Source organism: Arthrobacter sp. 210 2 (genome assembly GCF_059093025.1).
Genome location: NZ_JBNHIE010000014.1, coordinates 57,672 through 111,393 on the forward strand (window position 1 = coordinate 57,672; position 53,722 = coordinate 111,393).

Consider the following 53,722-nt stretch of genomic DNA (forward strand, 5'->3'; position numbering starts at 1 on the left):
CGACTATCAAATCACCATCGACATAACCAATTCCGTCCCATTTGTCCGAGGACTGCCCGACGGGATTGTGTTCCACCGGGGGCACCGGCCATGGATGACAGAACTTGTAGACCAGGCAAACCTACGCCGGAACGCCTAGACGGACAGCCGAACTGCCAGTTCATCTCGGCAATACCCGCAGCCGGCGTTCAGGTTACCAGTGGACGGTTGCCCCAGGAATTACGGGATCAAGCTCGCGGTTCCAGCGAACCTCCCTCAGGTCCATTTCAGGTTCAGTTTCCGTGAGGAGCTGGCTGATAAGTTTTCCGGTCATCGGCCCTGACGAATTGCCGAACACATGCCCGGCAGCCATGACGAGGCCTGGCGTGATTTCATCAATGACGGGGACGAGGTCTGATGTAAACGGCAGGACGCCCGCCCATACTCGATCTATGCCCACCTTCCTCAAACCTGGGAAATCCCCAATAATGTCATCGGCTATTGCTTTCAGCCCGTCAAGTGTGGGGAATAGATCTACTTCCGAAGGGTAGTCCATGGGGCAACCAATCAGGATTTCCCCATTCGCCCGTTGTGCGGCGAGGGTGAGCATTTCATAGCCAGACTCTTCTTCGATCCTGCTGCGGAAAAGCTCATCGTCCCAGCTGGGTAGATTGCGGAAGAGCCCGTATGCTTTTGCTGCAGTGGGACCGTAGACGACCGGCTTGATCTGCATGGGCAGGGGCTTGGTAGCCATGACCTGGAGGCGTTCGCGCCCGATCGGGACTTCCAGGTTGCTCGCCCGCATCAGCTTTTCGGTCCATGCTCCGGATGCAACAACTACCTTGTCTGCGAAGAAGTTTCCTTCATTCGTTTCCACGCCGATGACACGTCCTCCGGAGAAGATGAGTTTGGAAACGGTTACGCCTTCGCGGAGGTCTGCCCCTTCGGCCCGTGCTCCCGCGGCCAGGGCCGCCACCACTGTGGCTGTATTGATCTGGGCGTCCTCGGCGCAATAGCTGGCACCGACAACGTCTTCACGAATCGGCCCGACCAGGTCCCGCACTTCTTTGTTCCCAAGCAGCGACATATCCAGGCCGTCAGCCTGTCGTGCAGCAACGAACTCCTTGAAAATGGGCGCTTGGCGTTCGTCGTGGAAATAAATGAGCCCGCCTTCAGCCCGGAATTCGAAGGGGATGGGCAGGTCGTTGCGGAGTTCATCGAAGAGGGCACGGCCCTTCTTCGAGATGTCGAGGGCCCAACCGGGGTTGCGGCAATGGAGCCAAACGAATCCTGCGTTGCGGCTCGAGGCGCCAAAACCGATTGTTTTCTGTTCGAGCAAGGTGACGTTCAAGCCTAGACGCGCGGAAAAGTATGCGCTGGATGTGCCGACGAGGCCACCGCCGATGATAAGAACTGAACTGGTCAAGACTAAATCCTTTCAGAGCAAGGGGTGGGAAGTATGCGGCGAATGTCAGGCTCATTATGCCCAAGGCTGTGGCTATTTAGCCGAGGGCAACTTCAGGACCTGCAGCGGCCCGCTTCTTCAGCGCCAGACACAACTAAGTTGGCCTGAAGATCGGGAGCCTGGCTTAAGAACATGGAAGCCAGCTACCAGGCAGGCTCACTCAGTGGCGTCACTCCCTCGTCCATCCAGCTTGACTCCAATCGCTATCGAAGTCCTTCACGGACGGGTCGTATTCTGCCGTACCTTCAGGGACGGTGCGGATGGGCCGCGCTTGGCCCAATTCCTCCGAGACATGGGCTATAACGCCGGGAAGTGTTGACAGGATTGCGAGACCAGTAGTTTCTTCCGGCGAAAACCCCATCTCGACCAACACCAGCGCCATCATTCCAATGTCATTCAGTACAATCGACTGCTTGCCGGGAAGGCTGGTGAATGCGCGGAAAATCTCCTCGTAGAACTCCGCCTTGGGCCCCCAAACGCCTGCGTCAACGGCGCGCTGACGCAGCTTCTGTGCCCGCGGATCAATGTAACGGAAAACGGGATGGCCCAAACCTGGGATGCGCTGCTTCTTTTCGCGTAGTTCTTCAACAATCTCGACGGCCAGAACATCGGGGGCCTTGTTGCTGGCCTGCAGGCGCGAGTACATATCGATGCAGAACCGCGCCGTGTCTGCTGGGTCCATGGTGTTCTTCCCGACACCAAGGATTCCCGTGGCCAAGGCAGCTGCCATGTTGGGATTTGCGGAAGCAACGTAGCGGGCTGCAACAGTTCCGGACTTTTGAAGGGAGTAGTCAAGGATGGCTGATAAAACGGCGTCAAGTAGATCCGCTTCAGCCGGTGTGGGAAGTCGGCCCTGCAGCAACAAGAACGTCGAGGCCGCGAACGGGACCTTACCGATCAGCTGTTCAAGATCATACCCACGGATGTATACCTTTGTGTCCGTTACCCGGCTCACCGACGTAGACCAATATTTCGGCAAATCCGAACCCTCGGGTGATCTGCCGGCGGAAGGAGAGTGGGGTGCAGTGCCGTCTGTGACAGCCGCTGAGTTCAACTGGTGCATATCGGAACACTAGAACGCTGCAATCACCGATGAAACTGGGGAAAATACACTTTGAACTGAGCTTTTCGTATTACGCACAAAGCCAGCACTCTATTCGTCCCACTAGCCCTTCGGATCGGAGGTTGCCCGCCGTGCCCTTCGCCGGCGGTAAAACTCGTCAATACTGCTAGGTCGGAGCTGCACAGGTTCGATGTCTCGTCGCCCTCTATGCACGTTCTCCACAGCACCGGCCTCGTCGAGCTCATCCAGGATTGTCAGCGTTGGTGGCAGCAGCCTACACATCCCGACGGCTTCTTCTTCGAGGAGTCGACGGACAGGCATCCAGTGTGAATGCGACGCCTCGGTGGTGATATGCCGGGGTTCAATGCCAGATTCCAGTGCGCAGACGAAGAAGTATGTGTCAAAACGTTTCTCGAAACCCTCTGGTGTTATCCAGTTTGCCCAAGGCGTCAGTGCAGTAGGTTCCAAGGAGATGCCGCATTCTTCTGCCACCTCACGCATCGCTGCAGCTATGAGGCGGCCGACGTTATAGCGGGTCTCGGCTGCTGCACCGGACACGCCGGTGCGTTCCCAGGCTGCAGCATGTGCGTTCAAGAGGCCGTCGCTAAATTGCCGATATATGGAGTCGACGTCGTCGACGCGCCCTCCGGGAAAGGCGACCACACCAGCGGCAAAATCCATTGACGAAGCCCGATGCTGAACAAACACCTCAAGCCCGTTGAGCGAGTCCCGAAGCAGAACGGCGCTCACTGCCAGCCGCGGCGCGGGATTTTTGATCGGGTCCTCTTTTGGCAGGCTTACATCCGCCATCGGTGTCTCCCTTGATAAAAATGGTGGCGCTGGTTGCTTCGGTCCATTCCGCTCCGGTAATGCTGACATCCTGCCCTAAGCCGCGCGTTGGCCGCTTCTTCAGGGAGTATGGATCGCGGAACGGTACAACAGAACCACCCAGTATCCTGCCTGGCAGACTTCGCCATGCTGGTTGAGTATCTCAACTCGGGTTTTTACGATTCCACGGTCGGCCTTGGTTGCTGACGGCCTCAGCTCCGTCACCTCTTCCCGTACCGAAATCGTGTCCCCTATCCTAACTGGAGCCATAAGTTTCCAGTCCTGAATGCCAAGGAATGCTATGGCGGACTGTTCTTTCCAGCCGATTCCCATTTCCAGCCCGAATGCGATCGCCAATGCGCCCGGGCCATGGAAGATTCGTCCGCCGAATTGGGTATGCCGTGCATATTCCTCGTTGGAATGCAGTGGGTGCATGTCACCCGACCAGGTGCCGAACGTCACTACATCGGATTCGGTAATAGTGCGGCCCCGCGATAGCCACGAAACGCCGACATCGAGGTCCTCAAGGAATCGGTTTGCCGACGTCAGGCGACTGTCAGTTGGTGGGGTCATCATTTGCTCCTTTTTCCATGACAGACCTGTCCGGTGGGACCTGCCAGTCGGCTTTGACTCGAGCAGCACCGAAGTGGGGACAACCCGTGCCGGGCTGCAGCTCTTGTCAACTCGTACGTCATGACATGGAACTGTAGGAGCAATGTCGGCTTGCCGACATTGGAGAATTACCGAAACTTCAGCCCCGACAGGGATAGATTCCAAGTGGCGCCCAAGCCGCCCGTACAACCGAAGATTCGCCAATTGGAGCCGGGTCCTCCCACGCAGGGAGCAGCTGGAGGACCCGGAGTCTTGGAAGAACAGCATGTCAGCGCTGCCCGGCGTCAGTGGGTAGTTTCGGTGCCCGTCAGGCGTATCTGGCCCTTCGCGGAAGCGCTGCCAGGATCGATTATTTCCGCGAGGTGCCTCGACGCCTTGTCAGAATGACTATCCAGAATCTGTCGAACCTGCATATGGCAACTGAATCCATCAGTGAGGACCGGCGCCCCTTCTGGCGCTTCACGAAGTGCAGGGGCTAGTGACTGCTCCGCCACGGCCATACTGACGTCAAAATGTTGATGCTCAAATCCGAAATTTCCGGCAACGCCGCAGCAGCCATTGGCCTGCACAATGTTGGTTACTCCCAATGCGGTCAGTGCTGACGTCTGCGACGCCGATCCGAAGGTAGCGTATTCGTGGCAGTGAGTTTGGACTGTCACCGCATCGGGGACAGACTGTGGACGCCATCCGGCAGCCGTCTGTTCCAGGACGGCTCCGGCGAAATTTTGGATCCGTTTCGACACCCGGCGGGCAGCTTCTGTTGGCACGAGTTCGGGGAGGTCTTTGCGCAGGGCCGCGGCGCAGCTGGGTTCAATGACTACGATGGGCCGGTCAGTGCCGTCATCCAGCGCTGTGGCAGCTTTCGTGAGAAGTTTGCGCGCGGTGTCCAGTTGGCCTGTTGAGATCCACGTCAAACCGCAGCACTGGTCTGTGCTGCACTCTACGGTTTTTCGGGCGTCCTCGAGTACACGCTTTGCGGCCCCCGCGACGGCCGGCCGGAACCCGCGCGTGAAACTGTCAACGAACAGCACTGTGTCCGCATTGGAGGGCCTGCTAACCCCGATTTCCTTCTCGAGCTCCCGGCGGGAGGCAAAGGCCGGCATTTTACGTTTTGTGGTGATCCCTGCAGTGCGGGCGATGGCGCCAGCAAGAGGACTGCGAAGGGCCAGGTTGACCAAAGGCGCAATCCTGCTGGTGATCTTGAGCCAGGTCGGCAGCCAGCCAAGGCTGTAGTGGGACAAGGGACGCAAACGTCCTTGGTAAAAGTGATGAAAGAATTCAGACTTATAGGACGCCATGTCGACACCTGCTGGACAATCAGTGGAACATGCTTTGCACGATAAGCACAGGTCCAAAGAATCACGAACGTCATGCGACTTCCAACCCTCCTCCGCGTTTCTGGACCCCATGACCATTTCTTGCAGAACACGTGCACGGGCACGAGTTGAGTCCTTTTCGTCCCGCGTGGCGCGGTAGCTGGGACACATAACCCCGGCTCCTGCCGTAGTGCGGCAGCGTCCTACACCGATACAAGACTGGACGGCTGCCGGAAAGCGTTCCTCACCTCTGGTCGTTGGCTCCAAGGCAAAGGACGTCCTGAATCCGCGCGCCGGGACCCCGGCCATGGCGAGATCTGCCATCAGCGGGGCTGGTTTCGTAATGATGCCAGGGTTGAGGATTTCCTGAGGGTCCCAAATGGCCTTGTAATGCGCGAAGGCTTCAAGAGCAGCGGTGCTATACATCACGGATAGGAGCTCTGAGCGTGCCCGGCCATCCCCATGTTCGCCCGACAGGGAGCCACCATGCCGGCTGACCAAAGCGGCAGCCTCTCGGAGGAAACGTTCCATGACCCCTCGTCCCGACTCGCTTCGGGGATCGAAAGTTACGCGAACGTGAGTGCAGCCGGCGCCGAAATGGCCGTACATGACGCCATGCAGCTGATGTTTCTTCAACAGGGCCGTGAAATCGGAAAGATAGGATGCGAGATTCTCCGGAGCAACTGCTGCGTCCTCCCATCCCGCCCAGGACTGCTCTCCATTAGCCAGCCGAGAGGACAACCCTGCCCCGTCTTCCCTGACGCGCCAGAGATTTGCCCGTTCTGTTGGATCCGGGACAGCGAACCCGTCCAAAAGATTTCCACTCTTGCCAAGACTCTGCAGGAGGTTTTCGGCCTGCTGACGAACATCTGCTGGGTTTTCACCGTCTAGATCGACATAAAGGAACGCTTTGCCTTGAGGCAATGCACCAACCGCTGCGTCTCCACGGCGATGGCGGACAGTCTGGACAATGGCCTCATCGATACCTTCGACCGCAGCTGGATTAAAGTTGAGGATTTCGGGAACGTCTGATGCCGCCGCAACGACGTCAGGATAACCAAGACATACCAGCAGCGCCGCAGGGGCTACCTTAGCCAACTTCACGGTGGCAGACACAATGATGGCACACGTACCCTCGCTGCCGGCCAGAGCCTTTGCCGTATCGAAGCCGTTTTCAGGCAGGAGGTTCCCCAACTGGTATCCAGAAACTTGTCGTGCCAGTCGGCCAAACTCAGTTCGAAAAAGCGCCAGGTTGTCCTCGGCGAGTCGCTTTAGTCCCTCCTGAATGCGTGCGGCCTCCACCGCAGCTTCAACATCGGATGGGTCCGATGGCCTGACACCGCCCGCCTCAGCGGTCACGATATGGCCCGATGCGGTTACCAATTCAAGCGAAACAATATGATCCGCGGTTCTGCCGTCCCTGACCGAATGGTTGCCGCAAGCATCATTTCCTATTGCGCCCGCCACTGTGACTCTTCCCATGGAGGAGGGGTCGGGAGCGAAGGTATACGTACCAAGGCTGGCTGTTTGGATTTCTCTTTGCAGGGTCGTCAGGATGACGCCGGGCTCTACGGTGACAGTCTCAGAACCCAGATCAAGATCCACCACACGGTTCATGAAACGGGAAAAGTCTAAGATGAGCCCACTGCCCACTGCGTTGCCGGCCATGCTTGTTCCGCCGCCCCGACTTGTTACGGGACATCCATGGCGCTGGCAAATCCGGATAATTGATCTGACCTCGTGCCTGTCGCGTGGGAAGGCGACAGCCATCGGGCGGACCCGATAGTTGGACGCATCGTATGAGTACTCGGTGAGCCGCCGGCTAGTGCTGTCTACCTCTACACCAGCACCCTCAAGTTCACGAACGATTGCTTCGGTGCTGGGTGAGCTCATGGTGCTAATACTTTCCGTAGGTGTCTGCCGGGCCTGTCCTTAGGACTTGTTGAGACTCGCGCTTGTCCGGCGAGATTTAACTGCGTTCGCCACGGATCGGCTGTATTCAGATCTTAAGGTGGTGTCGCCTGAACCATGCACCATAATTTGTCCAAATCGTCGTGGGGGCTTCTGGTTATTTCCCTAGAAGGTTCCAAGCTCGCAGGTCCCTCATTCCTTGCTCAACTTAAGCCGGAATGGCTGGGGTCCGCAGCGCAGATGGCCCTTCTGGGCGTCCCCTTACGGCCACATGCGAGATCCTGTATCTTCCACGAGACAAAAGGCGAATCGCCGTGAAGTTGCCAGTTTCGCAGCCACAAAGGCCCCCGTAAGTTGTAAGGCATGGGAAGCAAAAGCGTAATTATCACAGGATCCGGTTCCGGCATCGGCCGAAGCATCGCTAAGGCATTTGTCGAAGCAGGTTATGACGTATATGCCAGCGATGTGTCAGAGGAACGGCTCGCCGAAACCCGGAGCGAACTCGGCTCGCCCGAGCGACTAAACACGCGTGTCGTGGACGTCAGCGACTATCACTCCGTGTCCGCGCTTGTGGATGAGGTAGTAGACAAGACGGGCAAACTTGACGTATTCGTCAACAGCGCCGGGGTCTTCGACGGATATGCCGACGTACTTGAGACGACTCCTGAGCTGTGGGCCAAGATCATCGGAGTGAATTTGACTGGCGCTTTCTACGGCTGCCGCGCGGCAGCTCAAGTGATGACCAAGCAAAATTCCGGCCGTATTATCACCATCGGATCTGTTGCCGGGCAAAGGGGTGCGGCAGATGGAATTTCCTATGTCACTTCTAAAGCGGGCATCGAGGGCATGACCCGACGCCTCGCTATCGACGTTGCCCCTCATGGTGTCACGGCCAATGTCGTCGCCCCCGGTGTGATCAAGACAAATCTCCGTGCCACTTCGGAGGAAATCCTGGGCGATCTCGTTTCGACTCAACAGCGAGGTATTGGCGTGTCGCCCGAGATTATGGACTTCCTCATTCCTGCAAAAAGGTCTGGAGAGCCCTCGGAAGTGGCGAGTGTGGTTCTGTTCCTCGCTTCCGATGCTGCGAGTTATGTAAATGGACAGACTATTCAGGTCGACGGCGGCTGGAACGCCACGTAGTCTGCTACGCCTCATCCCCGAGTAGTTCGATCTACTGCAACGCCCAATCCTGGGCCAACATAAACTGGAGCTAGGCCCTCGCTAGGCTCCGAGAAGTGAAAGGTGTCTTAGTGATCAGGACAGCATTGACCGACGCTCTCGGTCTTCAATATCCCATTTGTTCTGCAGGCATGGCCCGTGTTGCACAAGCTGAGCTCGTCACGGCAGTCAGCAATGCCGGCGGCTTGGGTTGCCTTGGCGGAGTGAGCTTCATGCCGGACAATCTGCGCGCCGAGATCAAGAAGATTGAAGCGGGCACGGACAAACCCTACGCAGTTAACCTCCTGCTGCCCGACTCACTGACAACTGAGGATGAAGCACAGTGGGCCCCTGTACGCGAACTGTGGCAGTCCCTTTCGGGTGCTGACCAGGAAAAACTGGCGGGTGTAGAAGCCCTCCTGACACCTGGTGCTGTAGCTGACCAGGTCCAGATTGTCCTGGATGCAGCGCCCTCAGCCGTCGTGTTGACCTTCGCCACTCCGGATTGGTTCATCAAGGAGTGCAAGGACCGAGGAATTACTGTCTTCTCGCTTGTCGGTTCCGTCGGCAAAGCCAAAGAGGCCAGCGCAGCAGGCGTTGACTTCATTGTCGCCCAGGGAACTGAAGCCGGAGGTCACACGGGATACGCGTCAACCATGACTCTCGTGCCTGCTGTCATTGATGTTGTTGACCAGCCAGTTCTGGCTGCTGGAGGTATCGCTGACGGTCGCGGGCTGGCAGCCTCCCTCGCGTTGGGGGCTGCGGGTGTGTGGGTTGGAACGCGATTCATTGCGAGCCCCGAAGCGTACGGTCACAACAATTTCAAGAACCGTGTAGTCGAAGGGTCCTTCAAAGACAGCACCATCACTTACTCGTACAGTGGCAAGCGCATGCGTGCATTCCAGAACAAATGGACCTCGGAATGGGAATCTGCTGAAAAGAAGCCCGCCGGCTTCCCCGGCCAGTACGCTGTTGCGGGCACACGTGTCGAGACAGGCTATCAGGACGGCGACATGGAATTTGGGATGATGCCCGTCGGCCAGACGATGCAGCTGGTTCATGAGATTCTTCCGGCCGGCCAAATCGTCGAGAACATGGCCTCGGAAGCCGAGAAGATCCTGAAAGGGCTCGGAGCAGGAAAATAGCCGGCGGGCGCCGGAAGGATCACAGGCGCCCGCTGAGTGTGATGTGGCCGACTCAGCGGGCCCAGCGTGTTCCAACTCTCAATTCACAGTGGAGCGTATATGAAAAACTCGTCAACCGGGCAGAAAAGTTGTTTCTCGGCACTCGAAGAGGTCGCCGCCCGTTTCCCCACGCACGCGGCCATCATCGATGGCGACACAACCATCAGCTATCTAGACCTCCAGGCGTCAATCGAACGCCGCGCGGAAATTTTAACCAAAGCCGGCCTTAAGCCTGGTCATCGCGTGGCCCTCATTGCAGAAAGCTCCGCTGCCTATCTTGCAACCGCCTTGGCTGTATGGCGCAGCGGTGGCGTCCTAGTGACTATCTACCCTTCATCTGGGCCGGGGGATCTGGAATACGCCATTGACACCAGCGACCCTGCCCTCATCATTGCCTCCACAAGTGTTGATCGTGCGCTGATCACTCCTGCATCAAAGAACACGCCCATTGTCGACATAACAGAATTCCACGTCACTAACGTGCGGAACGACGCCGCGCCCAACCCGGAGGGGCTTCGCGAACCCCTCTCCATGATCTGTTTCTCATCGGGCACTACGAGCCGACCGAAGGCCATCATGCTCTCGGCTGCCGCCATCTACAACTGTGCTGACACATACGGAGAAGTCTGGCATCTCTCCCCTGAAGATACAGCAATCATTTGTCTGCCCATGGCCTGGCTCTACGGCCTAGCCAGCACGTCCTTGGCCGTTTTGCTACGCGGCGGGACAGTGGTGATTGTCCGCAGGGCTCGTCCGGAAATGATAGCTCCTGCTATCGAGAAGCACTCCGCCACTTTTTTGGCTGGAGTCACCGCGACCTTCGGAAAGCTGGCCCAGTACGCTGAACAGCACGCCAACGGACATCCGGCATTTCCGTCGCTTCGACTTTGCATCTCAGGGGGAGAACCAAGAAATGAAGCCGCCTTCAGCCGCTGGCAGGAGCAAACCGGCCTTCCTGTCCTTGATGCCTATTGTGCTTCCGAATGCCTGCCCCTGGTGACTTATGACCCTGTCGCGAATCCGACACCAAAGCCAGGGTCCGCTGGCAAACTGGTGCCTCGGTCGAAACTGAAGGTTCTTGACGAAAACGGAAACGAAGTGCCGACGGGACAAATTGGCGAAGCGTACTCTAGTGGACCTGGGCTAATGCTTGGCTACTGGCGGGACGAAGAACAGACGCGAAGCGTGATCACCGACGACGGCTGGTACCGGACAAAGGACCTGGTACGAGTGGATGAGGATGGCTTCGTCTATGTAGTGGGCCGACTGTCCGACGTCATCATCCGCGGCGGGACGAACATATCACCGGCGGAAGTTGAGCGGGTGCTGCAGCAACACCACTCCATCAATGATGTTGCAGTCGTGGGCATCCCGGACGATGTCTACGGTCAGCGTGTTGTGGCGGCTATCGTTCCAAAACCCGGCGCTTCTGTAGACACCGACGAACTGAAGGCTTTCACTGCCGCTCGACTCTCGTCCTACAAGGTACCTAGTGAGTTCATCCCGGTCGAAGCGCTCCCGGTGAATCTGACAACCGGAAAAGTCAGCAGGCGTGACGTGGTGTCGCTGCTAACTACAGAAGTGAAGCAAACCAGTTAGAAATGGCGAACTTTGATCCGCCAATCAATGCACCCCGCAGTACTCGCATAAAACTGCCCGAAAAGACGAGTTAGGACAGACGAAAATGAACCTCGACAAAGCCGGAGTGGTAGTCGTAGGCGGCGGAATCGTAGGTGTGACCACCGCCTATTTCCTGGCGACAAAGGGGCACGATGTCGTGCTCCTCGAACAGCGTGAACTTGGGCACGGGGCCTCCGGACGGAACTTGGGATTCCTCCACATGCAGAATCGCCACGGAGATTACGCCGTGAAACTGACCCGTGCCGGCAGAGCCCTCTACGACGACTTCGCTGAGATCCTCGGGCCATCCTTTGAGTACAGAAGCAATGGCGCCATGACGTTTTTCTACACGGACGACCAGCGCCGTGTCTACAAGGAATTTGTCGAAGCCCGCATTGCCGACGGATTCAAAGCAGAACTCCTGGATGACCAAGCAGCTCACGAAGCCGCCCCCATCTTGCCTCCCGATGTCATCGGCGCCACCTTCAGCCCGGAGGACGGCCAAATCCGCACGCCGAAGTTTGTCAGCGCCTTGGCCCAGGAGTGCAGGCGGCTGGGTGTTCGGATCCATGAACACACACCGGTTTCGGGCCTGTTGCGCTACGGGTCAAGGGTGGTAGGGGTAAAGACGATCAAGGGCGACGTCTCCGCAGACAAAGTTGTTTGGGCAGGAGGCGTCTGGTCAACAATGCTGGAAGCCGAAGGTGTCACCGTACCCGTTAAGCCGCACAGGCTGGGGGCTGTGTTACTCGCTCCTGTGGAGGAAAAACTCGACAAAATCCTGAATGGACCGTTGGCGGCAAAACAATACGCGCACATTCGTAATCTCCCCAGTTACAAGGATGAGTACTTCACTTCACCCTCCGAGGATCAGTCGTACGGGCTCGAACATATGGAATGTGTAGCCAAGACTGAGAGCGGAAATCTGTTCATCGGCTGCCCAATGGACTATCCCGACCAGCTCGATGACAGGTTGCCTGCCGCAGGCCTGAAGCTGGCTATTGATTCATTACTCAGAACCTTCCCCAACTACAGGACGTTGGGCGTTGAAGGCGCCTGGGCAGGCCTGGTTCCCGCAACAGCAGATTCCCTACCCATCGTTGATGAGGTGGAAGAGCTTCCTGGACTAATTCTGGCCACCGGCCACGTCTACGGCAACTTGGCCGGGCCCATCACAGGACGTTTGGTGGCCGAGCTGATCTCAGGTGAGCAGCTCAGCATCTCCCTTGACGAAATGTCCCTGTACCGGCCGACCCTCGCGACACAAGTTGATGGAGTCATCAGGTATTGACGCTGCCAGGCGTTTCGGACACTCAGAGCATCTAAAAAGACTACGAAGAAGCGGAGCAAATTTTGAATACAAATCTCCTCGGCACGACCAATGCGTCGGCCGTACACTACCTTGACGACCTGGAGCTTGGACAGGGCTGGACTTCGGCCGGGCGCACCGTAACGGAATTCGACGTCGTGACCTTTGCCACCTGGTCCGGCGACATGCATCCGTTGCATACAAACGAGGAATACGCCAAGACAACCGAGTTCGGAACCAGGCTCTTCCACGGACCCGGTGCACTTTCCCTCGCCTTCGGGCTCGAAATGGCGCTGGGATGGAAGAACGGCTCCGCCATCGCATTCCTGGGCATCGACAACTGGAACCTGCGCGCTCCGATTCGAATCGGCGACACCATCACCGTACGTGAAGAGGTGATTGGCATCAGGCCGTCCACCAGCAAACCGGATCGCGGTGTTGTAACCACCCGCGTCCAGATTCTGAACCAGAACGGGACTGTTTGCCAGGAAGGCGACTGGGTGGTCCTCCTGTCCAGGAGGCCTGTCTAGGCCACCGGGTTCCTCCAGAGCGGTTCGACCTATCCGTTATCGCGCTAAAGAAAGTAGGCTGCAGTGCCACTACATCTGCCCGAGGGCAAACGCTTGGCCGTCTCCCTTAGCCCTGACTTTGACGCCCAAAGCGTCTGGCTGGGGACGTTCCGCTCCACTTCACAGTCTTTGATGTCACGGGGTGAATTTGGTGCTTTAGTCGGCGCCCCCCGGCTCCTCGAAGTGTTTCGGCGCTACGGAATTACGACTACTTGGTGCGTCCCGACACACACGATTCAAACCTTCCGAGGCAGCGTGGACGCGATTATGGAGGCCGGCCACGAGATTGGTGCTCACGGTGTGTATCACGAGTATGTTCCTGCCCTTGAGCCGGACGAAGAGCGACGGCTACTGGAACTGCAGGTAAAGCAGCACCAAGACCTCCTTGGTCTACGTCCTCGGGGTTACCGCTCCCCCGCGTTGGACATCACGGACAACACCCTGGAACTGTTGGATGAGTTCGGGTTCGACTGGGATTCATCGCTGATGGGCAGGGACTTCGAACCTTACCGGCCTCGCATGGTCGTGCAAGTAAGCCAGGAAGAAGGAAACACGTTCGGCCCTGAGAGCAAGGTCCTGGAGTTTCCGGTGTCTTGGTTCTTGGATGACTTCCCGGAACTCGAATCCTTCAAGGGCAGCCCTCTTATGCAAAGCAACGAGACGGTGCTCGCCCGCTGGATTGACAGCTTCAACTTCGCGTATGAAAGATGCCCAGGCGGCGCGATGACCTGGACCCTGCACCCCCAGACCATCGGACGGGCGCATAACCTGCTCATGCTCGAAAAGTTCCTCGAGCACATCACCAGCTTCGAAGGTGTATGGTTTCCGACTCTCTCCGAGCTATTCGACAGCTGGCAGAATGAAGGAGCCCCCACACCTAACGGACTCAGCCCGCTGGCCAAGCCCGCCGGTTTTATGCCCGCCAAGCTTGAAAGGACGGCACCATGACACGGCTTCTTCTCATAGGACCTCCGGGAGCAGGCAAAGGTACGCAGGCCAGCCGGATTGCAGAAAGACTGGACGTTGCAGCAATCTCGACCGGCGACATCTTCCGGCAGAATGTTCAGGGCCAGACTCCGCTGGGTCTGACCGCAGCTTCCTACATGGACGCCGGTGAATTTGTACCGGATGCCGTAACCAATGCAATGGTTCGCGACCGGTTGGCCCAGCCGGATGTACGCAATGGATTCCTTCTGGACGGATACCCTCGCACTCCCAGCCAGGTCAATTTTCTCGACGAGACTCTTGCGGAGAGAGGGCTGGAACTGGATGTAGTACTGCAACTCACAGCTGATACCGAAGAACTGGTTGAACGCCTGCTGAAGCGGGCCAACCGTGAAAATCGCAGCGATGATACAGCAGAAGTCATCCGCCATAGGATGGCGCTCTACTTCGAGCAGACGACCGCCGTAACCACTATCTATATGAAACGCGGCATCCTCACCAAGGTCGAGGGGGCTGGGGCTATATCCGACGTATCAGACAGGATCTCGGCAGCGCTGGACGTGGCGCTGGGACTACTGGCCGAGACGCCCTGCTAGTTGGCCGAAAAAACCAGGGTTGGTCTTTCAGTAGACCAACCCTGGTTTTTCCAGTCACAGCCCCAGCAGCAGGCCTCTAGCGTCCAGGGGCCCGGACCACGCCTGCTCTTTCGACGATGGGCCTGGCGTAGGGCAGTACCTCCGTTGCCTCAACGTCGGCCGGCTTTCGGCCACGGACGACCTGCGCCGAAGATTTAGGCCGCGGTTGTTGGATTCGTCCGAGTTCAAGGGCTGTCAACGCCAGAAACACTGACGAGACGGCCCCAGGTTCCCTCAGGTTGATAGCCAGAATTTCCTCAGCCTTGGCTAGCCGATAACGGAGCGAATTGTGGTGAATCTCAAGGTAATCCGCGGCGGCATTGATGTTCTGGGCATGCTCGAAGTATGTTTGCAGGCCCTCAACGAGTAACTCCCGCCCTTCCAACGGCTTGAGGAACTCCTGGGCCCACATGATCATCTTGTCAAAGCCCACATCCGCGAAAAGCCTCGTCGCGTAGTCAAAGTCTTCGTAGGCCATCGTCTTAGGACCGCGGGAGTTCCGGTGAAGCGTCCGTACTGCGAGCTGGGCGTCTTGGTAAGAGTCCAAGATGTCCCCCAACCCGTGGACAGTACGTCCGATGCCAATATGGGCAGCGGGAAGTTTTGAGCCTTCGGCAATGACAATTCGTCGGAAGGCCTGGACGCTGCATTGGGCGGTTATGGTTACGGACCTATCCTTAGCCGTCATGAGGTACGCGATGGACTGTGACTCCAGTGCCTTGCCGAGCAATTCCGAAAGATCGTCGGCACCCGGCAGTGACCTCGAGGCCACTGATGAACGAATCGGACGGAAAACGATGGTTCGCAGCTCTTCGGTGAAGGACAGTCCGAAGGCTAGAATCCGACCGGCCAGTTCTGGGTTGTGCGGCTCCCGGCGCAAGGCCAGCGCTTCCTCGAGCACTGCCGTACGTATCGCCCGCTCTTGCTGTCGGGCAACCACCGCCATACGCTGACTTGCTTCAACCAGAGTGGCTGCGACATGGGCCGCAGACGTTGCATAGGCGTCAGGGAAGTTCGGGCGCCGCGCAGTAACGATCAGCCAACCGAAGTGTGATTCGGCTTCAACAGGAGCCGAAATCCTGGCCGCAACTCCCCGCCATCCGTCGGCGTCCACTTTCTGGGAATCAGCTTCGGTTCGGGCAATCTCGTTGAACAGAATTGACATAGGTATTGGACCCGTTGCATAGACCGAATGACCTGACTTATCGATCAGAACAGCGGTGGCGTTACATATAGTGGCCAGCCGGGTCAGCAGTGCAGGTATGGGATCTGCTTCCGTCATGGCCTGACTGAGCGACCGCTGCAACGAAGCCAGTTTCCTGGAAACAGCCTCTTCAGGAACCTGCATTGACCGGTAGATGGACATGACGACATCGGCGACATTAAGGTTCGCATCAACCGCGACGACGATGTCACTTCGGCCCCGGGCTTGAATGTCATCTTTCGGCCTAGACGCTGTTGAGGCTATAAAGATGACGCGCTCCGGGCCGCTAAGGAGCCCCAATAGTTCCTTGACTTCGTCAAAGCTTTCCGCGCGTGGGCAGACAATCACAATGTCGGGGTCCTGGGGCAGGTCCTCAGGTTTCAACAGGACAACTGCACCCGTGACCTGTCTGGACAAGTGGGACTCATCCCCTGCAACGAGTCTCGCTGCGGGGCCCAAGTCCGCCAGCACCGTTCCCAGCGGCACGGAGGTCGAATCAAAAATCATAAGGGAACTCTTTCGGAAAGAGACCGGGACGTACGGATGCACTCCGTCTGTCGGTTTCGCCCAGATTAGTCCACGATCGCCTCCGCTCTACTGTGGCAATTCTAACTCGCTGGATGATTTATTGGACGGATAACAATTACGGAGGCCATTCCAGCCTCTTAACGTCAGTCGTAGGAGCCTCCAAACTTCGGCACCAGTTTGAGAACCTAATAAGACGGCTCAACTGACTGGCACAGTCGACGTACACGCAGCAAAAAGCTTGCGTTGTGCAGTTCGAATCCGTGCTTTGGGACCCTGCGATCTGAAAGACTAACGAGAGAGGCCTAGGGCAGGCCCCTCGCAGCAGGAAGGAAACATGCTATGGGCGCTGACACCCTTGCGACCGGCGACATTGTGGTCGTAGGAGCAGGAATAGTAGGCCTCTGCACAGCTTGGGAACTGCGCAAGAGGGGTTTCGACGTCGTCGTTGTTGAACAGCGGTTCCCTGCCTACGGCGCATCCGGTCGCAACCCTGGTTCTATCTGGCTGCAGACCCGGCGTGCCGGGACTGAGCTGGCACTGGCAAAGGCCGGCCGGGACAAGTACCAGGAGTTCCTGCTGGAGTTTGGCGATGTCTTTGACTTCCGTAAACAGGGCGGACTTTTCTTTTTTGAGAATGACGAACAGGGCCGGGTACTAGAGGATTACGTTTCCAACCGAAGGACGGCCGGTTTGGACATCACCCTGGTCACCCGGGAGGAGGCGTTAAAGCACTCCTCTATCCTTCCCGACAGTGCTATCGGGGCTGTCTTCTGCGCGGACGACGCCCAAATCGACGGCGTGCAGTTCGTCAACGCTTTGGCCGCGGCATGTGTCCGGTCGGGCATTCGCACTTTTGAGAATACGTCCGTACTTTCTACTTTGCGGCAAGGAGAAACTGTCATTGGGGTACGAACTGTTCGAGGCGAAGTACATGCGTCGGGTGTCGTTTGGGCAACAGGGGCCTGGTCCACAAACCTCCAGGCTGAGGGCATTGAGGTGCCAATCAACACCGCACGGGTAGGTCAGATGTTGACTCAGCCTGTTGATACCCGCGTCAATGCCATAATGCATGGTCCACGCGGCGTTTACGGTTGTGGCGCACTCACAGATCTTCCGACGTATAACCCAACAATTTTCGCTGCACCAAACTCGCATCTCGGGGATCCGCTCGCTGGAACAGGTTCTCTATCAGTTGGCTATGACGACTCAATTGCACAAAACCGCGGCGGCTCCATATTCATTGGTAACAGCCACGATGGCCGTGGCTCGCTCAACCCTCACATCAGCATCAACGCTACCAATGCGATGGTTTCGACGACTCTGGACCGGTACAACGGCCTTGCCGATTACGGCGTCACCGGTCTCTGGGCCGGCCTGGGAAGTGAAACGTCGGACCACTTGCCGATAGTAGACCGGGTTGACGGCGCCTACATCAACGTGGGTCACGCATGGGGCGTTGCGAGTGGCCCTGCCTGTGGCCAAATAATGGCTGAAATCATCGCCGGCGAAGCGAGTAGCTTGGCCGCCGCCCTGCGAATGAGCAGACCCACGCTTACAACTGTCGACGGGCAGCCCTCCTAGCCTTCAATGGAGGAGATGCTTCAGCTGCCGGCATTGGAAAAACCTGTACAAAAGGTTCGCAGCACCCATAACTGCGGCCATTGAACTGCACCCTTTCCAACTCGCCTGCGGGATCCCTTTCCTCTCGCGGGCATCATGAATCAGCCAGCAGTGCCCGCGCCTTGGCATTCGAACCAAGTCCTGCAGCTCCTTTGAGAATCCTCCTAATGTTCCGCCGTCGGCCTTTCCATTAGCGTCAAAGGCATGACTTAGCCCGGGCAGCATCGCAACGGGTCTGAACCATGTCAGGTCAACCTCGGGCGCTTTTCTACGATCGAACCGCCGCTCCAGCGGCCTCGATCAGCGGGACGTAAGAGGAATCGCCTTTCAGAGGCGGCCGACTTCTCAGACAGGAGAATCCTATGACCAAGGCGTCACTAAAGGTAGCCACTACCCAGTTCGAGCTTCGACCCGAGAGGTCCCTCCAGGAGTATCTAGGCCATATGGAGGGCCTCGTTAAACGCGCGGTCGAGCAGGGGGCGGAGCTTGTGCTTTTCCCGGAACTAGCTAGCACAGGACTCCTCGGCGCAGTCGACGACCACGAAGTCACAACCACCACAATCACATCCGACTACTGGAAGTTTCTGCCGAAGTTCACCGACGACATCGTTGAGGGCCTTCGCAGGATTGCAAGGGACAACAACGTTGTCGTCGTGGGAGGGAGCCACAACCGCGTTGCGGATGATGGATCTCTAAGAAATACGGCCTTCATTGCCCACCCGGATGGACGGCTCGAATCACAGGACAAGATTCACCTCACACCCCAGGAGCACGCGCTGGGCGCCAAGGGAGGCGACGAACTACTCGTCACGAAGATCGGCCCGTTCACGGCGGGACTCCTGATCTGCGCCGATATCCAGTTTCCGGAACTGTCACGCTACCTTGTACATAAGGGCGTAGACCTGATACTTTGCCCTTCGCTGACCTGGAATCGCCGCGGGGTACACCGGGTACGAACAGGATGCCAGGCTCGAGCCATCGAGAACCAGCTCTATGTCGTCATGTCGCCGCTGATCGGCAGCAACGGCCTGCCGATAGATTCGCCGATGTATGCAGTTGGCAAAGCGCTCGTGTCCGGGCCAGTGGATAAGACCGTGGGAGTCAACGATGGGATTTTGGCGACAACGGAATCAAGCGAAGAACAGCTGCTCATAGCAGACCTGGACCACGACTTGCTGATGGCCTCCCGGGCGACACCGGAAGCCCCCGGTTTGGCCCTTCGAAGGTTGGATCTTTATGCCAAGCTTCAGGCAGAAATGGGAGCCTGATGCCTGCCTACCAGCATCGTGTCAGGAACCACGAGGTTGACTCGCAGGGGTTCCTTTTCAACAGCCGGTACCTTGAAATCGCGGACGTAGCGATGACAGAATTCCTCCGCAGTATTGGCTGGCCCTACCCGAAATTGGTGGCAGAGGGAACTGATCCATCAGTAATCAGCGCCGTATTGTCTTTCAAGGCGCCCGCCTACTTCGACGACGATCTGGACGTCGACGTGAAGTGCCGCAAAGTTGGAAACTCCAGCTTCTGTTTGGAAGTTGAAATCAGTCGTGACGAGACCGAGCTGGCAAACGTTGAGCTCGTCTACGTGAACGTCGATCCGGCTAAAGCCCGTGCACGTCCACTTCCAGAGGCCGTTGCGACAGCACTGCGTGCAGTTTTGCAGCAGCGATCCCCTTCGGACCCTAACTGACCCCAAGTGCTCTCCATCCGCAGGAGAGACTTTGCCCTTTAGACGACTAGCACAGAGACATCTCAGGAGAACCCCGTGGCAGTAACTCTAAATCTGAAACCATCCTATGATTCCAGAAACGTCAATGACTTTGGTCCGGCCAAAATCGAACATCGAACCGCCGCTTCTGGTCTTGTGCAGCTCGGTACTTACTTTATGACCTTCCACGAGGCGGGCTTTAGCGATCCTTGGACCGTGCAGTACGAGGAGACGATATACGTCGTTGAAGGCCAGGCCCGTCTCGCTATTATCGACGGAGAAAATGAGAGCACTCTAATAGGTGAGCCTGACGAGTTGATCGTTCTTCCGAAGGGAACGACTGTCCGCTACGGGGCGCTCCCCGGCACTCGACTCCTCTTGTCGATCACCCCTGTCAACTGGCGTGACGCCGGCGCATAGGCATTGCCCAGTAGCAGCCTACGTATCCAGAGGATCTCGGACCAGCGGGTCCCGACGGGGAACGGAGGACTAGTACCGCCCTCAGAACACCCGCATCCAGCACCTGCCCCGCCTGGCTCCGTGACCATCCCACGAATTATGCCCCGACGCATAGGAAACACGCGTACCTTGCCCTAGCCGTGCATGCGCTTCAAGGAACGTGCCCACCTTCGAAAGGTACATCATGGACAACGGACCGGTAGTCGACACTCAATACGGGCAAGTCAAAGGCATTCGCGGTGAATCCGTACGCAGCTTCAAGGGCATCCCTTACGCCGCTCCGCCCACGGGTTCACGGCGATTCTTGGCGCCGGAACCCCCAACTGGATGGGAAGGCGTCCTAGATGCCAGCGCTCTTGGCCATCCAAGCATTCAAGACAACCCCGACTACCCTGCCTGGCTGGATCCCGAACCTGAAAGCGAAGACTGCCTCTACCTCAATGTCTGGACACCTTCCAACCCGCTCGCGGCGCCACTACCGGTCATGGTATGGCTGCACGGCGGGGCCTACATTTTCGGCTCAGCAGGAGCACCTGTCTACGACGGCGCGACATTGGCCGAAACCGCAGGCGTGGTCGTTGTATCGGTCAACCATCGACTGACCGCCTTTGGCTACACCTGGTTCGGAGATCTAATCCCGGAATTGGCGTCTCATGCCACGCCAGGGCAACAGGACATTGTCCGGGCCTTGGAATGGGTGCGGGATAATATCGAGGCGTTTGGCGGGGATCCAGCCAACGTTACGATATTCGGGGAATCTGGTGGCGGTGGGAAGGTTAATTCCCTACTGGCTACCCCTTCAGCCAAAGGACTGATCCATAAGGCCATCCTCCAGAGCGGTTCTCAGCGTTCCGTGTCCACGCGGGAGCATGCAACCGAAGTTGCGTCTGCTTTCCTGGCCGAACTCGGCCCTGGCCCTTTTGACCTGCAACGACTCCAAAACGCGGATGCCCTGGACATCAAGCGCGCCGCCATTGCAATCCATAACCGTATGGGTGGACTTGCATTCCAGCCCGTGGTAGATGGCACCTTCATGCCCGCCCAAACTTGGAAGAACGGGGCTCCGAGCGGCAGCGCAGAGATACCACTGATCATCGGAACAACGACCCACGACGGCCTGACTTACCTGCCCGACCACCAAACGGAACCAGGAACCGATCAGGAGATGGCAGAAAGGTTTGCAGGAGCGTATTTCACCCCACCCACATCGACGGCTGAGTTCCATGCCCTTCTGGGCGAGTACCGGAAAATTATGGGTCGCGCGTCTCGGCTGGAAATCCTGACTGCAATGCTCACCGACACCTTCCACTGGCACTCCGCCATACTCCAAGCGGAAATGCAGGCAGCGGCCGGCGGCTCCGTCTACTTTTACGAGTTTGCCTGGGAAACGCCTTGCTTCGGCAGAACGTGGGCCCCTCATGGGGTCGAATTGCCTTTCGTGTTCGGCAACCTCACGTACCCGTCCGCGTGGGATGGTCACGACACGGACGCCCTCCGTGTCGCCGACGATCCCGCCGGCGACCGGTTCGAGCTCGCGGACCAAGTTATGCTTGCATGGGGTGCTTTTGCCCACACTGGAGACCCCTCCACAGCAGAACTGCCTTGGCGGAAGTACAACTCCAGCTCCCGCCCAACCATGGTCTTCGACCGCGGCCGCTCTTACCTGGAGAACGGCCGCAACAGCTCTCGCCGGAATCTCCTCAAGAGCACGCCCCCAGTAGCGATTTGGTGAACTGAGAGCAGCTTGCCGATGCCGTGCCGACTCCAGGACCTGCCGACCAAGGGCGGATCGAATTCTGCCTGCACATCCTCAGGCGTCCCACATCGACGGTAGTTGATCCTGCCATAACCCGTTGGTCGTCCCCTTTGGGGGACCGACGGGTTATGGCGGCAACCAACAACGGCTGAATCCGAGCCTGTGGCGGACAGTGGGCGGCGAGGAACGCTGCCGCGCGCTGCCAGAAGGCTATGGCGGTTTCTGTCTTTTCGTCTGCGAGTATTTCGGAGTACGCCAGGCGGGAATGGTCGTCTACGGCGTGGTGGAGGTAGGCGTAGCCTGTCCCGGCCCGTCGGTTCTTCCTACCTTTGGCCCGTCTCAATGACCGGTGCCCGCCGCCCTGTGGGATGCGTGCGAGCTTCTTGATGTCGACATGGATCAGATCTCCGGGACGTTCGTGTTCATAGCGTTGCGGTGCCGGCTTGCGGACGGGCAGCCCTGTGCCTTGGTCAAGACAGGCCAACCTGCGCATCCGGTACCTGGCCAGGACCTTTACCACCGTCGAGCGTGCCAGATGCAGGTGGGCTGCGATCCGGTGCGGACCCCAGCGGCGGGTGAAACGCAACGCGATGATTTGCCGTTCGGTGCGGACGTTAGTGCGGTTCGGGCTCCAACGCGGCCGCGAGGTCATGTCCTCCATCCCCTCCTCACCAAAGACCCGGCGCAGAGTCCAGCCCTGATCGATAACCAGCCGGGCGAGCTTTCCCCTGGCTTTGGGTGTCAGGTCAGCGTTGGCATGGGTAACGTCGGACACGAGAGCCTCTTGGCATCGAGATGAGTGTGGTAACCCAAATCGATACCGGAGGCTCTCGCTTTTTACATCACGCCACGCTGTTCAAAACCTCCGTGGGAACTACACCTTGCGGGAAAATGGCGGTCCACTTCCGGACTTAACCAGGCCTTCACAAGAGAAAGGAAAACGCCGCACGGTCCACCAAGTCTAGCTACCTTACGCCGTGGGAACGATTGGAAGAGTCACGAAAGACTGACCGCCGTCACCCACGTGAACGACCTGGCGAGCCATTCGCATTTCTCCTGTTGCGATGCCTTCTTCCGTATTCAAATTTCGGTCCCAGCGGGGGAAGCAACTGGACGTCACCTGTACTCGGATACGGTGACCCTTCTTGAACAGCATGCTGGTTGACCACAGGTCCACTTCAACTGACTGCTTTTCGCCTGGCTTGCCACTGATCCTGGTGATGCCATCGGTTACTACATACGAGCGTCCGTCGGGATGAACATCGCACAAGCGCACCACCCAGTCAGTGGTTGGCCCGTCAGTTTGAGCAATCAAAGTTGCGCTCACGCGGCCCGTAACCTCGATGTCCTCGGCCAGGACGTCACTCGTGAACAGAAGTACATCCTCTCGATTTTCGACGTGTTGTTGTTCCACGGCACCTGCGGAAGGGCTAGGAACAATCAGGCTGGCGCCGCCTACGGATGGGACGGGATGCTGTGGGTCGTAGTTGAAGGGCACTGATGAAGCTGTGCTGTCTGCCGAGGTCTTCAACGCCTCACCGACACTCAGGAACCATGGTGTCTGGACTGCTCGCTGAAGTGGCCATTCGGATTCGGAACGCCACTCGTTGGCACCCATCACGTAAATTTTGACGGGCATTTCATCGTCAGGTGCCTTGCCCGTGGTCAGCCAGGAGTGCAGCCAGTCAAAAGTAAGCCCCGCAATCGAGTTCGTGTAATCGATGGCAGATCCATCGCCGACAAGGCCGAAGTTGATATCGCCTTGTTGAGCGGTCATCTGCGTGTGACTCCAGGGACCGACAACAAGTCTCGCGGGCGTACTCTCTGCTGCAGCGCGATAGTTGTCAAGAGTTCCCTGGATGAAGACGTCGTACCAGCCCCCTATATGCAGGCTTGGGACGGTCACCTTTGCCTGATGATGAGACACTTCGGCAGCCACGGTGGATTCGGGGCTCGCAAGGTTCGGGAGGTCGTAACGACTGATAACAGCGTCGGGCACTGTGGGTAGTTCGAAATACATCGGTCCTGGCATCCCGTCAGACGCCTCCGCGAGCATCCGAAGATGCTTGTTCAATTCGTTACTGTCGTGACCGTGGCGTCGGACAGCTTGATCGAAGCCCGTGAAGACACCCCAGCTGCGAATGAGGCCAACCTCGTTGGCCCCTCCACGGGCGGCCAGCCCGTCAGCTGGTTCGCGAAAAGTGAAAGAAGGGACTATGGCTTTCAGGGCATCGGGCTGTCTGCCAGCGGCCTGCCACTGCACGTTCCCTAAGTAGCTCAAACCCCACATCCCGACAGCACCACTTGCACCGGGTAGGGATGCTGCCCAGGAAATGGTGTCCTCGCCGTCGGGACCTTCAGCTACGAATGGCCGGAACTCACCTTCCGACGTATAGCGGCCCCGGACATCTTGAACGACGGCGATAAAGCCGCGACGGGCAGCCAGCCAAGGATTCAGGAACGATAGCTCGGTGACATTCCCTTTGTCGTATGGCGTTCTTGCTACGAGGACGGGCCACGGACCATGTCCTTCTGATCTGTAAATGTCCGCCCGTAGGATGACTCCGTCTCGCATGGGAACCGGCACGTCGTACTCGATCTTCACGCAACCCACATGCTTTCCCTTCGACTTTCTCCGCCATTGTTCGAAAAATCTCGCTTACAAGCCCTCGTTCGCTTCAAGGTTCCTAATCAGGACAGGCCTTGCGCATCCCGCAGGGCGGGTAGTGGAGCACCCCCCGCTCGGCCTGGCGATGACGCAGGAGCAATGGGCGCCGAGGGGGGACTATACATCGGAATGGCATTGACTAGTTCACGCGTGTAGGCGTCCGCGGGCGACTCGAATAGCTGGGCGACCGGGCCGATCTCTCTGACAACGCCTTTTTGTAGAACCAGAGCACGGTGGGCGACTGCGCGGACCACCGCAAGGTCGTGGGTAACGAACACTACGGAGGTCCCATACTCAGCAGACAACTTGGACAAAAGATCGAGAATGGCAGCCTGAACGGACACATCGAGTGCTGAGGTGATTTCGTCGGCAAGGATCAGCCGTGGGTTCGTAACGAAGGCCCGGGCAATCGCGATGCGCTGCTTCTGTCCGCCCGACAGTTCATTGGGGTATCGGTGAAGCATCGACTCGGGCAGATTTACGTCGGCCAGAATCTTACGGACCCGTTCCGCACGGTCGGCCTTGGACAACTCGGGCTCGAAGAGCTGCAGTGGTCTCGAGACAAGGCTCATCACGTCATGGCGCGGATTAAGAGACATGTCGGGGTTCTGAAAAATTATTTGCACATCGCGCCGCATCGCGCGGGACCTTTTACCCACATCAGGTGCAAGTGTGGCACCATCAAACCGGATTTCTCCGCTGCTGCGTGGGTGCAGCCCAGCAATGGCCCGCAGCAAGGTCGACTTTCCGCTGCCCGACTCACCGACCACTGCAAGAGTCTCGCCCGGAGCGACGTTGAAAGTGACGCCCTTGACGACCGGCGTCAAGTTACCGCGGGAGCCGTACTCGCACCACACGTCGTCGACAGACAGCAGCGACGATGAATCCGCGATCGCTCCGAGAACTGGAGGCCGGGCAGTGGTCGAACGAATTTCGTAGTTACCAGCCCTGATACACCGGACGTCGTGAAGAGGTCGTAATGGCAATAGGTCTGGGTTAGATTCCGAGCAGCTCTTGATGCTGAAGGGGCACCGGGGTACGAAAGGACAGGCTCCATGGACAACCCCCGGCGGTGGTGCACCAGGAATTCCAGCCAACGCTCGAGTGCCGTTCGCATCCGGAACGGCCGCCAGCAGCGCCCTCGTATATGGGTGTTCCGGACTAGACATGAGTTCTCTCGCCGGCCCTGACTCGACTACCTGACCCGCGTACATGATTGCGATCCGGTCAGCAACCTCGGCGAGGAGGGGCAGGTCATGGCTCACGAACAGTGCGGCGGTCTGGTGTTCCTCAATGACGCGTTTAAGGAGTTTTACGATCCTCGCTTGCGTCGTCACATCCAGCCCAGTGGTCGGCTCGTCGAGAATCAGCACTTCAGGGTTGCATGAGAGGGCGATCGCCAGGTTGATCCGCTGCTGCTGGCCGCCGCTGAACTGGTGCGGGTAGCGGCGAAGGGCTGCCTCCGGGTTAGGAACACCTACCTCATGTAACAGTTCGACCTGCCTATCGCGGTTGGCCTGTCCTGTCAGCCCGAGGTGTATTTCCAGGGGTTCCGCCATTTGACGTCCGACGGTCAAAGCGGGGGTCAACCCATTGGAGGATGCCTGGGGCATATAAACGATCTTGCTGCCCCATATGCGTCGAAGCTCCGGAAGGGGGATCTTCAGCAAATCTATGTCCCCGAGCTTTGACTCACCAGCGGGCACATGCATCGCACCTGGCCGATAACCAATCGCCGCCAGCGCCGTCGTGCTCTTACCGCAGCCTGATTCACCCGCCATCCCGAGAATCTTTCCTCGCTCCAGTACGAAGTCGACGTCGCTAACAACCGCTTTCGCGTCACTGTTCCGCTGGCCGTACCCTACTGTAAGCCCGCGCACTTGGAGTGCGACCGAGGTAGTCATAGCATCGAGTCCTTTGTGGTGTCGTTGTTGACGTAGGAGATGATCGAGTCAGCGATCAGGTTGAGGCCAACCGACAGGGCGGCGATACCAACGACCGGCGCGAGAGCCGCCCAGGGCTGAACCTGCACGTACCCCAGGCTGCTCGCAATAGAAAGGGCCCAATCAGGCGAGGGCGGCTTAGCTCCCAGACCAAGGAAGTTCAGGGCCGCGACGAACAGCACTCCGTACGTGACCCGGAGGGCGAGATCCGAGACGAGCGGTCCGACGATGTTGGGGGCTATCTCCCGCACGACGATGGAGACAGGACGTTCGCCGCGTGCCCGCGCTGCCTGGACGTAATCTGCCGTCACGACGGCGAGTGTTGCTCCCCGGGCCACTCTTCCGATGTGCGGCGTGAAGATCACAGCGACCGTCGTCAACAGGACCGTCGCTGACGAGCCGAAACCAGCGATGACGGAGAGCGCGATGAGCAGAGGCGGGAGAGTCAGCAGAACATCGAAGACTCGGGCAACCACCTTATCGAAAAGTCCTCCGGCGTAGGCAGCAACCATCCCTAGCAGCCCGCCGGTGATCGTCGCCAATGCAACTGCTGCCAGCGGAATCAGCAACACCATCTGACCGCCCAGCAGGAAACGGCTAAAGACATCCCGCCCCAGGTTGTCCGTTCCGAACGGGAGATCGCCGCTGGGCGGTGAGAGGGGCCGCCCCACGGCAAGCTGATCATAAGGATGAGGAGCCAGCGCCGGACCAAGGATAAGGACCAGCAGTACGGCGCTGACGATAACGAGTCCACAGCGCCCTGACCAGGTGTGGGTGATCGGTCGGAGTGGACGCCTCTTGCGCGCTGGTTGACGATGAGTAACTTGGGTCTGAGGTATGGAATCGGCGCTCATCGTACTGCCTTCAATCGTGGGTTGAGGTAGGTGACGAAGATGTCGGCGACGAAGCTAAGCGCGATGAATACCGCGCCCAACAGCACCGTGATCGACAGAGCGGAGTTAGTGTCGCCCTGGGTAATGGCTTGTACCAAGAGCCGACCCAGTCCTGGGAAGGCGAATACGTTCTCCACGATGATGGCACCTCCCAGCAGGTAAATCATGACGAGCGCGACGGCGTGAACGAGCGGGACAGCCGCGGAGCGGGTAGCGTGCCGCCACACGACTACGCGCCGGGGTAAGCCTCGCAGCACGGCGTTACGAGTAAACGGAGCATTTAAGGCCTCTGAGACGGACGCACGTGTGATGCGCGAGACATAAGGCACGACAATCAATCCGAGAGTCAACGCGGGGAGGACGAACGCCTGGAGCCAGGCAGTACTGATCTCCCCCGAGACGGCCGATGAGGCCACGGGCAGCCAGCGAAGCTGGACTGCCAGCAGGATCATCAAACCCAGTCCGATGACGAATTCCGGGAGTGCAGCCAGCACGGTCATCACCACGAATGCGACTCGATCAAAGACTCCTCCTTTTCGAGCCATGAACACGCCGAGGACGATAGCTACGGGAAGGGACCAGATCAGAGAAGCCAACGCGAGCTCAGCGGTATGGGCGAAAGCAGGAAGCACCAGGGGTTTGATCGGCAGATTGGAGGTCAGTGTCATACCCCAATCACCCTGAACATAGTGAGCAAGCCAGTCGAAGTATCGAACGAGCAAAGGACGGTCTAGCCCTCGTTCCGTGATGAAGGACTGCAATTGTTCGTCGGTAACACCAATTCCGAGGGCGTTGCGTGCGATTTGCTCCCCCGACCGGTTCATTGCAACAAACGCTATGAACGAAATCAGCAAGAGCGTCAGGACCGACATCAAAAGCTGACGAGCCAGAGCCCAAACCCGAGTCATACTCTTCCTGGGTACAGCCACCGGCGCCGCGACCGGTTCCGGTGCCACGATAGTCATCTCATACCCTTTCTTGATGCCAAATCATCCATCGTCTGGTCTGCCTCCGAATTTTCAGGCCAACCATGTCTTGCGGAAATCCACTGTGTCCAAGGTCATGAAGACGCCGTTCACTTTGGAAGACCGTGCATACGCGGCGTCCGAGTAAACAGGAAGGAGGAGGCCAAAGGACTTCCTGGCCTGCAGATAAGCCTTCTGGGTCAGCTCGACCTGCCGGCTCTGATCTGTGGTTGTGTAAAGCTCGTCGACGATTTTGTCCACAGCGGGGTCTGCGAAGCCGGTGTAGGGCCAAGCAGCGCTCTTCCGATAAAAGGCGTCGAACCCGACAGGAGGGAAGAACTGGGTAAAGAAGCTCATGAACGCAGGGGTGGCCATATATCCCTTCGACCAGTACGTGTCCGGTGAGAACTGGTCGAGTGTCACGTTGATCCCGGCGCTCTTCACGACCTGCTGCCAGGCTTGAGCCGCGTCCAACATTCCGGGCACGGAATCTGTAACGCTCAACTTGATGTCGAGTCCGTCGGGGAAACCCGCTTCGGCCAGCAGCCTCTTCGCCTTGTCTGGGTCGTACTCCGGTTTGAGGTCTGATGGATACCAGGAGGAATCAGGGGCGATCGGCACATCTGCGGTGACCGTTCCGTGGCCGAGCAGCGCGGTCTCGACCATTTTGTCGCGATCGGTCGCAAGCTTGATGGCATCGAGCACACGGGCGTCGTCAAACGGCGCCACCCGCTGGTCGAACGCGAAGACCCAAGTTTGCCTGTTTTTGATCGTCTCAAGCACCAGGTCGTTTCGGCCTTGGATTCCCGCCCACAGCGAGACTGGAATCAAGTCGGTAAGGTCAGCTGCTCCAGATAGCGCGGCCTGCAGCTTGGCACCCTGGTCCGGCGTGATCGTCGTCTCGATCCCGTCCAGGTACACCGCTTCACCCCAATATGCGTCATTCCTGACAGCCTTCCAGCCCGTGCCGGGGCTCCAGGACGTTAGCTTGAACGGCCCTGTTCCCACCAAGTTCTTTCCGCCAAAGTCTGTCACTCCGTCCTTGATCATCTGACTTGCGGGATTTGCGCCCAGAGTCTGAATCAGAACACTGTTGGGCTTCTTAAGGTTGAGCACAACCGTCGAGGCATCCGGTGCTGACACCCCGTCCATGTCGAGGTAGGGCGACAGGAATCCGTTAATCGCACTCCCGGTCTTCGGATCGAGCCAGCGGCTGATGGTGTAACGGACGTCCTTTGACGTGAAGTCACTGCCGTCATGCCACTTGACGCCTTCTCGAAGGCGGATCGTCCACTGCGTCGCATCGGAGTTGACTTCCCAAGACGTCGCCAGGGCCGGCTGCGCCTTGAAATCGCTATCGGTGACAGCGAGCGGGTCATATATGGATTTGACGGCCAAGGATGCATTCGCTGTGAGGGCGGTACCAGGGTCCAAGGTGTCCGAACTGCTACCGTCACCGATAGTAATGCGCAAGGTACCGCCCTTCTTGGGCGTTCCCCCAGTCTCCGATCCCGTGTTGCTGCTCGACGAATTGGTGCAAGCAGCAAGCAGGAGAGCACCCAGGCTGATACCACCGACTGCCAGCACCTGCCGCCGAGAAGTCTCGAGCTTGAACGGATTAGCGGGCCCTGACGCGGTCGGCTGTTGGATGTTAAGGTCCATGCGATACACCTCCATATTCAATGCATCGGACAGACCGATGACTCTTGAACAGAACATATCTGTGAACCGGCTCACGTGTTTATTGTTCAAATTCTTAACTGGGGGACCACCCTTGGTGTTTCTCCCAATACGCGATACCACCGCCTGATGCCAGTGGGTCAAGCGGCCCTCTTCCGGACACAGTGCCCCCAACCCAGGACGCAAGTTCTCTCTGACGTTCCTGAAGCAGTTGGCAGCGGTGGCGCCCGACCACGGTCACCCCCATTAACAGCCCCACACCTCTGGCATCTAAGGTCATCAGCGTGAGGACAACTCACGTCTGGTCATGTCGAAACCGGACCTCGATCTTATGAACGTTCGTGATCAAGAATTGCGAAGAGTGCACGGTAGGCTTCGAGCCTTCCCGCAAAAGTCAGCGCTTCTGTTCAATCCGTTGTGGCAACAGGAAACGTGATCGTATGCGTCGAACTGCCCGCCGTCCTGCCCTGCCGGTAGCGGCTGACGCCGGAGCCGTAGTTGTCAAGGACGAGGTGAAGGCGTTGCAGCGCCAGCTGGCAACGAGGACAAAGATCTGCCAGCGCCGCGTCGAGATTCTCCAGTCCAAGCTCCGCTCCCAGTCCTGTGAGATTGATCGGCTTGAGGCCGAGAACTCCGAGCAGCGTCAAAGCAACAATGTCCTCCAGCTCGAAGTAGCCCGGCTGAAGCGTGCGCAACGGACCAACGTGCAGGACCTCGCGCATCTCGCAGCATGGCTGGTCTCACTTGCGAACGCAAAAGGTGTCGCCCTGGACCCCGCAACGCTGGACATCCTCGCCCGCCGCGGATGGCTTCCATCCAAGCGCCAGGCAGGAGCGTCGCGGCCATGACGATGTCCATCGCACGCCTCTCGGCACAGTCGGGTATGCGCTACCTGTTCAAGACCACGATGATGGACGACCTCACCACTACTCCCCCGGAAGCCACCACCTACTATATGAAGGCCGGGACGCCTGAAGGCCGGTGGATGGGCAGCGGACTACCAGGCATCAACAGAGGTCCCGGCGACGTCGTCGCGGAAACAGACGCGAAAGCAGTCTTCGACTTAGCCGTACATCCGGATACCGACGCGCCGCTGGGCCGCGCGCACAGCAAACCCACCGCCGTCGACAACAAAATCGGCCCGCCCACTGTAAGGCACGCCGTCGTAGGTTTCGACCTGACCTTCAGCGTGCCGAAGTCAGTGTCAGTCCTCTGGGCACTCAGCCCTCGCAGCACGCAAGAGCTGATCCTCCGCGTGCACCACGAAGCAGTGAAAGCAACCCTTGCCTGGCTGGAAGAGCAAGTCATCCACACCCGCGCCGGACGAAACGGCGTCGCCCATGTCGCCACAAGGGGCGCCATCGCCGCCGCCTTCGACCATTGGGAATCCCGCACAGGCGACCCGCAACTTCACACGCATCTTGTCATTGCCAACCGCATCCAGCGCATCACCGACGGCGCCTGGGTGACCCTCGACTCCCGCACCCTGTACAAGGCTGCCGTCGCTGCCAGCGAACACTACAACGGTCTCCTATTCGACGCTCTGCACTGCCACCTTGGCAGCGACACGGACATCCGCGTCCCCGTCATCAACACGGGCAATCCCAGCCAGCAGCTCACCGGGATCGATGAGGACCTCATCCGCGAGTTCTCCAACCGGTCCCGGCTGATCAACGTGGAAACAGACCGCCTCGTCGCGGAGTGGACAAAGGAACACGGCCATCCGCCAACCACAGCAATGGTCATCAAGCTGCGGCAGCAAGCGACCCTGGCCACACGCGTTCCCAAGTCCGAGCTCCCCACTCCCCTGCACGAGCTATCCAGAGAATGGAAGGCACGAGCCACCGCCAAAGGATTCCAACCGGACGACGTTATCGCGGCAACGATCAACCGTTCCAGAATTACCCCATTTGGCTTCACTGATTTGACCCCTGACTGGATCACCACCGTCGCCACCCTGACCCGTGAGCGGGTCGCTCAAAAGCGCTCAACCTGGAATCGCTGGAATCTCCTTGCGGAAGCCGAACGCGTCTGCGCCCAGGTGCGTTGCCGTTCGGCGGTGGACAGGAGCATGCTCATGGACGCCATCGCCACCTCTGCCGAGCAGCAGTCCGTGCCTCTGAATGATTACCGGTACACCGTCACTGCCCACGCTGAAGCAGACGTCCGGCATGGACCACGAAGCATCTTCGATTTTCACGGATCACGCCTGTACACCGATACGTCGACGCTCGCCTGCAAGGACGCGGTCATGGCGGCAAGGAACGACGACGGCGGCCCGGCAGTCCGCGCGGACGTCGTCATGGATCTGCTTGACCGAGTCCAACAGCCAGAGAGTCGAGTGCTTCACTCCGATCAGCGAGCCGCCGTTGCCGACGTAGTCCTGAGCGGCAACCGGCTCGACGCCATCACGGGGCCAGCGGGCACGGGAAAGACGACAACGTTGAGTGCAGTGAAGGCAGCATGGGAAGCCGAGCACGGCGCCCGCAGTGTTGTTGGGCTCGCCCCTGCAGCTGCCAGCGCGGAAGTGCTGGGTCGCGAACTCGCTATGGCAACGGAGAACGTCACGAAGTGGCTGCACGAGTCGGCCGGCCAGGGGGCTAATTCAAGGGCCGGGCGCTTCTTCAATGTGCAGTCGCAACTGAACACGGCTCCTGTCGGCGAGCGCTGGAGCATCAAGTTAGCACAGGAGGCTGCGCGGCTCGCTGCCGTCCAGCAACGCTGGTGCTTCCATGCGGATCAGCTCATCATCATCGATGAAGCATCAATGGTCTCGACTTTCCAGCTGGCAGCTCTCGTACAGCAGGCGCAGGACGCCGACGCCAAGATTCTGCTGGTGGGGGACCCGGGACAGCTGGACGCCATCGACGCCGGAGGCGTACTTGGCTGGCTGGACCGGAAGGGTAAGGCAACACGGCTGAGCACGATCTGGAGATTCCATGAGGAGTGGGAGCGCACAGCATCGCTGAAGCTTCGGAAGGGTGACTACTCAGCCATCGCCGACTATGCCCACCATGGGCGGATCCGGCACGGTAGCTACCTGGATATGGCTGACAAGGCGTACCTCGCGTGGCAGGCAGATACCCGGGCAGGAAAGTCGTCCATCCTCATCGCCGCCGACAATGAAACGGTCGGCATGCTCAATGAACGGGCGCAGGCGGACCGAGTGGCGCGGGGTGAGGTTGATGCCGATCAGACGGTGCTGCTCAGCGATGGCCTACGGGCGGGTTCCGGTGACACGGTCATCGCCCGTGGAAATAACCGAAAGCTAGTGGACAGTGCCGGTAATTTCGTGAGGAACGGAACGCTGTTCGACGTCGAAGAGGTTAGTCGTCGCGACAGCTCGCTGCTGGCGCGACGGCGGGACACAGGTGCAATTGTCCTACTCCCTGGAGCGTATCTGGAGTCATCCGTCGAGCTGGGCTATGCAACAACAGCTCACCGTTCCCAGGGCATTACCGTGGACACCGGCCACACGGTAGTCACTCAGGGCCGGCTCACCCGCGAGCTGCTGTATGTGAGCATGACCCGTGGCCGTTCCGGCAACTTTGCCTACGTCAGTGAAGGTGAGGACGCCGACCATTTAGCTGTCGATCCATCACTGCAGCTCTCATGGCAGGGCATCCTTGGCGAGGTGCTGGCGGCTGAGGGCGCCGAACGGACTGCCCACGAGGTTCGTGACGTGGAGCTTAGGAAGGCGGACAGCCTTGAGCGGCTTTACGCGGAGTATGACTACCTCGCGCAGATCGCGGCAGGATTGGACCTTAGGCAGCAGTTGGACGAACATGCCCCTGGTGGCTCACAGGAATTCCAACAATCTCCGTCGTGGGGCGCAGCTGTCGCGGCATGGCGGAAAGCCACAGCCGTCAGCCGACAGGGTACCGAGCGCATACTGAGCCAGTTCTGCCAGGAAACTCGCAGTGCCAACGATCGCTGCGCTGTCCTCAGCGTGCGCTTACGCCGGTTCATGAAAGGAAGGACGACGGCGGCTGGGGAGCCTCTGGTTGAAGAGCTCGCCATTTCGCGGCCTGACTTAGCAGCGATGATTCAGCAGGTCAGGGAACGTATTTCCCAAAGGACGGAGACCGTGAGCGTGGCAGCGCTGACAGCCGATCCTGAGTGGAAACGTGCTTTGCTCGAAGCCGTCGGAAATAGCACCAGTGGCGAAACCTGGCAGCTGGTCCGTGACGTTGCCGTCTTTCGCGACAGGTGGGCGCTGCCGGACTCTCCCCTCCCACTGGGCCCGTCTCCGGCGGATTACGAATGCGAACAACGGGCCCAGCGTGAACGAATCGATGCAGCAATCAACAGTGCTCGTCGCCGTGCCGCCGCTCAGCTAGATGACTCGCCTGTGCATTCAGCCGTTTCTCAGCAAGTCGTCCTTACAAGTGCCGGCTGGCAGCTCTAATCTGGTAGGGAGGCAATGCGAATGGTCGTCAATCCCGCGGTAAGACCCAAGGTGGCGACAACCGGGCTAGTGATATCCAGCACGGTTGTCTTCATAGTCTTTGCCCTCTCATTCATAGCCTTGGCCGCCACGGAACTTCCTCTCGTCTTGAAGGTCATCGTTGGCAGCTTGTTGTTGGCAACTGTTCTAGTGCTTGCGCTGTTATGGGGGAAAAGATCCGCCCGTCGGCGGACCTGGCTGGCTACCGCAGCAACCAGATGGCGATCCTTTGACAACGCTAAGCTGGCCAACGGAACCACGACAGAGGTGACCCTCCTCAGCGTCGACGCGGTGCAACCCACCGGCTCATGGGTCACCATCATGTGGAACCGCTTCAACCACGTTCAGCGTGCCTGGATAGAAGCACTACCCGAACCACTATGGCCAGGATCCGTCCTGCTCATCACCCCCGACCCCACTCAAGTAATGCCCAGCACACCATGGCCGGAGACGTACTTCATTCGAGCCGCCGACTGCTTAGCTTGGGCACCCGCCGAAGGCCGGAGCCCCTAAGCGGCATCTACTGTTACGACGCTCCGGCGATACAAACATTCGAACGTATGTTCTAAAATGACTTCATGATCAAGTCCGGCTCCCCTGAAGATGTCGAGCGAATGATGATTCGCATGGACGCCGAAGCAAGCCGGCCGATAGACGACCCGGCCCCCATCCGAGATTTTCCGAAGTATGGGCGTCCGCTTGTGTACGTCAGCGGAATTTACGGTAAAGCTGTCGGGTGGACCCACAAGTACGGCCTCATCGAGTGGCTGGATACTTCAGGCAAGTACCACATGGGGTGGGCTCATTCCTCAAGCATCAGGCGGGTAAAGCCCGAAGAGTGGAAGGGCAGCAGTGCGTTGTAGTCGGCAGCCATCCCGGCCACGATCAGGCAATCATCGGGTAGCGCCGTGCGTGTCGAAGGAACGCACGGCTCGCGGTCGTGCTTAGGGTCGCGGGCATGGAAAGAGATCCATCAGGGGAGCTGAGAGGACAGACGTCGATCAACGATCTTCTCGATAAGCCGGTCGGCACCGCACCTGTCCAGCTCGCGCTGCCGATCCTGGTGCAGGTGAAGCCTGGACAGTTCCGCCGACTGTCTTAGAGCGGCGGCCGAAAGCGTCTGAGCGTACAAGCGGAGCGTAGACAAGGTGATGGCCTGGTCCAAATGAGGATCAGGCCACCCATTTCCAGCAGCAGTCGGCTACATGCTTATGTCAGCTCGCTCCGGCCCGCCTAAAGGGGGTGCGGCCACCGGACCTTTCGTAGCGATGCTGTAAGCAGGCTGGGCAGCTACGGGTGCCGCTTGAAGACCCGCATCTGCAGCAGCGTCCGGACCGGCTGCCGCCCGCGGTGAGCGCTGGTAGGCCGCCGTGCCGAACCGAAGGTCAGGACCGATCGTCTCAGCAACAATCCTGCGGGCTTCCCGCCGCTCGCCGTCCTTTTCGAAGGCACGGAACTCGAGTTCACCCGACACCGTAACGGGGTCGCCTTTCTTCAAGGAGTTCGAAGCATTCTCTGCGAGCGCGCGGAACGCCGAGACGTTGTGGAAGACAGGCTCTCCGTCCTGCCAGGACCCGTCGGCTCCCTGAATCCGCTGGTTCACAGCAACCCGCAGTTTGGCGTGCGCTACCCCGGACTCACCGTAGGTAAGTTCAGGGTCCGCGACGAGGTTTCCGGCAATGTTGACCGGAATCTTGGTACTCATATCTTCTGCCCTTTCTTTCGCAGACGGGTCTCTCCCGTCCAACACTTCGCGGTCGCCCTAGGGGCCGGAAATCTCCAAGCCACGGGACGGCTCGCCCGGCTGCTCCAAGCCCGCATAGGTCTCCTGTCCATGGACCCTGGGAGAGACCTCAGCCACCGGAACCTTTCCACCGGTACCCGGAGGATCAGTTACTTCAAGGATTTGCTTTGCGACTGCCGTGACCCGCCCCAGGACTGACTTCGCTATCTCCACGCGGGAAGGAGGTTGGCTGCGGGAGGAGTCGTTACTCGCGGCTGAATGCTCCGCCTCAATCACTGCATCAGCCCAGCCGGATAGGTAGCTTGCTGACTGGGGACCCCGGTCTATCCCATGCGCCTTCAACACCGTGTAGGCAACTGACTCGGCTTCGACTTCAGCCAGCCCGCGGTGGTCCACGCTGCTCCCGTGAAGCTTGCCCACGGCATCGTCCGGGCCATGCAACATGACATGGCCGAGCTCGTGTGCCAGGATGGCGACGCGCTCCTCCGCGTTCAGCCAGCCGCCCACTTGAACTTGGCGCTGCGCGAAGTCAGTGAAGCCGCTCGTAAGGCCGAACTGCGCATCGGTGACCTGGATCGAGAAGCCGTGCGTGCGGGCAACCCGGGCCAGCGACTCCCATAAGTGCGGCGCGTCGCTGGCCGGGGCATCACTCGGCCTGGGAACCAGCAGCGGAGCCCCCTGGGTCTGCGAAACGTCGAAAACTGCCTGTCCGCGCCAACCCGTGATGAGGGTCTTCTTCCCCTCGTCAATAGCGCCCTTGGGAAGTTTGTCGCCGAGAGGAATGCGCTGACGCGTACCGTCGGGCAGCAGCATCTGCTGCACACGGGCAGTCCGAGGTGCAATGACCCACAGGGCCTGCTCGCCACGAAGGACAGTGCGGCCGTGTCGTTCCCATTCCTTGTACCCCGCGACGAGCGTCGGCTCGTCCGTACCCCGCTGCGCCATCTGCATCATGAGCAAGGCGACGTTGCCACCTGAGTACCGCCACAAATTGGCTGAGGCATCGAGCAGAACCTGCCAATGTGAAGGTGACTGGACCGCCACCTCCAGGATCGAGTGCAGGCCATCCATCAAGGAGGCGATTCGCTCCTCGGGCGCCATGCGGCGCGCGCCAACGTTGGCTCCCAGAGAGCTCTGGTCAGGCAAAATGCTGGTTGGAACTTCAGGTGTAGCGGCCACGACAGCCACCCTTCATGCTTCTTGGACCGCAGCAACGCTGCGCAGACACCCGTTCATGGTTAAGCACCTCAAGAGCGACATGACTCAGTAGTCAGCAACCAGTTGATGAGCAGCCTTCCGCCACTCAACAAAGTCGGGGTCATCACCAGACAGGATTCGGGGCGCAGGCTCCTTGTGTGCCTGCAGCCCTACACATCCGGCAGTCCTGGTGTGCATCCGCAAGCGTTCTACGGCGTGCGGGAGCCTTTCGTGAAAGGCAAGCGGGCCGAAGCCCGGGTCATCTTGGGTGTAGGAGGCAAGCTCGGCGCGGTGAAGCGCATACAACTCAGCCACAATCTCGGGGTGACGCCACCAGCAGTCAGGAATGACCGACGTCGTCAGCTGATAAGTCGCGACAAGCCATCTCACCCATGAGAAAAGGGCACCCCAAACTTCCCGGGACTGCTCCGTAGTCATTTCCCGCCAACGGCGGGTCACGCTCTTCGAAGCCGCTGAAGCACCAAAAGCGGATCGGAACAACTGTGCGGTGATCTCGTCGTCCCCGAAGGAGCCAGCAGACGGGACATCGAACTCCTCGGTCTCGTCATGGCTGCGCATCCGGCGCTCCTTTTGTCTTTTGCTGACGCTCCCTGTGCCCGTCGGCCAAGATGCGCTCCATCTCCGCCTTCAAGCGGCGCAGCTCCCCTGCGTCCTTACGCTTGTGCCACTCCAGCAGATCCAACAGTATGGGCCGGGTGCGCCGGCCGAGCATGAGTGCCGTGCCAACAGGCAGGCGTCGGATCTCGTCCAGGGCGATTACCGGACTTTCGCGGATCTGCTCACCGTCCTGCCGGCCCTGGGAGGACCAGGACCGGGTGGTGAGCGTGAGGCTCCGCTCCCCCAGCAACCCAGCGAGTGAACGCAGGTCCCGTTCGTCCGATCCACCGCCGAAGATCACCTTGATGATGGCCGAATCCCAAATAGTCGATGCCTCGTCGATGGACCAGCCCGAGCGGGCCTGGGATAGGGACTGCAGAACAACCAGTGTTGAGATCCCAATTCCACCGCCGTCGGACAGCGCCACAGGCAGCCCGGGCCATGGGGCCAGGTTGGCGATTTCGTCGAGGATCAAGGAAAGAGGTGGCTCCAGCCGTCCTCCTGTCGATACGAAGGCCATTTCCCGCGCTGCATTGTCGATGTCGTCAATCAGCGCGGACAAGTACGGCCCTGCGGCAGCGGCTCCAGCCCGAGTGCCAATCAGGTACAGGGTTCCCCGCTCCCGGATGAAGGCTTTCGGATCAAACTCTTCAGACGCATCCTGCGGATTCAGCGCGGCCAGCACCTTGGGCGACGACAGAGGTGCCACCGCCGCCGAAACCCCAATCCACGAATTCGACGTATTCCGCGGATCGTCCTCCAGGATCCCCATCAGGTCGGCCTGCCAGCCCAGCGCGGCACCGGGCCCGCCCAGCACCTCCAGTGCCTCCCGCGCCAGGACCGGACTGGAGGACCAGCGCCGAAATGCCGCCACTCCCTCGCCGCACAGCGCCGCAGCGTGAAGAAGACATTGAAGGACGATCAGCGAGCGCTTCTGCCACGCTGCGTTCTCCCCTTTCATCTCGGTGTCAGCGGTAATAACCAACGCCCGCCGGGTAGCAATATCAGGGTCCTCGCACCCACGTACGGGTGACCAGCGAAGCGACGACGGGATCCCCGACATACCCTGTGGGTCAAAGACGGTCACGGGTCGCCCACCGGAAGCCCGCGCCTTCATCGTCACCACCAGGTTGTCCGCACGCGTGGATGTCGTGACGACTGCCCCCGGTGCGTCAAGGATCGCGTTGATGACGACATAAAGCCCCTTGCCGGATCGCGGAGCACCTTGAATCACCATCGACTCTTCCGTGGAGACATGGACGGTGACACCGCGGGAGCGGCCCAGCGTCCATGACACGTCCTGCACTGAAGGATTCGCGAGTCCTGGACGCGTGAACTTTCCTCTTTTCCGCACGGCCCTCGCCCCAAAATCGTGAAGAATCTCCGCCCGGCGGGCAACGCCGTCGCGGTTCAGGATGTCTTGGCGCAGCCAGCCGCCCGATTGCTTCCAACGCCGCCACAGGACCAACGCGCCGACGGCGAGCGCACCCACCAGAAGTAGAGTCGGGCCTAGGACCCACCAGATGCTGTCTGTGCCAAGCACACAGTCAGCCCGGCGAACAACGATCCATTCCATCCTGTTGGCGACAAGTCCGACGGCGGCCGCCGGGTTGAAGGGCGACGGCGGGGCCGTGCCGCACCCCCAGGAGACCACCGCGTGCCCGGCAGCTTGGACGACCGCGCAAAGGCAGACATAGGCCGCCGCACCGATCAGGCCAGCGGTCACCAGCGGGTTGTCGCTTGCAGCCCGTGAGCTGCCGGGCCGTCTCACAGCATCCTGTCGTCTGTCCCGAAAACAGCAAGCTCGTCAGTGGTCACGCGATTGGCAACGATGAAGGAGCGGTTGCCCACTTTCCAGAGCCCGACGCCCTTCGGAAGGTTCTCCACGTGCTCGCACTCCGCTTCGGTCAGGCCGAGCGCTTCCTTGGTCAGGCGCATCGCGTCGTGTTTCTGCCGGTAGATGACCCTGGTGTCAGCCTCAGTCAGCAGGCCCAATGCCTTCTGCCTGTGTCCACTCGTGCTGTCACCGATCTCGTTGAGATCAGCGACCTTATGCATGATGAGCAGGTTCGCGATCCCGTACGTTCTGGCTAGCCGCCACTGTTCGCTCATCTTGGCCAACATGTACGGATCCGCGAGCATCCGCCACCCCTCGTCGTACACCACAAGCCGCTTCCCGCCGTCGGGATTGGTGATGGCGGCTTCCAACCACGTGGCACCGCAGGCCGCGGCCAACGAGAGGGCCTGCTCAGACGCCCCGATCAGCGCAGAAGTATCCATGACCATCATCGGGGCGTCAGCGTCGAAGGCCACAGTGGATGGCGCATCGAACATGCCTTCGAGATCACCGGATACGGTACGCCGCAGGGAATGGCTTACGGCGGTTGCTCCATCTGCGCCGACCAGGGCGGTCATCTCTTGCGACGGCTTGAGGAGGTGGTCGAGCACCATGGGCAGGGTCGGGTTTGAGTTCTCAGCCATAGTTTCCATGAGGGCGATGTCCAAGGCTGTGTGCTCCACGGGGCGCAGAGGCGTGCCCTGCCGCATGAGCGAGACCAGGGCCCCAAGGAGATACCGACGCCGTTGCCTCACCACCGCCTGCCACTGCGCCTCCGTCAGCGCAGTGGATCGGGGACCGGCGTCGAGGGGATTCACCCTTGCAGGGCGGCCCGGGCCGATGGAAATGACCTTGCCGCCGACAGCCTCCGCTACAGCAACCCACTCGCCCTTGGGGTCTGACGCGACAGCTGCCTTTCGTCCTAGGGTGATTGACCGCGTTACCAACGACTTGCCGCACATTGACTTGCCGGTGCCGACCGTCCCGATCACAACAATGGACGGGCCGCTGATGATCCCCTTGTCGTACAGGATCCAGGGATCGTAGGAGAAGGCCCCGGACCCGAACACGTCGGTGCCGATGTAGGTTCCCTCGTGTCCAAGCCCGACTCTGTAAGGAACGGGTAGGCGGCCGCAAACGTCATGGTCGAAGCCCGGTGGGGCGCGGGCCGTAACCGATGCGGACCCCGCAGGGAGTTCGGCTCGTTACTCCCCCAGTCACCCGCGAGGCGAAACCCCTGGGGGTCGCGCTGCTTGTCCCCTGCCCCGGCACTCGCCCACGCTGCATCGAGTGGCGCGGGCCGCTGTCGGGCTTTCCATTCTGTCCGGTTCATTCCCGACGGCAGGTACTCGACGCTTTTCGATGCCTGTTTCAACGCAGTCCCCTTCCAAGCGGCAGGCCGCCGGCGACAAACGCGGCCCATTGCTGTCCGTAGAGAAGCCGGAGCTCAACGAATGCTCCGGCGGCAGCAGACTCAAGTTCCTGGCGATGCCGTGCCAAGTCCTTCAGCGAGGTCGCCGTGACGGTGATGTAGGCCGCCGGGCGGACGTCACCATGGCCGGCAACGATCTCTTCCTCCCTTTGGATCACTTCTTCTTCCTCCGCCTTTTGCTCACGGGTGAGAGGCCTGTCGAAGCGGGCGTTGATACGGCGGCGGGTTTCATGTGCCTCCTGCGCGGAGCGAATGTCACGCAGGGCTTCAGCGGTAGGCACTGCCCGGATGACTTCCGTGAACGTGTGTCGGAATTCGCCCACGTAGATCAAGGGGTGCAGGAAGCCCGGGAAGACTTTCTGGCGCGGCCATTCAGCGATCCAGAAAGTCTGGTGGAATCCGGTATCCGTCCGCAGATAGGTCCAGTGTTCCTCAACAGCCATCGGGCCATGGCGGTGGGGGGGATCCATCTCCTTACTTGCCGGCTCGTCCGACGGCGGGGCTGCCGCCACCGGCGCTTTGGGGGCCGGCAAAGCGGCGGGATCAAATGCCCCGCGGATGATGCTTAGCAGTCCGGGTTCACGAACCCACTCTTCTACCTTCACGCTGTGGGTACCGAGCGACGTTTTCATGGCCTCGACTTCCAGCCGCAGGACGTGTTCCAGGCCAACCAGCCCTCCACCCGACTCCCTGATCCGTCGTCGAGCCTTGCCAGTGTCAACGACAACCGCAACGAGGAGTTCATGGCTCATGGTTGACCCGGCGGCGCCAAGCAAGTCCTCATAGGCGCGTTGGCCCCACGCATTCTTCTCTCCGGTTTGGGCCGGGATGGCGTTATCTTTGTAGAACTCCCAGAGCGCCGACGACGGGTAGGGCACGGTGTAATCCTGGACGGCGATCCTGGCCACGCCTGGCCGCTGGGCCATGCCCGCTTGCACACGCGACCAGGCCTGGACCGCCCAGGCTTTGTCGTCTGCGTCCAAGAGTGCAAAAGACCTCGTGCTGCAGCGCAACACCGCGATCGCCTCCCTGCCGTGGCGGTCGACAATGAAGCACTCACCACTGGCCGTTGTTCGGATCTCCAAGTTGCCAAGGCCGCCTGGGAGAGCGAGCCGACCAGCTAATTGCGGAGTCGCGGGTCTTACGAGGAATCGGGTTTGTCCCGCTGCGGCCCTGTAGAGGAACAAAGCGAGCTGTTTCGCCCATACCGGATAAGGGATTCGGGAATACTGGAGCAGCCCGAGCAGCATAAGCCCAAGCCAGAGGGGTCCGGAGGAAAAAAGGCCAACCGGCCCACTGCTGGCAGAAGCCACTATGGCAACCGCGCCGCCCCCTGCGACTATTAACAACTGGTACCACTTGAGGCCAAGGAAGAACCCGCGACGCTCGTATCTGGGGAATTTGACGGCCTCGAGGGCACGGGCATCGTCAGACATGTGGGGTACCTCCGTTCGGAGGGTCGATTCTTGGTGGATGGGGTTTCGGAGGCCGCACCCTCGAAGGGGCCGGTGGGCTTGCGTTGGGATGCGCTCGCGGTTCGGCCTCTCCGAGTGGGGCCTGCCGCATAGGTGCTGGGGCAGTGCCGTCTTGTTCCTGAGGATTTATTCGAACGAAGCCCTGCTTTGACCCGGGTGCCTGCAGCGTGTTCGAGACTCCTGCGGAGGTCCCGGTTCTCATGGCCAATTGGCCGCCGTCCCCCTGGGGCGACGGCATCCCGGACCGGACAGCGGGTGTCAACGCTTGCGTCGGGAAGATGCTACGGCTTGAGCTGATTGGCCGGGTCATGGCGGACCGATTCACCAGACCTGCGAGTGTAAGGCGGCCCCCGGTCTGCCTACTGATCTGGCGAGCCGCCACGCTGCTGCTGCGGGACAGGACGTGGCCGCCACCGGCCGTTTGGGCCGCTGCCGCGAGTTCCCCGCCCGCGAAGCTAACCAAGCGCAGGGCCATCAGAGGTGCACCGCAGGCAAGGACCATGCCCACCGTCCCGGCGGCCAAGCCCGCGAAGGACCTCGACTCGGCAAAAAGCTTCACGGCGACTGCCAAGACTGTTGCGGCCAACGGCTTGGCCAGAACCAGTGCAACTACGACCTCGCACCATCGCCGCGCCCAGGACTTTGTCTTGTCCCAGGGCAGCAGCATCAGGGCCACCGGCGCAACGGCTGCCAACACAACGAGTGCGAAGGAGCGAAAGATCATGGAGCACATCAGGATGAAGGCAAGGATCCACACGACAACAACTGCCATCACTGTAACGACGACGGTACCAGCTGGGCCCCCTGTCGTCCCAGGCGCCAGCGAGACCAAGTTCCATTCCCTACCACTTCCTTCTGGTGCACGTTCAAATCCGAAAAGCCTCATGAACACGAGGTATGGGTCCGAACCAATTGATTCGAGCAGCGCGGCTGAGGCTAGGTCACTCGCCCGCGTCAGTTGCCGGACGAGATACACGGCCACCCCCACGAGTGGAATGGCGGCAGCTCCGCCGAGCATCGCGCGGCCGATGCGTCTCGGCTGCTGACTGACCAGGCCCGACAGGACCTGGAGGATCATCACGACGACGAGCGGGGTCATCATGACGACGACCCACCAGCTCGTCAGCCCCTCAATGGAGAGCCACTGGGAGTCATCGACGTCCGACACTGAGAAGGCGCCGGTAATGAAGGCCCAAAGCCAGGCCGCCATGTTTTGGAGGATGTTGGCGAAGAGAGAGGTGACTGCACCCATGGCGTTGTCATTGGCCTGTGAGACCAGACCGCAGCCGGGCGGCCACCATCCATTGAGATCGCACTCAACGGGCATGAGCTAGAACCCGAGCGGGAAGGCGGTCTGCGACCAAAGGATGTAGCCGTTGATGCCGCCGAGAATGGCTGCCACCGGGCCGGTCCAAAGGAGGATCACGCCCCCGCCGGAGGCAAGGCGCGACGACTGGCTAAGTTTGCCGGCCAAAAGCATCGCGGCACCGATTATGGCCACGATGGCAATGATAATGAAAGCGCCGACCAGGATACCGCCGCCGATCTGTTTGAGCGATTCCAGGAAGGGAAAGCTAGCATTCGGGGTGATCCCCGGGTCCACCGCTGCGAAAAACATTGGTGCTCCGTCCGTCGTATTCCATGGAGTGAGCAGATGAGCTCACGGGTTCATAGGTGCGGCGGAGCAAAGCGACATGACTTCCCCGACGATCAGCCTCTCATAAGCGGTAAGAGCACCAGACGGTGCAGTGACTCAGCCAAAGTTCAGACAGGGGGTAGTGAGTCATCCCATGCCGGCCGGATCGAGCGGTCTGCTCGAAAGTCGTCCTATATCCGAGACCTAGGATGATAGTGACCTAAGCCCAGCTAAACGCACAGGTCTGTCAACGGATTAACTGATAGCGCTTTTCTGACCGTGGGCTTTATGGAATCGCTGTCTTCTTCCGGAGCTGGACCAGCTGTGATGTATTCCGCGGCCACAATGGGTTCAAATCTGTCGGTGACCGCCAAATGAGAAGGCCCTGCTCCCCTTGTAAGCAAACGGAAGTGGGGCCTTTTGCTTTGTCCTTGAAGGCCCTGCGGTAATGCAGCGGTAACAGAACTTTCACGGCCGAGGACGTCGTCCCGTGTTTACACGTAACAACCAGTGGCATCGACTCGCCCCATGAGGAGGTGCCTCCACGGGCCGGAGGGTGCAGCGGCGGCCACCTGCTGTTGACCCTGTTCAGGTGCCACGTGAACACCGCGCCACCGCGACTTCTCATCTCGTAGGATGCAGCAAGCGACCCCTGCGCTTCCGCCCTCTTTGTACGGATTGAGAGCCAGGATTTCAGGCGGTCATCAAACTCATTAAGTATCGCGTAACGGCATGCCTGAATCGTAATAAGTAGGGTCAGCCGTCCAACAGCGGAGCCCGATGGACAACCAGCCTAGGTTTTGCCCCACATACGAGCTCCTCTGGCAGTTCTGGACAAACTTCTTCTTCCACGAAATTCGAAGTACTGTTTTTCTACTGGCATTGAGTAACGGATGGGTCATGGGAGTGCCGCCCTCTCAGTTCCTGTCGGCTCGCTACATGACACGCCATACTGCAGCCATCCACTCTTTCACTCCTACAGTGGACTCTCCCAAGAGTTGAAACGTGATTCCTGAAGGAAGTCGGCGTTTACCGTTGCTCCTGAGCGGGAGTTTCTTCCGTACTTGATCGCCGCCAAGGAGTCGTCCGTTCTCGTCGACGGGAGCCAGGTGGCTTTGTCCCGACTTCGAACCTGTAGACCTGAGCGCGAGGGGCGGCGGATGGTGGTTGCCGATTGCACGGATGCTAGATTGCGCGCGCAACTGCTCCACCAGTGCTGTAATTTCGTTCCTCGGCCCGCAGAGGACGAACATGCAGTCAGTGTTGGGATAAGCCATCGCTACAAGTTTCAGCCGATAGAGGTCCCTCACAATTTTCGTCCAAGTGCAGTGCGTCGACGGCGTCCACTTGACCTCCATCGCTAGAGAATTACCCATCCGCCCCTTTGTAGGCGTGATGAAGAAGTCTAGCTCTCGAGAACGTCCGAGATTCTTCTTCGGAGCATAGTCATCTTGCAGAGCGGGATGCGCGTGGCTTTGTCGAATCCAGAAGTCGGAGGTACTCAGGTTCGATACTACGATCTCGTGGATTGTGTTCTGCAAGTACGCTTCGTCAAACGAGCCCTCGCGCATGCAGGCTTGATCGAATGTCAGTTTCGAAGGAAGTGCATGAGCGATGAGACGACCGATATCTCGCTTTATCGAAACGTTGAGGCTGGCTGACATGGCTTAACGATATCGGCGATGCACATCGCATCGCTCGACCGCCGCATGCGCCCTCTACGTCACAGGTTGGAGTGTGTCACCAACCGTTTGACTAACGCCCAGGACCGGGTCCGAACGAAGCAGAGGCCTCGTACACCGCTCTGAATTCAGCTCTCTGCCAGGCCCAATTGATGCTGGCATCAACTAGAGGCGGAGTGTGGATACCCAGTGCCAAGAGCCACAACAAATACCCACAACATAACTGACATTATGTTGTGGATTTAAGGCGTGTCCCAGAGTCTTTGATTCGTCGACTCTCCCTTATTTTGCACAACATTCTGACGTGTGTGCCGGCGATTCATGTGCTCGCACAAAGAGGAAGCCGGAAAGTCTAGCGCTTTCCGACTACGTCGGTTCATCTCCAAGGACTATTGTCCGCTGAGATACCCGCGTAATCTCCTGCTCACCGCGGCGAGGCGTCCCATGCTGAGTACGGCGCGGTCTTTAGATTCGTCACCGTGCAGGGTAGTGATTTATAAGTTGTTGCCAAGGAATCCTCCGCGTAGTTCTATCTTGCGTAGAACGTGAGGATCTGGAGGATGTTCACTTGTTGGAGCAGGCCGGTGGGAAGTAGATGCTCTCCCTAAGTATCATCAGGGGGCAGCACTAATTGGAAAGCCGCTTGCGCGGGCGGAGGCGAACGAAGTGAACCGAGGTCATGGTCTCTCCTCATGGCAGGAGATAAGCAACGGGCGACATTTCCCCTGCCTGCTACTCGGCAACGGGGTGAGCGTCAACATCTGGGCCGATTTCAGATACAAGTCCCTTTTTGAAATTGCCGATCTGGGTCCAAGGGAGCGCTCGGTATTCAATAGGTTGGAAACAGAGAACTTTGAAGCAGTTCTCGGTCGGCTCTTTGAGACGCAAGACGTGCTCGAAGCCGTCGACCAACCTGCGGACTGGATACGGCCTCTCTATAACGGGATCAAGAACGGCCTCTTCGATGCCGTCAGAAGGGCCCACGTTCAACGTTGGAGCGTTCCACCACCCACCCTCGCGACCATCGCGCAAACGCTAAACGGCTTTTCGAAGGTCTTTACGCTCAACTACGACCTCCTCATCTACTGGGCGCACATGAGTGTTCGCAATGAAGTGCGCATGGTTGACTTCTTCTTTCAGAACCTTACGTTCGATCCAGCAGAAACTGAGCCTTGGCCTGGCGTCACCGGGATTTACTACCTCCATGGCGGCCTACACCTGTGGCGGGATCTTCGCACGGAAAGAACCGGCAAGCATAGCTACTCCAATGGGGGCACGGCCATCCTGGAGCAGGTGCAGACATCACTTAATATGAGGGCTTCCCGGCAGTCGCTGTTTGTGAGCGGCGCTTCTGCGGGTGACAAGATGCGCACGATACGTTCGTCCGACTATCTTAATTTCGCGTACCACACCCTTCTAAACTCAACTGACAATGTCGTCGTGTTTGGCGCTTCACTGGATTCAACAGATCAGCATATTGTGGAAGCTCTCAAGAAACACGTCCACCGTGACATCGCAGTCAGCATCTACGTCCCCACCAACGTCGGTGTTCATTACGTGCCCGATGAAATAGACCGCATACAAAAACTTCTCCGTCCGGTGCCACCGGAAAGAATTTACTTTATCGATGCCGCGACGTTTCCTCTTGGGTCACCGATGCTTTCAGTGCGGTAATCCTCGTCCCGCTAGTTAGGGAGCGCCAACGACCTTGCTGCGGGATGGGATAGTAGCCCACCTCCATAGAAGCGTTACACTCCAGGTGGGACGCTGGCGACGAACTCGGACCCTGCAGCCAGCCGTGGTGCGAATGTCATGTTGATGCAGCCCGCTGGCTCAAGATCGTCGTAGTTTGTCTTGGGGGTCACCAGCGGAGTCCCCGCATTCGAGTTCAGCGATAGACAGCCAGACAGGGGTTGAACTCCGCCGAGACATGCTGAGCGGAGCGGCAGGCTGCCGCACCACCCCGGATCCGTCCCTCGCAATTCGGATACCCAAAAAATGTTCGGAGGGTGACAGGGCAATATTGATCCTGCGAATAACTACCAGCCAACTTCACCTGTAGTCTCGTCATCTATGGAGAAACAAAGCACGGTCGAATGCTTGCGGAACGCGCTCCTGCGGCGCATCACCAAGTCTTTCCAAGAGTCCGTTGGATTGGTCTAGGCCTCGAAGTCGGCATGGTCGAGAAAATCCAAAAGCACCCGAGGCTGTTTCGGGGTCTGACTTGGGGCAACGAGGACTATGCGAGCCATGCTGTGGACATCGGAAGTAAGGCCCTCAACAAGCTAGGTCTGACTTCTTCAGGTGGATTGCGCAGCAACGACGGCGTAAGCCCTGACGTGCTTGCCAGAGTTGAAAAAGTCTTCCGAACTAGCGCCTGGCTGCGGGAGGAGGAGCCCGAGCTTTACAACAACCTGTACCAAGCCCAGGGGGCTGTCGACGCAACAACCAGCTTGGAAAATGTCGCCCAGCGGATGGGCATCAAAGATGTTGATGCCCACACGCGGCGAATCCGCGAGGGATTAATCAACGATCCACAGCAAGCAATTGGCCAGGCCAAAGACCTACTGGAAACCGTCTGTAAGGAAATTCTTGGTCTGCATGGCAACCACAAAGCCACTCGAACCAAGGACTTACCTGCGCTCTTCAAAGAGGTCAGGACTAAGCTGCAACTTGAAGTTGCAGGACTACCTGGCGACGATCAGCGCATCAAGATATTCACAGCCCTTACACAAATCTCTACATCCGCTTCCGAGATAAGGAATTTAGGGCTTGGGACGGGACACGGCGTCGCGCGTGGCCCCAAGGCCGATGCCATTCTGGCTGAGTTCGTAGTGACCGCCGTTTCAGGTCTCTGCCATTTTCTCTTGGCGACTTTCGAAGATGGATCAGGAAAGACCGCTCGACGGATCTACGAACTATAGATGTGTCTCAGTTCCTAGGAACCGGGAAACAGGGGCGTGGAGCCCCCTGCGACCTAGGAATTGGATGAACGGGATCCTGACTGTTGAAGCTTGGGACGGTCCCACGAACCACGTCAGCGCCGAAGGCGAGCCTGGCCATGATTCCAAGTGTTCAAAGCCACCGCAATTCGCCCTGCCTAATCTGTTCCAGCTCTTCAAACCGTATTGTGGTCCGTGTGCCTGACGTCCGTGCCTCCTACCTGCTCAGTCTCCGAGCTCTCGAACTAGCTTCGAAACGAGTAAAAGAAACATGCAAGGGCACCGATATGGAGGCCGCCGCCATCGAAGCGCACTTCGGTCTGCATGCCGTGTACGACCTCCACCAGTCGTATTTCATGCTTCGCGCCTGGAATCTCGCAAAGAGCAGCATGCAGTTTATGGCGCGGAGTGCGGACAAACGGTGGGCGCCCTCGTCCTTGCTCGCGGGACACGGACGCACCAACTTGTCACCTTTCCGAAGCCGGGCGGGTTCGGAAAGGTTCCGCACGGCATGGGACCCTACGGTCCCGGCTGGATCTGGAAAGAACACACTTGGACTGACCATAGAGATGAACAGCGTGCCATCTGCTATGAGGAGCAGGTCCGATGGAGGCTTCTTTGGACACCTCTGGACGAAGCCTGGGGCTGGTTCCTGGAACGGATACCGAAGACGTAAGGAACGCTCATTCACTGGGCCGGTTGGGTGAGCTCGAATCCCTTGGTGCGCATGCTATTCACATGCCGGCGGCAATCCGGGGCGCCAGGTCGGCCAAGACAGATAGTCCGGTAACCGCTGAACGTCACTCTTGTCGGTCATATCCGTATGAATCCGTTCCGTGAAGCGGTCCTGCGTGATGATGTCCGGGACCGTCCATGGATGTGCCCCAAGGCGTCCTGAGTGGTTCTGATCGCCGACAATAACGCGTACAGTGCCGCCCGACTGCCCTTTGTGTCCAGTCACACTTAAGACCCTCCGTTGCTCACGTCCAATCCCATGACACCGACCCCGTTGGACGACACTTTGGACCGTACTCAACATACTCAACGAGGTACACCTTGCTGGACGCTTTAGGGGCACCACAGATTGCCTGTTCAGGGTCACGGTCCGAGAGTCTTGCGGTTCCCGATATCCTTCAAGTAGCACATAACAACAGGACGGTCATGAAGAGCTTCGATTCCCGTGTATATAGCGTTGGCGATTTCCGAGAGTGGAATGCCTCCGGCCAACTGGTCCTTTCGCCCCGATTCCAGCGTCGTGATGTTTGGACAGAAACGGCTCGTTCATACCTGATGGACACGATCATGCGGGGTCTGCCGATCCCCAAGGTTTTCATTCGCCAGATTATCGAACCGTCGACCGGCCGCAATATACGTGAAGTTGTCGACGGACAGCAGCGACTACGGACAATTCTCTCGTTTGTAAATGATGGATTCACAATTCGACGCGGTCATAACGCTGACTTCGGAGGGCTATTCTTTAGTGAATTACCCGAAGATAAGCAAATCGAGCTGCTCGGGTATGAGCTCTCAACCGACTTGCTTGTTAATCTCACTGACGGGCAGATCCTTGACATCTTCAGTCGGCTAAATTCGCACGCCGTTGTTCTGAACGAACAAGAAAAGATCAACGCCAGTCACTTCGGTGAGTTCAAGAAACTTGCCGATGAGTTAGCGCACGATCATTTCGAATACTGGATCAAGAACAAGATCCTCAGTGAGCCCCAGGTAGTCAGGATGGCGGACGTGTCACTCGCCGCAGATTTGCTGATCGCGATGTGTGACGGAGTGCAGAGCAAAAAGCAGATTCGCGCCTACTACTCTCAATACGAGAAGAGCTTCCCGCTTGATTCTGACGAACTGGCGGAAGAGTTTCATCACACGCTCGCGATGATCTCAAAGGTGTACCCGGAGGGGGTTGCGAACAGCGAATTCAGGCGGGTTCACCTGTACTACAGCCTCTTCACGGCAATCTATCACATGCTATTTGGCCTCAAAGGTTGCGCCGCGGATCGTGGTGGGCTGTTGTCCGCGAACTTGGACCGCGTGCGGAATAGCCTCAACCGTGTAGATGATGTATTCAGTGACCCTGATTCGCCAGACCTATCTGACGCCGATAAGCAATTTCTTAACGATAGCCGACGTGCAACGACTGATGCTTCGGTTCGTCAACGACGTACCGAATACCTGATTCATCTCATTCAAGGCTCGTGAAGAAGATACTCGCTTCGAGCACGGAGCGTATTTCCGAGACGCGTTCCCATCTGCAATCGGTGCATGTTCTCAGTCCTAACGGGCAGTATGAACGATCACTTTCAGAGCGGGCCCTCGTGTCTGAGGCTTGCTTTCTCAAACTGTTCATCGCTCTAGAAGAATTTCTTGAAGCCAGTTTCGCTCACTATCTAATTGGGAAAATGAGCACAGCCCGATGGCGTCCGTCAAAGTTTGCTAAACCGCCATCTGTGGAGCACGCTCACAAAATGTTGATGGGAACACAGCGCTACGTGGATTGGTCGACGCCGGATACCGTCTTGAAGTATGCAAATCTGTACTTTGTGGACGGGGAACCCTTCAAGACACCCTTGTCGGGAGCAAAAAGCCACCTGAATAGCATGAAGACTGTTCGAAATTCAACGGCACATCTCTCATTCACCACGCGGGCGGCGCTTGAAGCCCTGTATTCGCGCTGGACAGGTACACCCTCTACCGGGGTTACGGCATATGAGATGCTGATGGCGCCTGAGGTCTCACTCGGAAACACCTTCTACGACGCCAGCGAACAGAACGTGATGGCCATTATTACGAATATTGCAAACCGAACGTAGGGTGGACTCTGCATGCTGCGGAGGGACTGCACATACAGGTCCGTTTCAGCCCTTCTGCGACCGCGGGGTTAAGCGGCCCTTCGCATTTAGGCATGGTTGAGGGTGTTCTTCCGGTACGGTCGGTGACCGCCGGCGGCGAGTAGGCATCTGAGTCTGTAGTTGGTGAAGTTCCGAAAGCCGCGGGCGATTCTGCGGGTCGTTTCGATGACGCCGTTGATGGCTCTTCACGGTTTATGGGGAAATGGATCCCTGGGATGAGCGTCATGCCGCCGTCCGGACGGCACTTCTCAAGAGAATAACTGATTTGTAGTTGGCTGGGTTGCGATAGCCACGGGCCGTACGCTTGATGTTCTTGATTGCCGTGTTGTTGGCCTCTACCTTGCCTGTCGTAGCTCCGGTGATGATCAGCACCTCGATCTCTTTCCACCACCGACAGACGGTGCGATAGAGCCTGTTCGTCTCCGGCCGTGCGGCTGCCTTGACGGCTCTTCACGGTTCGTGGGGAAATGGATCCCTGGAATGAGCGTCATGCCGCCGTCCGGACGGCACTTCTCAAGAGAATAACCGATTTGTAGTTATCTGCATTGCGGTAGCCCCGGGCAGTTCGTTTGATGTTCTTGATCGCTGTGTTGTTGGCTTCAACCTTGCCTGTCGTGGCGCCGGTAATGATGAGCACCTCGATCTCTTTCCACCACCTGCAGACGGTGCGGTAGAGCCTGTTGGTTTCCGGCCGGGCGGCTGCCTTCACCAATTCCTCAAGTACGTTCTTGGCCGCCGCGGCGTCGTCCAGGGAGCCGGTGCGGAGCACGGCCCGGAGTTGTTCCTTGACGTTCCAGACGCCCTGGAGGGTGCCGGTGGGATCGTCCAGAGTGAACACTTCCTGGAGTCGGAGTGCGGCCCGGCAGCTGAGGGTGTCGCCGCCGCGCAGCAGGAGCATGCGGTGGGCCCAGGCCTTGTCGATGGCCCGGCCGCGGCGGCCCTTGACCTGTTGGGAGAGGTTCTGCCGGGTCTCGGTCATGGCCTGGTTGGCCAGCGAGATCAGGTGGAAATGATCAACGGCGACCGCGGTGCGGGGAAGCCACATCCGCAGCGCCTTCCGGAACGCCGCGGACGGGTCGATTGCGACGACCTGCACGGCCAGGCGCCATTCCAGGGGCCGGGCGAAGAGCCAGTCTCCGACGCCCTTGTGGTCGCGGCCGTCGACCACGCCCAGGACCTGGCCGGTGTCCAGGTCCACGATGGTTGTCATCCACGGCTCGAACCGTGTCCACGCCTTTGTTGACGGGTCCTGAAAGTAGCGCACGGACCGGAACCGGTGTTCATCAATGCCCAGCATCCGCGGGCTGAGCTTGTCCACGTCCGGCAGCTGGAGCAGGCAGGCCTCGGTCACTGCCGCCCGGACCATCCACCAGGACACCGCGAACCCGGCAGCTGTTTCGGCCATCGCCCTGCCGGAGCGGATGACCGCGTCCACCAGCTGGCCCCGCAGCCGGCTCGTCGAGCGGGCTCGGCGCGGCACTTGCGGCGTGGATTCGAAGAACGAGAGCCGGTTGCACGCTGACTCCTCGCAGTACCAGCGGTACTTGGACCAGAGCACGTCCACCGGCCCGGCAACCGGAATATCACGGAGTCGTTGAAGGCGGCGCTCTTTCCGCCGGGATGCGATCACCCCGCAGCTTGGGCAGCCCGGCGGCTGGTCGGTTTCGACGATGACCTGCCGGCGGCCGGCAGTGATGGTGGTGGAAATGACGTGGTAGTCGGGCAGGTTGAAAAGGATGGTGGCAGCGTCGGCTGCGACCCCGGTAGGCTCGTTCAAGGGCTCGTGGTCCTGTTCCAGGTTGAATGCTAGACACACTCATCCCAGCAGGG

Annotated in this window: 42 protein-coding genes and 4 pseudogenes (1 of these 46 running past the window's edge); 22 read left to right on the plus strand and 24 right to left on the minus strand. The window is 59.0% G+C overall.

The window, feature by feature from the left end; genetic code table 11:
* Window positions 1–139 (plus strand): annotated as a pseudogene (locus AC5RWA_RS20205) (amylo-alpha-1,6-glucosidase) (it extends 2,028 nt beyond the left edge of the window).
* A 54-nt stretch (window positions 140–193) separates the two neighbouring features.
* Here the strand turns inward: AC5RWA_RS20205 and AC5RWA_RS20210 are convergent.
* From AC5RWA_RS20210 to AC5RWA_RS20230, 5 genes are all read right to left on the minus strand, one after another.
* Window positions 194–1,405, minus strand: a complete 1,212-nt coding sequence (locus AC5RWA_RS20210; RefSeq protein WP_494058816.1) for an NAD(P)/FAD-dependent oxidoreductase — start codon at window positions 1,403–1,405, stop codon at window positions 194–196.
* A gap of 208 nt (window positions 1,406–1,613) precedes the next feature.
* Window positions 1,614–2,507, minus strand: coding sequence for a citryl-CoA lyase (locus AC5RWA_RS20215; RefSeq protein WP_494058817.1), 894 nt, complete (start codon window positions 2,505–2,507; stop codon window positions 1,614–1,616).
* A gap of 102 nt (window positions 2,508–2,609) precedes the next feature.
* A complete protein-coding gene (locus tag AC5RWA_RS20220; protein ID WP_494058818.1) occupies window positions 2,610–3,317 on the minus strand; it encodes an NUDIX hydrolase in 708 nt (235 codons plus the stop codon).
* 99 nt (window positions 3,318–3,416) lie between these two features.
* A complete protein-coding gene (locus tag AC5RWA_RS20225; protein WP_494058819.1) occupies window positions 3,417–3,908 on the minus strand; it encodes a MaoC/PaaZ C-terminal domain-containing protein in 492 nt (163 codons plus the stop codon).
* Window positions 3,909–4,231: 323 nt separating this feature from the next.
* Window positions 4,232–7,156, minus strand: a complete 2,925-nt coding sequence (locus AC5RWA_RS20230; RefSeq protein WP_494058820.1) for an FAD-binding and (Fe-S)-binding domain-containing protein — start codon at window positions 7,154–7,156, stop codon at window positions 4,232–4,234.
* A gap of 381 nt (window positions 7,157–7,537) precedes the next feature.
* Here AC5RWA_RS20230 and AC5RWA_RS20235 point away from each other — a divergent pair, with 381 nt between their 5' ends.
* From AC5RWA_RS20235 to AC5RWA_RS20265, 7 genes are all read left to right on the plus strand, one after another.
* A complete protein-coding gene (locus AC5RWA_RS20235) occupies window positions 7,538–8,317 on the plus strand; it encodes an SDR family NAD(P)-dependent oxidoreductase (protein WP_494058821.1) in 780 nt (259 codons plus the stop codon).
* A gap of 110 nt (window positions 8,318–8,427) precedes the next feature.
* Window positions 8,428–9,480 (plus strand): NAD(P)H-dependent flavin oxidoreductase, encoded by a 1,053-nt coding sequence (locus AC5RWA_RS20240; protein WP_494058822.1) that lies wholly within the window; start codon window positions 8,428–8,430, stop codon window positions 9,478–9,480.
* A gap of 99 nt (window positions 9,481–9,579) precedes the next feature.
* Window positions 9,580–11,118 (plus strand): class I adenylate-forming enzyme family protein, encoded by a 1,539-nt coding sequence (locus AC5RWA_RS20245; protein ID WP_494058823.1) that lies wholly within the window; start codon window positions 9,580–9,582, stop codon window positions 11,116–11,118.
* A gap of 85 nt (window positions 11,119–11,203) precedes the next feature.
* Window positions 11,204–12,430, plus strand: a complete 1,227-nt coding sequence (locus AC5RWA_RS20250) for an NAD(P)/FAD-dependent oxidoreductase (RefSeq protein WP_494058824.1) — start codon at window positions 11,204–11,206, stop codon at window positions 12,428–12,430.
* A 62-nt stretch (window positions 12,431–12,492) separates the two neighbouring features.
* Window positions 12,493–12,978, plus strand: a complete 486-nt coding sequence (locus AC5RWA_RS20255) for a MaoC/PaaZ C-terminal domain-containing protein (RefSeq protein ID WP_494058825.1) — start codon at window positions 12,493–12,495, stop codon at window positions 12,976–12,978.
* A gap of 171 nt (window positions 12,979–13,149) precedes the next feature.
* Window positions 13,150–13,965, plus strand: a complete 816-nt coding sequence (locus AC5RWA_RS20260) for a polysaccharide deacetylase family protein (protein WP_494058860.1) — start codon at window positions 13,150–13,152, stop codon at window positions 13,963–13,965.
* Window positions 13,962–14,558: an adenylate kinase gene (locus AC5RWA_RS20265; RefSeq protein WP_494058826.1), complete on the plus strand. Its 597-nt coding sequence runs from the start codon at window positions 13,962–13,964 to the stop codon at window positions 14,556–14,558. Before AC5RWA_RS20260 ends, AC5RWA_RS20265 begins: the two co-directional genes overlap by 4 nt.
* 76 nt (window positions 14,559–14,634) lie before the next feature.
* Here AC5RWA_RS20265 and AC5RWA_RS20270 read toward each other — a convergent pair whose 3' ends face one another.
* Complete coding sequence (locus AC5RWA_RS20270) at window positions 14,635–16,308, minus strand: PucR family transcriptional regulator (protein ID WP_494058827.1); 1,674 nt, start codon at window positions 16,306–16,308, stop codon at window positions 14,635–14,637.
* Window positions 16,309–16,668: 360 nt separating this feature from the next.
* On the opposite strand from AC5RWA_RS20270, the gene AC5RWA_RS20275 reads away from it, so the two are divergent.
* The 5 genes from AC5RWA_RS20275 (at window position 16,669) to AC5RWA_RS20295 (ending at window position 21,848) form a co-directional block, all read left to right on the plus strand.
* The gene (locus AC5RWA_RS20275) at window positions 16,669–17,910 is read left to right on the plus strand and encodes an NAD(P)/FAD-dependent oxidoreductase (RefSeq protein WP_494058828.1); all 1,242 of its coding nucleotides are present in this window, start codon (window positions 16,669–16,671) and stop codon (window positions 17,908–17,910) included.
* Window positions 17,911–18,311: 401 nt separating this feature from the next.
* A complete protein-coding gene (locus tag AC5RWA_RS20280) occupies window positions 18,312–19,217 on the plus strand; it encodes a nitrilase-related carbon-nitrogen hydrolase (protein WP_494058829.1) in 906 nt (301 codons plus the stop codon).
* Entirely contained in the window at window positions 19,217–19,639 is a 423-nt protein-coding gene (locus tag AC5RWA_RS20285) for an acyl-CoA thioesterase (protein WP_494058830.1), read from the plus strand. The genes AC5RWA_RS20280 and AC5RWA_RS20285 overlap by 1 nt, the downstream gene beginning before the upstream one ends.
* A 75-nt stretch (window positions 19,640–19,714) precedes the next feature.
* On the plus strand, window positions 19,715–20,077 hold the full coding sequence (locus AC5RWA_RS20290) for a hypothetical protein (protein ID WP_494058831.1): 363 nt from the start codon (window positions 19,715–19,717) through the stop codon (window positions 20,075–20,077).
* Window positions 20,078–20,300: 223 nt separating this feature from the next.
* The gene (locus AC5RWA_RS20295; RefSeq protein WP_494058832.1) at window positions 20,301–21,848 is read left to right on the plus strand and encodes a carboxylesterase/lipase family protein; all 1,548 of its coding nucleotides are present in this window, start codon (window positions 20,301–20,303) and stop codon (window positions 21,846–21,848) included.
* Between the two features lie 196 nt (window positions 21,849–22,044).
* Here AC5RWA_RS20295 and AC5RWA_RS20300 read toward each other — a convergent pair.
* The 6 genes and pseudogenes from AC5RWA_RS20300 to AC5RWA_RS20325 all read right to left on the minus strand — a co-directional run.
* Window positions 22,045–22,647, minus strand: a pseudogene (locus AC5RWA_RS20300) (transposase family protein); the annotation flags it as partial.
* 195 nt (window positions 22,648–22,842) lie between these two features.
* Entirely contained in the window at window positions 22,843–24,477 is a 1,635-nt protein-coding gene (locus AC5RWA_RS20305) for a CocE/NonD family hydrolase (protein WP_494058833.1), read from the minus strand.
* An 86-nt stretch (window positions 24,478–24,563) separates the two neighbouring features.
* Window positions 24,564–26,444 carry a dipeptide ABC transporter ATP-binding protein gene (locus AC5RWA_RS20310; protein WP_494058834.1) on the minus strand — a complete coding sequence of 627 codons (1,881 nt, stop codon included), beginning with the start codon at window positions 26,442–26,444 and terminating at the stop codon, window positions 24,564–24,566.
* Window positions 26,441–27,337: an ABC transporter permease gene (locus AC5RWA_RS20315; protein ID WP_494058835.1), complete on the minus strand. Its 897-nt coding sequence runs from the start codon at window positions 27,335–27,337 to the stop codon at window positions 26,441–26,443. The genes AC5RWA_RS20310 and AC5RWA_RS20315 overlap by 4 nt, the downstream gene beginning before the upstream one ends.
* A complete protein-coding gene (locus AC5RWA_RS20320) occupies window positions 27,334–28,341 on the minus strand; it encodes an ABC transporter permease (RefSeq protein WP_494058836.1) in 1,008 nt (335 codons plus the stop codon). Before AC5RWA_RS20320 ends, AC5RWA_RS20315 begins: the two co-directional genes overlap by 4 nt.
* Before the next feature lie 54 nt (window positions 28,342–28,395).
* Window positions 28,396–30,078 (minus strand): ABC transporter substrate-binding protein, encoded by a 1,683-nt coding sequence (locus AC5RWA_RS20325; protein WP_494058837.1) that lies wholly within the window; start codon window positions 30,076–30,078, stop codon window positions 28,396–28,398.
* 383 nt (window positions 30,079–30,461) lie between these two features.
* Between AC5RWA_RS20325 and AC5RWA_RS20330 the strand changes: the two genes are divergently transcribed.
* From AC5RWA_RS20330 to AC5RWA_RS20350, 5 genes are all read left to right on the plus strand, one after another.
* On the plus strand, window positions 30,462–30,869 hold the full coding sequence (locus AC5RWA_RS20330; RefSeq protein WP_494058838.1) for a hypothetical protein: 408 nt from the start codon (window positions 30,462–30,464) through the stop codon (window positions 30,867–30,869).
* Window positions 30,866–34,429 carry a MobF family relaxase gene (mobF, locus tag AC5RWA_RS20335; protein WP_494058839.1) on the plus strand — a complete coding sequence of 1,188 codons (3,564 nt, stop codon included), beginning with the start codon at window positions 30,866–30,868 and terminating at the stop codon, window positions 34,427–34,429. Before AC5RWA_RS20330 ends, mobF begins: the two co-directional genes overlap by 4 nt.
* 21 nt (window positions 34,430–34,450) lie before the next feature.
* Window positions 34,451–34,981: a hypothetical protein gene (locus AC5RWA_RS20340; RefSeq protein WP_494058840.1), complete on the plus strand. Its 531-nt coding sequence runs from the start codon at window positions 34,451–34,453 to the stop codon at window positions 34,979–34,981.
* Between the two features lie 65 nt (window positions 34,982–35,046).
* Entirely contained in the window at window positions 35,047–35,331 is a 285-nt protein-coding gene (locus tag AC5RWA_RS20345; RefSeq protein WP_156642139.1) for a hypothetical protein, read from the plus strand.
* Window positions 35,332–35,426: 95 nt separating this feature from the next.
* The gene (locus AC5RWA_RS20350; RefSeq protein ID WP_494058841.1) at window positions 35,427–35,570 is read left to right on the plus strand and encodes a hypothetical protein; all 144 of its coding nucleotides are present in this window, start codon (window positions 35,427–35,429) and stop codon (window positions 35,568–35,570) included.
* Between the two features lie 99 nt (window positions 35,571–35,669).
* On the opposite strand, the gene AC5RWA_RS20355 is transcribed toward AC5RWA_RS20350, so the two are convergent.
* From AC5RWA_RS20355 to AC5RWA_RS20395, 9 genes are all read right to left on the minus strand, one after another.
* A complete protein-coding gene (locus tag AC5RWA_RS20355; RefSeq protein WP_494058842.1) occupies window positions 35,670–36,173 on the minus strand; it encodes a single-stranded DNA-binding protein in 504 nt (167 codons plus the stop codon).
* Between the two features lie 57 nt (window positions 36,174–36,230).
* Window positions 36,231–37,313, minus strand: a complete 1,083-nt coding sequence (locus tag AC5RWA_RS20360) for an ArdC-like ssDNA-binding domain-containing protein (protein ID WP_494058843.1) — start codon at window positions 37,311–37,313, stop codon at window positions 36,231–36,233.
* 162 nt (window positions 37,314–37,475) lie between these two features.
* Entirely contained in the window at window positions 37,476–37,988 is a 513-nt protein-coding gene (locus AC5RWA_RS20365; RefSeq protein ID WP_494058844.1) for a hypothetical protein, read from the minus strand.
* Entirely contained in the window at window positions 37,975–39,753 is a 1,779-nt protein-coding gene (locus AC5RWA_RS20370) for a type IV secretory system conjugative DNA transfer family protein (RefSeq protein ID WP_494058845.1), read from the minus strand. Before AC5RWA_RS20370 ends, AC5RWA_RS20365 begins: the two co-directional genes overlap by 14 nt.
* Window positions 39,754–39,794: 41 nt before the next feature.
* A complete protein-coding gene (locus tag AC5RWA_RS20375; protein WP_494058846.1) occupies window positions 39,795–40,934 on the minus strand; it encodes a putative type IV secretion/conjugal transfer ATPase in 1,140 nt (379 codons plus the stop codon).
* Between the two features lie 301 nt (window positions 40,935–41,235).
* Window positions 41,236–42,732 (minus strand): SCO6880 family protein, encoded by a 1,497-nt coding sequence (locus tag AC5RWA_RS20380; protein WP_494058847.1) that lies wholly within the window; start codon window positions 42,730–42,732, stop codon window positions 41,236–41,238.
* Window positions 42,725–44,098 (minus strand): type IV secretion system protein, encoded by a 1,374-nt coding sequence (locus AC5RWA_RS20385; RefSeq protein WP_494058848.1) that lies wholly within the window; start codon window positions 44,096–44,098, stop codon window positions 42,725–42,727. Before AC5RWA_RS20385 ends, AC5RWA_RS20380 begins: the two co-directional genes overlap by 8 nt.
* A 3-nt stretch (window positions 44,099–44,101) precedes the next feature.
* Window positions 44,102–44,389, minus strand: a complete 288-nt coding sequence (locus AC5RWA_RS20390) for a hypothetical protein (protein ID WP_056084497.1) — start codon at window positions 44,387–44,389, stop codon at window positions 44,102–44,104.
* Between the two features lie 953 nt (window positions 44,390–45,342).
* A complete protein-coding gene (locus AC5RWA_RS20395; protein ID WP_494058849.1) occupies window positions 45,343–46,071 on the minus strand; it encodes a hypothetical protein in 729 nt (242 codons plus the stop codon).
* Between the two features lie 684 nt (window positions 46,072–46,755).
* Between AC5RWA_RS20395 and AC5RWA_RS20400 the strand changes: the two genes are divergently transcribed.
* The 4 genes from AC5RWA_RS20400 (at window position 46,756) to AC5RWA_RS20415 (ending at window position 51,853) form a co-directional block, all read left to right on the plus strand.
* A complete protein-coding gene (locus AC5RWA_RS20400) occupies window positions 46,756–47,763 on the plus strand; it encodes a DUF4917 family protein (RefSeq protein ID WP_494058850.1) in 1,008 nt (335 codons plus the stop codon).
* Window positions 47,764–48,185: 422 nt separating this feature from the next.
* A complete protein-coding gene (locus tag AC5RWA_RS20405; protein WP_494058851.1) occupies window positions 48,186–49,013 on the plus strand; it encodes an abortive infection family protein in 828 nt (275 codons plus the stop codon).
* 1,179 nt (window positions 49,014–50,192) lie between these two features.
* Entirely contained in the window at window positions 50,193–51,242 is a 1,050-nt protein-coding gene (locus AC5RWA_RS20410) for a DUF262 domain-containing protein (RefSeq protein WP_494058852.1), read from the plus strand.
* Window positions 51,239–51,853 carry a hypothetical protein gene (locus AC5RWA_RS20415; protein WP_494058853.1) on the plus strand — a complete coding sequence of 205 codons (615 nt, stop codon included), beginning with the start codon at window positions 51,239–51,241 and terminating at the stop codon, window positions 51,851–51,853. The genes AC5RWA_RS20410 and AC5RWA_RS20415 overlap by 4 nt, the downstream gene beginning before the upstream one ends.
* Before the next feature lie 86 nt (window positions 51,854–51,939).
* Here the strand turns inward: AC5RWA_RS20415 and AC5RWA_RS20420 are convergent.
* The 3 genes and pseudogenes from AC5RWA_RS20420 to AC5RWA_RS20430 form a co-directional block, all read right to left on the minus strand.
* Window positions 51,940–52,074 (minus strand): annotated as a pseudogene (locus AC5RWA_RS20420) (transposase); the annotation flags it as partial.
* Between the two features lie 40 nt (window positions 52,075–52,114).
* Window positions 52,115–52,324, minus strand: a pseudogene (locus AC5RWA_RS20425) (transposase); the annotation flags it as partial.
* Between the two features lie 55 nt (window positions 52,325–52,379).
* Window positions 52,380–53,669, minus strand: a complete 1,290-nt coding sequence (locus AC5RWA_RS20430; protein ID WP_494058854.1) for an ISL3 family transposase — start codon at window positions 53,667–53,669, stop codon at window positions 52,380–52,382.
* Window positions 53,670–53,722 lie beyond the last annotated feature (53 nt).

Coding starts and splice junctions, on each gene's coding strand:
- AC5RWA_RS20215 (WP_494058817.1), bottom strand. CDS start 2,507: ATGCACCAGTTGAACTCAGCGGCTGTCACAGACGGCACTGCACCCCAC.
- AC5RWA_RS20220 (WP_494058818.1), bottom strand. CDS start 3,317: ATGGCGGATGTAAGCCTGCCAAAAGAGGACCCGATCAAAAATCCCGCG.
- AC5RWA_RS20225 (WP_494058819.1), bottom strand. CDS start 3,908: ATGACCCCACCAACTGACAGTCGCCTGACGTCGGCAAACCGATTCCTT.
- AC5RWA_RS20230 (WP_494058820.1), bottom strand. CDS start 7,156: ATGAGCTCACCCAGCACCGAAGCAATCGTTCGTGAACTTGAGGGTGCT.
- AC5RWA_RS20235 (WP_494058821.1), top strand. CDS start 7,538: ATGGGAAGCAAAAGCGTAATTATCACAGGATCCGGTTCCGGCATCGGC.
- AC5RWA_RS20245 (WP_494058823.1), top strand. CDS start 9,580: ATGAAAAACTCGTCAACCGGGCAGAAAAGTTGTTTCTCGGCACTCGAA.
- AC5RWA_RS20250 (WP_494058824.1), top strand. CDS start 11,204: ATGAACCTCGACAAAGCCGGAGTGGTAGTCGTAGGCGGCGGAATCGTA.
- AC5RWA_RS20260 (WP_494058860.1), top strand. CDS start 13,150: ATGTCACGGGGTGAATTTGGTGCTTTAGTCGGCGCCCCCCGGCTCCTC.
- AC5RWA_RS20265 (WP_494058826.1), top strand. CDS start 13,962: ATGACACGGCTTCTTCTCATAGGACCTCCGGGAGCAGGCAAAGGTACG.
- AC5RWA_RS20270 (WP_494058827.1), bottom strand. CDS start 16,308: ATGATTTTTGATTCGACCTCCGTGCCGCTGGGAACGGTGCTGGCGGAC.
- AC5RWA_RS20275 (WP_494058828.1), top strand. CDS start 16,669: ATGGGCGCTGACACCCTTGCGACCGGCGACATTGTGGTCGTAGGAGCA.
- AC5RWA_RS20280 (WP_494058829.1), top strand. CDS start 18,312: ATGACCAAGGCGTCACTAAAGGTAGCCACTACCCAGTTCGAGCTTCGA.
- AC5RWA_RS20285 (WP_494058830.1), top strand. CDS start 19,217: ATGCCTGCCTACCAGCATCGTGTCAGGAACCACGAGGTTGACTCGCAG.
- AC5RWA_RS20295 (WP_494058832.1), top strand. CDS start 20,301: ATGGACAACGGACCGGTAGTCGACACTCAATACGGGCAAGTCAAAGGC.
- AC5RWA_RS20310 (WP_494058834.1), bottom strand. CDS start 26,444: ATGACTACCTCGGTCGCACTCCAAGTGCGCGGGCTTACAGTAGGGTAC.
- AC5RWA_RS20315 (WP_494058835.1), bottom strand. CDS start 27,337: ATGAGCGCCGATTCCATACCTCAGACCCAAGTTACTCATCGTCAACCA.
- AC5RWA_RS20320 (WP_494058836.1), bottom strand. CDS start 28,341: ATGACTATCGTGGCACCGGAACCGGTCGCGGCGCCGGTGGCTGTACCC.
- AC5RWA_RS20330 (WP_494058838.1), top strand. CDS start 30,462: ATGCGTCGAACTGCCCGCCGTCCTGCCCTGCCGGTAGCGGCTGACGCC.
- mobF (WP_494058839.1), top strand. CDS start 30,866: ATGACGATGTCCATCGCACGCCTCTCGGCACAGTCGGGTATGCGCTAC.
- AC5RWA_RS20340 (WP_494058840.1), top strand. CDS start 34,451: ATGGTCGTCAATCCCGCGGTAAGACCCAAGGTGGCGACAACCGGGCTA.
- AC5RWA_RS20345 (WP_156642139.1), top strand. CDS start 35,047: ATGATCAAGTCCGGCTCCCCTGAAGATGTCGAGCGAATGATGATTCGC.
- AC5RWA_RS20350 (WP_494058841.1), top strand. CDS start 35,427: ATGGAAAGAGATCCATCAGGGGAGCTGAGAGGACAGACGTCGATCAAC.
- AC5RWA_RS20355 (WP_494058842.1), bottom strand. CDS start 36,173: ATGAGTACCAAGATTCCGGTCAACATTGCCGGAAACCTCGTCGCGGAC.
- AC5RWA_RS20360 (WP_494058843.1), bottom strand. CDS start 37,313: ATGGCGCCCGAGGAGCGAATCGCCTCCTTGATGGATGGCCTGCACTCG.
- AC5RWA_RS20365 (WP_494058844.1), bottom strand. CDS start 37,988: ATGCGCAGCCATGACGAGACCGAGGAGTTCGATGTCCCGTCTGCTGGC.
- AC5RWA_RS20380 (WP_494058847.1), bottom strand. CDS start 42,732: ATGTCTGACGATGCCCGTGCCCTCGAGGCCGTCAAATTCCCCAGATAC.
- AC5RWA_RS20385 (WP_494058848.1), bottom strand. CDS start 44,098: ATGCCCGTTGAGTGCGATCTCAATGGATGGTGGCCGCCCGGCTGCGGT.
- AC5RWA_RS20390 (WP_056084497.1), bottom strand. CDS start 44,389: ATGTTTTTCGCAGCGGTGGACCCGGGGATCACCCCGAATGCTAGCTTT.
- AC5RWA_RS20395 (WP_494058849.1), bottom strand. CDS start 46,071: ATGTCAGCCAGCCTCAACGTTTCGATAAAGCGAGATATCGGTCGTCTC.
- AC5RWA_RS20405 (WP_494058851.1), top strand. CDS start 48,186: ATGCTTGCGGAACGCGCTCCTGCGGCGCATCACCAAGTCTTTCCAAGA.
- AC5RWA_RS20410 (WP_494058852.1), top strand. CDS start 50,193: ATGAAGAGCTTCGATTCCCGTGTATATAGCGTTGGCGATTTCCGAGAG.